The organism is Maribacter sp., assembly GCF_039974175.1.
In the GTDB taxonomy this organism is placed as follows: Bacteria; Bacteroidota; Bacteroidia; order Flavobacteriales; family Flavobacteriaceae; genus Maribacter_C.
Genome location: NZ_JBDWJN010000009.1, coordinates 173,014 through 230,684, shown reverse-complemented (window position 1 = coordinate 230,684; position 57,671 = coordinate 173,014). Strand labels below are relative to the sequence as shown.

At 38.4% G+C, this 57,671-nt stretch carries 63 protein-coding genes (2 of these 63 only partly in view); 25 read left to right on the top strand and 38 right to left on the bottom strand.

What is annotated here, in order from left to right:
- The 5 genes in view from ABJN95_RS07525 to ABJN95_RS07505 are tightly spaced (at most 37 nt apart) and all read right to left on the bottom strand, a layout consistent with a single transcriptional unit that may run on beyond the window.
- Positions 1–1,342: the 5' portion of a DUF4301 family protein gene (locus ABJN95_RS07525; protein WP_348369755.1), read on the bottom strand. Its footprint begins 200 nt before the window's first position; the window shows 1,342 of its 1,542 coding nt (coding positions 1–1,342); it begins with the start codon at positions 1,340–1,342; the stop codon falls past the left edge of the window.
- Positions 1,339–1,902, bottom strand: coding sequence for an ATP-binding protein (locus tag ABJN95_RS07520; protein ID WP_348369754.1), 564 nt, complete (start codon positions 1,900–1,902; stop codon positions 1,339–1,341). Before ABJN95_RS07520 ends, ABJN95_RS07525 begins: the two co-directional genes overlap by 4 nt.
- Positions 1,857–2,495, bottom strand: coding sequence for a nicotinamide riboside transporter PnuC (gene pnuC / locus ABJN95_RS07515; protein ID WP_348369753.1), 639 nt, complete (start codon positions 2,493–2,495; stop codon positions 1,857–1,859). Before pnuC ends, ABJN95_RS07520 begins: the two co-directional genes overlap by 46 nt.
- Entirely contained in the window at positions 2,479–2,739 is a 261-nt protein-coding gene (locus ABJN95_RS07510; protein ID WP_348369752.1) for a hypothetical protein, read from the bottom strand. The genes pnuC and ABJN95_RS07510 overlap by 17 nt, the downstream gene beginning before the upstream one ends.
- A gap of 37 nt (positions 2,740–2,776) precedes the next feature.
- Positions 2,777–3,412, bottom strand: coding sequence for a 4'-phosphopantetheinyl transferase superfamily protein (locus tag ABJN95_RS07505; RefSeq protein ID WP_348369751.1), 636 nt, complete (start codon positions 3,410–3,412; stop codon positions 2,777–2,779).
- An 85-nt stretch (positions 3,413–3,497) separates the two neighbouring features.
- On the opposite strand from ABJN95_RS07505, the gene ahcY reads away from it, so the two are divergent.
- The 11 genes from ahcY (at position 3,498) to ABJN95_RS07450 (ending at position 11,576) form a co-directional block, all read left to right on the top strand.
- A complete protein-coding gene (gene ahcY / locus ABJN95_RS07500) occupies positions 3,498–4,814 on the top strand; it encodes an adenosylhomocysteinase (RefSeq protein WP_348369749.1) in 1,317 nt (438 codons plus the stop codon).
- Between the two features lie 330 nt (positions 4,815–5,144).
- Positions 5,145–5,366: a hypothetical protein gene (locus ABJN95_RS07495; RefSeq protein ID WP_348369748.1), complete on the top strand. Its 222-nt coding sequence runs from the start codon at positions 5,145–5,147 to the stop codon at positions 5,364–5,366.
- A 34-nt stretch (positions 5,367–5,400) separates the two neighbouring features.
- Positions 5,401–5,940, top strand: a complete 540-nt coding sequence (locus ABJN95_RS07490) for a glutathione peroxidase (protein WP_348369747.1) — start codon at positions 5,401–5,403, stop codon at positions 5,938–5,940.
- 15 nt (positions 5,941–5,955) lie between these two features.
- Positions 5,956–6,360 (top strand): DUF2452 domain-containing protein, encoded by a 405-nt coding sequence (locus tag ABJN95_RS07485; protein WP_348369746.1) that lies wholly within the window; start codon positions 5,956–5,958, stop codon positions 6,358–6,360.
- A gap of 3 nt (positions 6,361–6,363) precedes the next feature.
- Positions 6,364–6,645, top strand: a complete 282-nt coding sequence (locus ABJN95_RS07480) for a TIGR03643 family protein (RefSeq protein WP_348369745.1) — start codon at positions 6,364–6,366, stop codon at positions 6,643–6,645.
- Between the two features lies 1 nt (position 6,646).
- Entirely contained in the window at positions 6,647–7,762 is a 1,116-nt protein-coding gene (locus ABJN95_RS07475; protein WP_348369744.1) for an FAD-binding domain-containing protein, read from the top strand.
- A gap of 2 nt (positions 7,763–7,764) precedes the next feature.
- A complete protein-coding gene (locus tag ABJN95_RS07470) occupies positions 7,765–8,400 on the top strand; it encodes a flavin reductase (RefSeq protein WP_348369743.1) in 636 nt (211 codons plus the stop codon).
- A complete protein-coding gene (locus tag ABJN95_RS07465; RefSeq protein WP_348369742.1) occupies positions 8,397–8,525 on the top strand; it encodes a DUF2256 domain-containing protein in 129 nt (42 codons plus the stop codon). The genes ABJN95_RS07470 and ABJN95_RS07465 overlap by 4 nt, the downstream gene beginning before the upstream one ends.
- Positions 8,522–10,006 (top strand): cryptochrome/photolyase family protein, encoded by a 1,485-nt coding sequence (locus ABJN95_RS07460; RefSeq protein ID WP_348369741.1) that lies wholly within the window; start codon positions 8,522–8,524, stop codon positions 10,004–10,006. Before ABJN95_RS07465 ends, ABJN95_RS07460 begins: the two co-directional genes overlap by 4 nt.
- 3 nt (positions 10,007–10,009) lie before the next feature.
- Complete coding sequence (locus ABJN95_RS07455) at positions 10,010–10,420, top strand: hypothetical protein (protein ID WP_348369740.1); 411 nt, start codon at positions 10,010–10,012, stop codon at positions 10,418–10,420.
- Between the two features lie 49 nt (positions 10,421–10,469).
- A complete protein-coding gene (locus tag ABJN95_RS07450) occupies positions 10,470–11,576 on the top strand; it encodes an SDR family oxidoreductase (protein ID WP_348369739.1) in 1,107 nt (368 codons plus the stop codon).
- A gap of 60 nt (positions 11,577–11,636) precedes the next feature.
- On the opposite strand, the gene ABJN95_RS07445 is transcribed toward ABJN95_RS07450, so the two are convergent.
- Positions 11,637–12,395 (bottom strand): LytTR family DNA-binding domain-containing protein, encoded by a 759-nt coding sequence (locus ABJN95_RS07445; protein WP_348369738.1) that lies wholly within the window; start codon positions 12,393–12,395, stop codon positions 11,637–11,639.
- Between the two features lie 27 nt (positions 12,396–12,422).
- A complete protein-coding gene (locus ABJN95_RS07440) occupies positions 12,423–13,493 on the bottom strand; it encodes a histidine kinase (RefSeq protein ID WP_348369737.1) in 1,071 nt (356 codons plus the stop codon).
- A gap of 249 nt (positions 13,494–13,742) precedes the next feature.
- Between ABJN95_RS07440 and ABJN95_RS07435 the strand changes: the two genes are divergently transcribed.
- From ABJN95_RS07435 to ABJN95_RS07425, 3 genes are read left to right on the top strand one after another with little or no spacing between them, the layout of a single operon-like run.
- Complete coding sequence (locus tag ABJN95_RS07435) at positions 13,743–16,127, top strand: TonB-dependent receptor (protein WP_348369735.1); 2,385 nt, start codon at positions 13,743–13,745, stop codon at positions 16,125–16,127.
- Positions 16,128–16,143: 16 nt separating this feature from the next.
- Positions 16,144–16,293 (top strand): hypothetical protein, encoded by a 150-nt coding sequence (locus tag ABJN95_RS07430; RefSeq protein WP_348369733.1) that lies wholly within the window; start codon positions 16,144–16,146, stop codon positions 16,291–16,293.
- A gap of 26 nt (positions 16,294–16,319) precedes the next feature.
- A complete protein-coding gene (locus ABJN95_RS07425; RefSeq protein WP_348369732.1) occupies positions 16,320–16,565 on the top strand; it encodes a hypothetical protein in 246 nt (81 codons plus the stop codon).
- A 100-nt stretch (positions 16,566–16,665) separates the two neighbouring features.
- Here the strand turns inward: ABJN95_RS07425 and ABJN95_RS07420 are convergent, their stop codons facing one another.
- The 6 genes from ABJN95_RS07420 to ABJN95_RS07395 form a co-directional block, all read right to left on the bottom strand.
- Positions 16,666–17,544: a hypothetical protein gene (locus ABJN95_RS07420; protein ID WP_348369731.1), complete on the bottom strand. Its 879-nt coding sequence runs from the start codon at positions 17,542–17,544 to the stop codon at positions 16,666–16,668.
- Positions 17,545–17,783: 239 nt separating this feature from the next.
- Positions 17,784–18,044, bottom strand: a complete 261-nt coding sequence (rpmA, locus tag ABJN95_RS07415; RefSeq protein ID WP_348369730.1) for a 50S ribosomal protein L27 — start codon at positions 18,042–18,044, stop codon at positions 17,784–17,786.
- A gap of 65 nt (positions 18,045–18,109) precedes the next feature.
- On the bottom strand, positions 18,110–18,820 hold the full coding sequence (gene rplU, locus ABJN95_RS07410) for a 50S ribosomal protein L21 (RefSeq protein ID WP_348369728.1): 711 nt from the start codon (positions 18,818–18,820) through the stop codon (positions 18,110–18,112).
- A gap of 114 nt (positions 18,821–18,934) precedes the next feature.
- Entirely contained in the window at positions 18,935–19,390 is a 456-nt protein-coding gene (locus ABJN95_RS07405) for a DUF4199 domain-containing protein (protein ID WP_348369726.1), read from the bottom strand.
- Between the two features lie 126 nt (positions 19,391–19,516).
- Complete coding sequence (locus ABJN95_RS07400; RefSeq protein ID WP_348369725.1) at positions 19,517–20,266, bottom strand: head GIN domain-containing protein; 750 nt, start codon at positions 20,264–20,266, stop codon at positions 19,517–19,519.
- Between the two features lie 61 nt (positions 20,267–20,327).
- Positions 20,328–21,212: a DMT family transporter gene (locus ABJN95_RS07395; protein WP_348369723.1), complete on the bottom strand. Its 885-nt coding sequence runs from the start codon at positions 21,210–21,212 to the stop codon at positions 20,328–20,330.
- A gap of 126 nt (positions 21,213–21,338) precedes the next feature.
- Between ABJN95_RS07395 and ABJN95_RS07390 the strand changes: the two genes are divergently transcribed.
- Complete coding sequence (locus ABJN95_RS07390; protein ID WP_348369721.1) at positions 21,339–21,764, top strand: hypothetical protein; 426 nt, start codon at positions 21,339–21,341, stop codon at positions 21,762–21,764.
- 58 nt (positions 21,765–21,822) lie between these two features.
- Here the strand turns inward: ABJN95_RS07390 and ABJN95_RS07385 are convergent, their stop codons facing one another.
- The 10 genes from ABJN95_RS07385 to mutY form a co-directional block, all read right to left on the bottom strand.
- Positions 21,823–22,758, bottom strand: a complete 936-nt coding sequence (locus tag ABJN95_RS07385) for a pyridoxal-phosphate dependent enzyme (RefSeq protein WP_348369719.1) — start codon at positions 22,756–22,758, stop codon at positions 21,823–21,825.
- Positions 22,759–22,825: 67 nt separating this feature from the next.
- Positions 22,826–23,890 carry a hypothetical protein gene (locus tag ABJN95_RS07380; protein ID WP_348369717.1) on the bottom strand — a complete coding sequence of 355 codons (1,065 nt, stop codon included), beginning with the start codon at positions 23,888–23,890 and terminating at the stop codon, positions 22,826–22,828.
- 72 nt (positions 23,891–23,962) lie between these two features.
- Complete coding sequence (locus ABJN95_RS07375; RefSeq protein WP_348369716.1) at positions 23,963–24,388, bottom strand: nuclear transport factor 2 family protein; 426 nt, start codon at positions 24,386–24,388, stop codon at positions 23,963–23,965.
- A 59-nt stretch (positions 24,389–24,447) separates the two neighbouring features.
- Positions 24,448–26,151 carry a serine hydrolase domain-containing protein gene (locus ABJN95_RS07370; RefSeq protein ID WP_348369715.1) on the bottom strand — a complete coding sequence of 568 codons (1,704 nt, stop codon included), beginning with the start codon at positions 26,149–26,151 and terminating at the stop codon, positions 24,448–24,450.
- A 12-nt stretch (positions 26,152–26,163) separates the two neighbouring features.
- Positions 26,164–26,946: a type 1 glutamine amidotransferase domain-containing protein gene (locus ABJN95_RS07365; RefSeq protein ID WP_348369714.1), complete on the bottom strand. Its 783-nt coding sequence runs from the start codon at positions 26,944–26,946 to the stop codon at positions 26,164–26,166.
- Positions 26,947–27,059: 113 nt separating this feature from the next.
- Positions 27,060–28,103 (bottom strand): helix-turn-helix transcriptional regulator, encoded by a 1,044-nt coding sequence (locus ABJN95_RS07360; protein ID WP_348369713.1) that lies wholly within the window; start codon positions 28,101–28,103, stop codon positions 27,060–27,062.
- A 72-nt stretch (positions 28,104–28,175) separates the two neighbouring features.
- A complete protein-coding gene (gene gldD, locus ABJN95_RS07355; RefSeq protein WP_348369712.1) occupies positions 28,176–28,724 on the bottom strand; it encodes a gliding motility lipoprotein GldD in 549 nt (182 codons plus the stop codon).
- Positions 28,714–30,042: a gliding motility-associated protein GldE gene (locus ABJN95_RS07350; RefSeq protein ID WP_348369711.1), complete on the bottom strand. Its 1,329-nt coding sequence runs from the start codon at positions 30,040–30,042 to the stop codon at positions 28,714–28,716. The genes gldD and ABJN95_RS07350 overlap by 11 nt, the downstream gene beginning before the upstream one ends.
- 25 nt (positions 30,043–30,067) lie before the next feature.
- Entirely contained in the window at positions 30,068–30,523 is a 456-nt protein-coding gene (gene ssb / locus ABJN95_RS07345) for a single-stranded DNA-binding protein (protein WP_348369710.1), read from the bottom strand.
- A gap of 82 nt (positions 30,524–30,605) precedes the next feature.
- Complete coding sequence (mutY, locus tag ABJN95_RS07340) at positions 30,606–31,664, bottom strand: A/G-specific adenine glycosylase (protein ID WP_348369709.1); 1,059 nt, start codon at positions 31,662–31,664, stop codon at positions 30,606–30,608.
- Between the two features lie 204 nt (positions 31,665–31,868).
- On the opposite strand from mutY, the gene ABJN95_RS07335 reads away from it, so the two are divergent.
- From ABJN95_RS07335 to ABJN95_RS07325, 3 genes are all read left to right on the top strand, one after another.
- Positions 31,869–32,159: an HU family DNA-binding protein gene (locus ABJN95_RS07335; protein WP_348369707.1), complete on the top strand. Its 291-nt coding sequence runs from the start codon at positions 31,869–31,871 to the stop codon at positions 32,157–32,159.
- A 257-nt stretch (positions 32,160–32,416) separates the two neighbouring features.
- Entirely contained in the window at positions 32,417–33,964 is a 1,548-nt protein-coding gene (locus ABJN95_RS07330) for an Rne/Rng family ribonuclease (RefSeq protein WP_348369706.1), read from the top strand.
- An 87-nt stretch (positions 33,965–34,051) separates the two neighbouring features.
- On the top strand, positions 34,052–34,531 hold the full coding sequence (locus ABJN95_RS07325) for a regulatory protein RecX (protein ID WP_348369705.1): 480 nt from the start codon (positions 34,052–34,054) through the stop codon (positions 34,529–34,531).
- Between the two features lie 2 nt (positions 34,532–34,533).
- Here the strand turns inward: ABJN95_RS07325 and ABJN95_RS07320 are convergent, their stop codons facing one another.
- The 3 genes from ABJN95_RS07320 to ABJN95_RS07310 all read right to left on the bottom strand — a co-directional run bounded on the left by ABJN95_RS07320 (position 34,534) and on the right by ABJN95_RS07310 (position 37,880).
- On the bottom strand, positions 34,534–35,388 hold the full coding sequence (locus ABJN95_RS07320) for a cupin-like domain-containing protein (RefSeq protein ID WP_348369704.1): 855 nt from the start codon (positions 35,386–35,388) through the stop codon (positions 34,534–34,536).
- Between the two features lie 81 nt (positions 35,389–35,469).
- Complete coding sequence (gene bioB, locus ABJN95_RS07315; protein WP_348369703.1) at positions 35,470–36,564, bottom strand: biotin synthase BioB; 1,095 nt, start codon at positions 36,562–36,564, stop codon at positions 35,470–35,472.
- Between the two features lie 107 nt (positions 36,565–36,671).
- The gene (locus ABJN95_RS07310) at positions 36,672–37,880 is read right to left on the bottom strand and encodes a beta-ketoacyl synthase N-terminal-like domain-containing protein (protein ID WP_348369702.1); all 1,209 of its coding nucleotides are present in this window, start codon (positions 37,878–37,880) and stop codon (positions 36,672–36,674) included.
- A gap of 66 nt (positions 37,881–37,946) precedes the next feature.
- On the opposite strand from ABJN95_RS07310, the gene ABJN95_RS07305 reads away from it, so the two are divergent.
- Entirely contained in the window at positions 37,947–38,381 is a 435-nt protein-coding gene (locus ABJN95_RS07305) for a cytochrome c oxidase assembly factor Coa1 family protein (RefSeq protein WP_348369701.1), read from the top strand.
- Here the strand turns inward: ABJN95_RS07305 and bioA are convergent.
- On the bottom strand, positions 38,367–39,635 hold the full coding sequence (gene bioA / locus ABJN95_RS07300) for an adenosylmethionine--8-amino-7-oxononanoate transaminase (protein WP_348369700.1): 1,269 nt from the start codon (positions 39,633–39,635) through the stop codon (positions 38,367–38,369). The two genes, ABJN95_RS07305 and bioA, sit on opposite strands and share 15 nt — an antisense overlap.
- A gap of 70 nt (positions 39,636–39,705) precedes the next feature.
- On the opposite strand from bioA, the gene ABJN95_RS07295 reads away from it, so the two are divergent.
- Positions 39,706–41,193: a glycosyltransferase family 39 protein gene (locus ABJN95_RS07295; RefSeq protein WP_348369699.1), complete on the top strand. Its 1,488-nt coding sequence runs from the start codon at positions 39,706–39,708 to the stop codon at positions 41,191–41,193.
- Here ABJN95_RS07295 and bioD read toward each other — a convergent pair.
- From bioD to ABJN95_RS07280, 3 genes are read right to left on the bottom strand one after another with little or no spacing between them, the layout of a single operon-like run.
- Positions 41,185–41,802, bottom strand: a complete 618-nt coding sequence (gene bioD, locus ABJN95_RS07290) for a dethiobiotin synthase (RefSeq protein WP_348369698.1) — start codon at positions 41,800–41,802, stop codon at positions 41,185–41,187. The genes ABJN95_RS07295 and bioD overlap by 9 nt on opposite strands.
- Before the next feature lie 2 nt (positions 41,803–41,804).
- Entirely contained in the window at positions 41,805–42,176 is a 372-nt protein-coding gene (locus tag ABJN95_RS07285) for a DUF2007 domain-containing protein (protein ID WP_348369697.1), read from the bottom strand.
- Positions 42,177–42,180: 4 nt separating this feature from the next.
- On the bottom strand, positions 42,181–43,338 hold the full coding sequence (locus ABJN95_RS07280) for a pyridoxal phosphate-dependent aminotransferase family protein (protein WP_348369696.1): 1,158 nt from the start codon (positions 43,336–43,338) through the stop codon (positions 42,181–42,183).
- Between the two features lie 36 nt (positions 43,339–43,374).
- Between ABJN95_RS07280 and ABJN95_RS07275 the strand changes: the two genes are divergently transcribed.
- Positions 43,375–43,908 (top strand): GNAT family N-acetyltransferase, encoded by a 534-nt coding sequence (locus tag ABJN95_RS07275; protein WP_348369695.1) that lies wholly within the window; start codon positions 43,375–43,377, stop codon positions 43,906–43,908.
- A 15-nt stretch (positions 43,909–43,923) separates the two neighbouring features.
- Here the strand turns inward: ABJN95_RS07275 and ABJN95_RS07270 are convergent, their stop codons facing one another.
- The 8 genes from ABJN95_RS07270 to ABJN95_RS07235 form a co-directional block, all read right to left on the bottom strand.
- Complete coding sequence (locus ABJN95_RS07270; protein ID WP_348369694.1) at positions 43,924–44,484, bottom strand: hypothetical protein; 561 nt, start codon at positions 44,482–44,484, stop codon at positions 43,924–43,926.
- A gap of 10 nt (positions 44,485–44,494) precedes the next feature.
- Positions 44,495–45,106, bottom strand: a complete 612-nt coding sequence (locus tag ABJN95_RS07265) for a DUF3575 domain-containing protein (RefSeq protein ID WP_348369693.1) — start codon at positions 45,104–45,106, stop codon at positions 44,495–44,497.
- Positions 45,107–45,197: 91 nt separating this feature from the next.
- Entirely contained in the window at positions 45,198–45,476 is a 279-nt protein-coding gene (locus ABJN95_RS07260; RefSeq protein ID WP_348369692.1) for a F0F1 ATP synthase subunit epsilon, read from the bottom strand.
- 77 nt (positions 45,477–45,553) lie between these two features.
- Complete coding sequence (gene atpD, locus ABJN95_RS07255) at positions 45,554–47,062, bottom strand: F0F1 ATP synthase subunit beta (protein ID WP_348369691.1); 1,509 nt, start codon at positions 47,060–47,062, stop codon at positions 45,554–45,556.
- 179 nt (positions 47,063–47,241) lie between these two features.
- The gene (locus tag ABJN95_RS07250) at positions 47,242–49,995 is read right to left on the bottom strand and encodes a TonB-dependent receptor (RefSeq protein ID WP_348369690.1); all 2,754 of its coding nucleotides are present in this window, start codon (positions 49,993–49,995) and stop codon (positions 47,242–47,244) included.
- Between the two features lie 206 nt (positions 49,996–50,201).
- Positions 50,202–52,049, bottom strand: a complete 1,848-nt coding sequence (gene glmS, locus ABJN95_RS07245; RefSeq protein WP_348369689.1) for a glutamine--fructose-6-phosphate transaminase (isomerizing) — start codon at positions 52,047–52,049, stop codon at positions 50,202–50,204.
- A 159-nt stretch (positions 52,050–52,208) separates the two neighbouring features.
- The gene (locus ABJN95_RS07240) at positions 52,209–54,062 is read right to left on the bottom strand and encodes a DUF4270 family protein (RefSeq protein ID WP_348369688.1); all 1,854 of its coding nucleotides are present in this window, start codon (positions 54,060–54,062) and stop codon (positions 52,209–52,211) included.
- Between the two features lie 5 nt (positions 54,063–54,067).
- Positions 54,068–54,877 carry a glycogen/starch synthase gene (locus ABJN95_RS07235; RefSeq protein ID WP_348369687.1) on the bottom strand — a complete coding sequence of 270 codons (810 nt, stop codon included), beginning with the start codon at positions 54,875–54,877 and terminating at the stop codon, positions 54,068–54,070.
- A gap of 114 nt (positions 54,878–54,991) precedes the next feature.
- Between ABJN95_RS07235 and panC the strand changes: the two genes are divergently transcribed.
- The 4 genes in view from panC to ABJN95_RS07215 are tightly spaced (at most 26 nt apart) and all read left to right on the top strand, a layout consistent with a single transcriptional unit that may run on beyond the window.
- Positions 54,992–55,837, top strand: coding sequence for a pantoate--beta-alanine ligase (panC, locus tag ABJN95_RS07230; protein ID WP_348369686.1), 846 nt, complete (start codon positions 54,992–54,994; stop codon positions 55,835–55,837).
- A gap of 23 nt (positions 55,838–55,860) precedes the next feature.
- The gene (gene panD / locus ABJN95_RS07225) at positions 55,861–56,211 is read left to right on the top strand and encodes an aspartate 1-decarboxylase (RefSeq protein ID WP_348369685.1); all 351 of its coding nucleotides are present in this window, start codon (positions 55,861–55,863) and stop codon (positions 56,209–56,211) included.
- Position 56,212: 1 nt separating this feature from the next.
- Positions 56,213–57,178 (top strand): lysylphosphatidylglycerol synthase transmembrane domain-containing protein, encoded by a 966-nt coding sequence (locus ABJN95_RS07220; RefSeq protein WP_348369684.1) that lies wholly within the window; start codon positions 56,213–56,215, stop codon positions 57,176–57,178.
- Positions 57,179–57,204: 26 nt separating this feature from the next.
- A protein-coding gene (locus ABJN95_RS07215) for an alpha/beta hydrolase-fold protein (protein WP_348369683.1) crosses the window boundary here: on the top strand, positions 57,205–57,671 show its 5' end (the start). It continues 676 nt past the right edge of the window; the window shows 467 of its 1,143 coding nt (coding positions 1–467); the start codon lies at positions 57,205–57,207; its stop codon lies off the right edge, out of view.

Sequence of the window (57,671 nt, the reverse complement as noted above, 5' to 3'; positions counted from 1 at the left end):
AAAGGTTATACTTCTCTCCTTTGAAATTACGAACACCACAAACCAAGTCTACAGGATTGAAATGTGTTGCTTGGGCAATCAGTTTTCTTTGATATTCATTTGAGGTATCCATTTGGGCCGACTCAATAATCTGCAGTGAAATCCTGTTTTTCCCATCTTTAATCCAAAATGGACCTCCGCCTGGTTCTCCCTCATTTTTGACCATCCCACAAACGCGAATGGGCCTATTGATCTTATCTTGAAGTATTTTTGCTTGTTCATCAAGCATAAAAGAATCGTATGAATCTGAAAACCGAACATTCAAATCTTCTTCTAAAAACGCTTTTATATCTTCTAATTGGTTATTACTGACTTCTTGTGTTTCTAAGAGCTTTGCATACGTAAATGCTTTTTGTTGCACTTGCACCAATACCCCTGCAAGTACTTTTTTACTATTGGTAACAACCTTAGCATTTTCTGGAACCACTACATTATCAATATTCTTAATAAAAATGATATCGGCATCCTGCTCATTTAAATTTTCTATCAGTGCCCCGTGACCCCCCGGTCTGAAGAGCAAAGACCCATCACTATTGCGAAAAAGTTCATTCTCCAAATCGACCGCGATAGTGTCAGTCGATGACTTTTGATACGAATAGTTGACGTCAAAAACAGTTTGTGTAGTTTGAGAAACTCTTTTATTTATTGATTCGAACTCTTTTTCAAAAAGTGCTCTGTGCTGTTCGGAGATGGTAAAATGAAGTTTTGCTTTGTTACCCGTTTTGGCATAAGTGGACCCTTCTTTTAAATGCTCTTCAAAAGGTGTGGCCGCATGGTCTTGGTACGAATGAAATGGAAGTAATCCCTTTGGATAAAATCCATAATTCAAAGCTTCTTCAGACAAAAGTTCTTTTACAAAAAGATGAACAAGCGCTCCTGCACTTCTTGTTTTTCGCTCTATTCTACCCTCAATAATTTTGTAAAAAGGGAAATCTGAAAGCCGTTTAGCAAATAGCTGTAACGCGGTATCCCCTGTTCGTTCAAGATAATCATCCAATTTTTCTATGGTAGGATCATAGGCTTCCAAAAAATTAAATAGTGCTTTAAACATGCGAGAAGCGGCTCCAGAAGCTGGAACAAATTTCAATAATGACAATTCGGGTTTCAACTTATCGAATTCATCAATCAAAACTTGCTCTTCTGTGGTTGAAAATTTTGAAATACCGTCTCCTACCACTGCTGCCTTTTCAAGATCTATGAACGCAATTCCCTCTCTAAAAGTTTCAAGTTGGTCGCGTATTTTACTTTTTGTAATTCCCTTCGCTTCGATTTGTGCTAAATCGCTTTCTGTAAGTAAACTCATTTTCTTAGTAGTTGGTCTATATATTTGACAGCGGTGTTTAATCTGGTCTTCTTGTCTCCAGTTAAAGTAATAAAATTTCGGTTGTATTTCTCCAATGTCTCCTTGAAATAGGCAAACATACGCTCACGTTCGTTGGGTTTGTCTCTTAAATCATCTCCAACCCACGGCACATCAATATTAGTAAGCAAATATAGATCATAGGTGTTCTGCAGCGCGTACTTTTCTAAAATTGGATCGCAGTGTCCAACATAATAGGCCTCAGAATATACTTTGGTTTCCAACAAATCGGTATCGCAAATCAAGACTTCAGTGGCTTTTTTTGCTAGGGTGTTTTCCAAACGCATTTGTCCTTGGGCAATAGGCAAAAGATCATGAGGCTCACAGGTTTTACGCTCGTTATTCCACTTATTTTGTAAATATTCTCTAGCATACTCGGGTACCCAAACTGTATTGTAGTATCGTGCCAGTTGTTCTGATAAGGTTGTTTTTCCTGTAGATTCAGGTCCAAACAAAACTACCTTAATGATGTCTGTAGGCTCTTGTTTAAACTTTTCCTCCATGCGAAATAAGCTTGTATTGCAATAATCGTAAATATAAGGTATTGAACGGACAACATTCCCCATCCACGATAAGCGTAAAGAGGAATTGTAATGATATCAGCAATAATCCATAGTGTCCAATTTTCAATTTTTTTCAGCGCCATATACCACATCGCCGTGAAGAATATTCCTGAGGTGAAAATATCGACATAATTTGAAGATGCGATTTCGTTTCCAAAGACTTTATAAACACCATAATTAATGGCCATTGTTGCAAGAAAAAGTCCAACACCAATACCTTTTTCTCTTGCGGTTGTTCTTGAAATCTGCACCACTCGTTTGTCATCCTTTTTACGAGACCAATTCCACCATCCATAAACACTCATGGCCGACCAATAGAAATTCATCATCATATCACCAAGCAATCCATCTTTGAAAAACAAGTATACCGTAATTACGGTGGCAATCAGCCCCGTCGGATACACCAGAATATTTTCCTTCTTGGCATACCAGACACTGAGTATTCCTGTAATTAAAACAATGGCTTCTAGAACAATTACATAAATTTCTTTACCTCGGTAAGAATCTAGAAAAAAATCAAAAATGGGGTTCATACGCACTTCGATCAGATTTGACAATTTTCATAAAAAGCAGGCCTTTTTCCATCATTTCGAACCCTTCTTTGATTTCTGAATGGAGCATGCCCATTACTTGATCATAATCTCCAAAAACCTGGGTACTCAAAGGGTTTTCCAAAACAGTCAACCCAGAGGCTCGCAATTTTTTAATAAAGCTGATAATGTGATTTTCGAAATCATCTTGAAGAGGTGTGAAGGTAAGTTCTACAGATATATTCATGGGTTATTGTAAAATTTGATTAAATATTTCTTAATGGTCAGTTGAATGGAATAGCATAGACACAGGTAAAACCTTCAAATTCTAAAAATCGAATATCGTAGGAGGTGTTTCTTCCCTTATACAGTATTTCTCCTTTGGTATGGCCATCTGAAAGAGAAAAATCTTTTATGTCAATATGATGCAAAAAACTTAGCCCTTTTTCCGCATAAATTTTATATAATGATTCCTTGCACCCCCATACAACAGTAAGTTTTCGAACTAGAGCCTCAGTATTTGCGATGGTGCTATACTCCTCGATTGGTGTAAATTTGTGGGCAATGCGAAGAATTTTATCCCGTTGCATTTCAATATCAATTCCAACTTCATCCGTTTCGCCGACAATAATTCCCGTAAATTGATTCGAATGTGTAATTGAAATATGTTTTCCGTCTTTCAAATGCGGTTTTCCCACCTCATCGTAAAACAAATCGGCATCAACATAGCCGGCTTCCGCCATCAAATGGCGAATACTCAAAAAACCTCTACGGTGCATTTCTGATTTCATTCCGTTCATCCGATTTTGACAATGCTGTGTAAGCTCAATGCCCTTGCCAAGGGCATTTTCTGATTCTTCAATTTTCCAGATATAAACCTTAATCGATGTACCTACCGTTAATGTATTGTAAAGAGGCATACGTATTCTTATGGTATTTTGTACTTTTGCAACCGCAACAAGGCGAGAAATCGCTACTTGACGAAAGTAAAAAATAAAAAAGAATATGAGCACAGAAACTATTCCATTCGTTCCCTACAAGGTAAAAGATATCGCACTAGCGGATTGGGGAAGAAAGGAGATCAATTTGGCCGAAGCCGAGATGCCTGGATTAATGGCACTTCGAGAAGAGTATGGCACAGAACAACCATTAAAAGGGGCTCGAATTGCAGGATGCCTGCATATGACCATTCAAACTGCGGTTTTGATTGAGACATTGGTTGCCTTAGGCGCCGATGTTACATGGAGTTCATGTAATATTTTCTCTACACAAGACCATGCGGCGGCGGCGATTGCTGCAGCAGGAATTCCTGTTTACGCTTGGAAGGGTATGAACGAGGAAGAGTTTGATTGGTGTATCGAACAAACCTTATTTTTCGGAGAAAGTCGTGAACCTCTAAATATGATATTAGATGATGGAGGCGACTTGACCAATATGGTCTTAGATAAATATCCCGAACTTACAGATGCCATTAAAGGACTTTCGGAGGAAACTACAACTGGAGTACACCGTTTGTATGAGCGCGTAAAGAATGGCACCCTTCCTATGCCTGCCATCAACGTTAACGATTCGGTAACGAAATCAAAATTTGATAACAAATACGGTTGTCGAGAAAGTGCTGTAGATGCTATTCGCAGGGCTACAGATACCATGTTAGCGGGTAAAAGGGTGGTGGTTGCCGGCTATGGAGATGTTGGTAAAGGTACGGCTGCTTCCTTCAAAGGTGCGGGTGCAATCGTTACGGTTACTGAAATAGACCCAATCTGTGCTTTACAAGCCTGTATGGACGGTTTTGAAGTGAAGAAATTAGAAACTGTAATCGGACAAGCTGATGTAGTGATCACAACAACAGGCAATAAAGACATCATTCAAGGTAACCACTTTAAAGCCATGCGCGATAAAGTGATTGTTTGTAATATAGGTCATTTCGACAATGAGATCGATATGGCTTGGTTGAATGATAATTATGGTAATACTAAGGATGAAATCAAACCGCAGGTTGATAAATATACCATAGATGGAAAGGATATCATCGTATTGGCTGAAGGTCGTTTGGTAAACTTAGGTTGTGCAACTGGGCATCCTAGCTTTGTGATGAGTAATTCCTTTACCAACCAAACTTTGGCGCAAATTGAGCTTTGGAAGAACAGTGAAAACTACAAGAATGAAGTATATATGCTGCCAAAGCATTTGGATGAAAAAGTAGCCAAATTACACTTATCTCGTTTAGGAGCTGAGCTTACCGAATTGCGCAAAGACCAAGCAGCATATATTGGAGTAACGGTAGAGGGGCCTTATAAACCTGAATACTACAGGTATTAGCCAACAACTACAACGAAACCAAAAACCTCTTCCGGCAACGGAGGGGGTTTTATAATTTGTACAGCCCGCGTTAGGAATAGTTAAATTCTTGTTATTTTGTTTAACAATTATCTATAATTGATAAACATTTAGTATCTTTCGGGTTAAGCCAAGCATAAAATTTTTTAATAAAACTGTGTGCAAAGGGCGTTGTTAGCGGGTTTTGAGAACAAAAAGGCGAAATAATAGCTGAATAAGAATAAGTTATCAAACAAGTAGTAAAATTCCAATGATTTTACATACTTTTCAGCATTAATTAATAGGTTTTATAATTTATTAGAAAATTAGTATATGGATTTAATGGAACGCGTTGCAGAATTTGAAGGAAGAAAAATGTCTGGAATGACAACAAGCGACAGGGTAACGTATTCAAGGGAAGTAAAAGCCTTGATTTTAGAGATTAACGAAATTTATAAGGAAACGAAAGAAGTTGAGTTGATGGATATTATGAAAAGACTTACCGTGAAAAAGAAAAAGATTGAAAAACGGTTGAAAGGAAACCCTATTCAATAATAGATTTTCCCCAAAGCGTAATAAAAAGTTGAAGATGAAATTATTAGAAAAACTAAAAATTACTCCATCTTCAGATACATTTCAAAAACAAAGTCTTACAAATGGGTCTTCTATCTACACGATCGCAATTGATGGTTTGGATGGAAGGCCCATTTCATTATCCAATTTTAAAGGGAAGGCAATACTTTTTGTAAATGTGGCCTCCAAATGTGGATTTACACCCCAATATAAGGCACTACAACAACTTCAAGACAGTTACAAAGACAAACTAGTAGTAATCGGATTACCATGTAATCAATTTGCAGGACAAGAACCTGCGGCAGCTGATGAAATTCGGTCTTTTTGTGAACGCAACTACGGAATCACCTTCCAACTTACTGAAAAGGTCGAAGTGAAAGGTTCGAGACAGCATCCATTATATAGCTGGTTGACCAAGAAGGAACTCAATGGAAAAAGAAATAGTACTGTAAGATGGAATTTCCAAAAATACCTTGTTAATGAAAAGGGAGAATTGGTTGATTTTTTCTATTCCACCACCAAACCCAATAGTGCTAAAATCACAAATTACCTTTAATAACGTTTGCTGGGCATGAAAAAGAAAAAACCCGATAACGTTGTTTTTGATGAGGAAAGTGAAAAATACACAGCTTCTTTAAAGCCATATGCCACAGATTTGGCTGCACCTGCGATAACCACTTCCGATACGGCGGCCTGGAAAAATCGGAACATTAATGCCGTCAACAAACATATCAGCGCTAAATATCTAGAGTTAAAAGCAGAGTATGATGCAATGATAGATCAGTTTGAATACAATAATTTGGTCTATAGTGCCAAATTCAATTTTGAGCCCTTGGTTGGCTATACCTATTTTTTGTATCGCAACAAGAATGAAGAAGCCTTTTTGTCTGTTATTGCACCTCATGAATGCAATTTCGACTACCTAGGCACCTTTAGATTGAATGCTGACAAGATGTGGGAACGAATAACGAAGTAAAACATGCCTCAAAACTTCACTGAACGACAATTGGATCGAATTGTCGAAATGGCTTGGGAAGATCGAACGCCCTTCGAAGCTATTGCATACCAATTTGGACTTCCCGAGAAGGAGGTTATCAGAATGATGCGATACCACCTAAAACGGAACAGTTTTAAGCGCTGGAGAAAACGAGTAAACAGCGGTGTTAGCCAAAAGCATTTAAAAAAACGAAATCCTGAGATTGACCGCTTCAAATGCTCACGGCAAAAAAACATTACCAGAAATAGAATCAGTAAGCGCTAATATGGCTCTGTTTGAACACACGGTGCTATTCTTTCCAACCAGCTATGCTGAAATAGCGCATCGCATTGACAAGATAGATCCTATAAAATATGGAGAATCACGAAATTTTATAAGTGGTGCGGTCACTTATCTATCACCCTATATATCTAGAGGTGTCATTTCAACAAAACAAGTTCTGGAAAGTGTTCTAAAAAAAGGCTATCAGGTAAAGAATATTGAAAAATTTATTCAAGAGCTCGCTTGGCGTGATTATTGGCAGCAAATCTGGATTGAAAAAGGGGAGGGGATAAACTCAGACTTAAAAAATCAACAATTACACGTTGCCCATCATGAAATACCAACCGCACTTGTAGACGCTGAGACCGGAATTGAAGCCATTGATAAAGCCGTTACTGAATTTTACAGAACGGGTTACCTTCACAATCATGTCAGAATGTATGTTGCCGCTATTGCTTGTAACATTGGTCAAAGCAAATGGAATTATCCAGCTAAATGGATGTACTATCATCTCCTTGATGGTGATTGGGCCAGCAACGCCCTTAGTTGGCAATGGGTCGCTGGTGTGAACAGCAATAAGAAATATGTGGCCAATCAAGACAATATCAATAGATACTGTCATACGCATCAAAAAAGAACCTTTTTGGATGTGGATTATAGTGAATTATCTAAAATGGAAATTCCTAAGGCTTTAGAAGAAAGTTCTGTTGAAATATTAACGACTCCTCTTCCGGCAAAATCAAAACTTGACCTAGCCAAACAACTTCCTACTTGCCTCTATAATTTTTACAATCTAGACCCCAAATGGAAGCAGGAAATCAATGCAAATCGCATTCTGTTGTTAGAACCTAGCGTATTTGAGAAGTATCCGATTTCTCAAAAAAGCATAGATTTCATGCTGGGCTTATCCAAGAATATTAGTGGTCTTCAAACCTATGTGGGCGAATTTGATGAATTGCTTCATGACTATGACATAGGAGATATTTTCTTTAAGGAACATCCTTTAAATACCAATTATAAAGGCAAGGAAGAATCAAGAGACTGGATGTTTAGTGTTAGCGGATACCACTCTTCCTTTTTCGGATTTTGGAAAAAATGTAAAAAACAATTGAAATACTAAATATGCACTATTCTAAAAATGATATTGAACAAATGGGGCGGATACAAAAGATAAAGTACATCAATTCGGTCTCAGGCATCAAACCCGCCAATTTGATCGGTACCATATCCAATTCTGGTCAACCTAACTTGGCTATATTCAGTTCGGTTTTTCATTTGGGTAGTGACCCAGCATTATTGGGGTTCGTTTCTCGACCCATTGGAGAAATAGCCCGACACACCTATGCAAATATTCTTGAAAACAAACAATATACTATCAACCATGTGGACCGTTCATTCATTGAAAATGCACATTATACTTCAGCCAAAATAGAGAGAGAACAATCTGAGTTTGAAGTTTGCGGGTTAACAGAGGAATACATTCCAACTTTCAAAGCCCCATTCGTAAAAGAAAGTGCCCTAAAAATGGGGATGGACCTCAAAGAAACAATCGATATAAATCTCAACGGAACCATTCTCGTCATCGGCGAAATTCAAGACTTGATTATTCCTGATGCTGCCATTGGTGAAGATGAGGACATTGATTTGGCAAATATTAATGGTATTGGTATTTCGGGCCTAAATACCTATTATTCTTTGAAAAAAATAGAACGATTCCCCTATGCCCGATCAAACGAAATTCCAGAATTGAAGAAATGAAAAAGCAGCTTCTTCCATCAAAGATATGCCCTGTTTGCAACCGGCCATTTTTATGGCGTAAAAAATGGGAGAAAAATTGGACTTCTGTGAAATATTGTAGTGAAAAATGTCGCCGAAATAAATGAAAGCCGTTAACCTCATATTCCCACATCAGTTATTCAAAGCCAATCCGCTTTTCGCCAACGGACATGCTTATTATCTGATAGAAGAATTCTTATTTTTTAAACAATACCCTTTTCATAAACAGAAGGTTGCCTTTCACCGGGCAACCATGAAATTTTATTCCGATTTCCTTAGTGATAAGGGCTACGATGTTCGCTACATCAAAGCTACTGAGGAGCTTTCCGATATTCGAATATTGATTCCCTTTTTGGCAAAAGAAGGAATAGGAGAAGTACATTTTATAGACCCTTGCGATTATTGGTTGGAAATGCGAATTGAGGAAGGATGTGCCTCAGAAGGAATTGAGCCCTTGGTTCATGACACACCCATGTACCTAAATTCTAGAGAAGACCTAAGCATATTTTTTCATCAAGGGAAGAAGAAATTTTATCAAACGACATTCTATGCCGATCAGCGGAAAAAACGAAACATCTTGTTAGACATAGATGGAAAACCTACAGGTGGAAAATGGACTTACGATACTGAAAATAGAAAAAGATATCCTGCAAAGAAAATACCCCCATCAGTTCATTATCCTGATAAGGATAGCTACTACGAAGAAGCAAAACGGTATGTGAGGGAAAACTTTTCAAACCACTACGGCGAGCTAACCGCCGAGTTGCTTTACCCAAATACTTTTGATAAAGCTCAGACTTGGTTTACTGATTTTTTAGAGACCCGCTTTATAGAATTTGGCATATATGAAGATGCGATCGTTGCAGAGCACTCAATCTTACATCATAGTGTGTTGACTCCCATGTTGAATGTAGGGCTGATCACTCCGGAAGAAATTGTAACTCAAAGCCTAGCCTACACTGAGAAAAATAATGTTCCGATAAATTCAACCGAAGGTTTTATTCGCCAAATAATTGGTTGGCGTGAGTTCATTCGAGGAGTTTATGTTACCAAAGGGTGTTACGAACGCACTAGGAATTTTTGGAATTTCCGCAGAAAAATTCCGAAATCATTCTATACTGGTACAACAGGTATTCCCCCAATAGATCAAACCATTCAAAAAGTATTAAAGACAGGCTATTGCCATCATATTGAGCGCTTGATGGTATTAGGTAATTTCATGGTGCTTTGTGAATTCGATCCTGATGAAGTGTACCAATGGTTTATGGAACTCTTTATAGATGCCTATGATTGGGTAATGGTACCTAATGTATATGGTATGAGCCAATTTGCCGATGGTGGCCTCATGTCTACTAAACCCTATATAAGTGGGAGTAATTATTTAATGAAAATGAGCAATTATAAAAAAGGTGATTGGCAAGCCACTTGGGATGGGCTATTTTGGCGTTTTATGCATACAAATCGCCATTTCTTTTTGTCAAATCCACGCTTGGGCATGCTTATTCGGACTTTTGACAAAATGAGTGATGAAAAGAAGCAAGTACATTTAGAATATGGAGAAACCTTTTTGAACCAGTTAGACAGTTAAAGGATGAATTTAGAAACGCTTCGCCTACTTTTTGACTTCGGATTGCTAGTGCTTATATGGCTGGTGCAACTCGTAATATACCCAAGCTTTCGATTCTATCAGCAAGACAACCTTGTAAAATGGCATCGAAAATATACAGTTGGAATTGCATTGGTTGTCATTCCGCTAATGTTTGTACAATTAACTACTGCTATACTTCAGTTGCTTGAATTTCAAAACACATTAACCATTGGAAGTCTCGTTTTGATAGCACTGGTTTGGGCAATAACGTTTTTGCAATTTGTACCCATGCACCGTAAAATATCCGATGAAAAAGCAGATAAAATTCTTTTGACGCGGCTAGTAAAAAGGAATTGGTGGCGAACCCTGTTATGGTCAGTTATTTTTATATTGACTCTGCTTTCATCCCTTTAAAATCTTGTATCTTAGGTCTGGTTTGAAAAAGAATCTAACACCCCACTGTATGACGAACATTATACTTACCGGAGCTACTGGAACGCTCGGTTCGCGAATTTTATTTTCACTTCTTGAACAGAAAATCGAGCAAATAGAAAAAATATATTTACCTGTTCGAAGCAAGGCCGCAATATCGCCTGAAAGAAGGATTCAAAACATGCTGTCAAGTTCAAATATCCCTGAATTTATTAAGAAGAACAGCAAGGCCATTGCCAACAAAATAGAGGTGGTTGATGCCAAGTACATTCTTGAGCCAACTACGAAGCTAAAATCTAAAAACATAGATTATTTTATTCATTCTGCTGGCTATGTTAATCTATCAACAGATCCTGCAGCCAAGGAAGAAGTGTTTCAAGAGAATTTTGATTTTACCAAAAACCTCTTTAATCATTATGGTAACCAAATCAACAAGTTCGTATATATCAGCACCGCTTTTTCTTTTGGCGATGTTGGTGGTATACTTAAGAACGACTATGTAGAAAACCGAACCGGAAACTACCGCAACCATTACGAGGCATCTAAACATGCTTCAGAAAAGTTCTTGTTAGAACAAGGCAAAGCAAAAAATATCGCTGTACAAATTTTACGCCCAAGCGTTTTAGGTGGAAATATTGAAGAGGCTCCTAATTTCTTTATATCAAAATATATGGTCTTCTATCTTTTTGCCAAGTTCTTCAACAACAATACCTCCAACGATAACATACGTATTTCTACAAATGATTTTTCAGGACTCAATATCATTCCTACGGATTATGCTGCCAAGGTTATCGTAAAAGTATTGGAGACCAATATCGAGCAACTGAATATCGTACATGCCAAGGAGACCAATATGATGAAGGGCATTTCTAAAGTATTGGATGCCGTAGGATTTTCAAATTTCACCTTTACCCAAGAACAGATTACTGCTGCAACTGGCTTTGCCTCCAAACTTGAAGAGTTCTATTACGAAACTATTGGGGTTCATCTTCACCCCTATCTCACCTCAAAACCCAACGAATGGGATACCGCACTTTTGGAGAGCATATTACCAATGCCCAACTATAATTTGGAAGACTATTTATTACAAACCGTTTCTTTTGCAAAAGCAGCAAATTTTCGAAATCAAAAGTGGTAATCGTAGGCTATGAAAGAAGGTACTGAGTTTGCCCTTTGGTTTGTACTGTTTAAAAACTAACTACAAATCTAGCCATCTCTTAAAATTCGTAGTACGCTCTCTTGAAACGATTACTTGTTCTTCTTCTTTTGGCATTAATTTAAGCAACAAACGACTATTGAAATAAGTATGTATCTCATTTACAGCTGCTACCGAAACCATGAACTTTCTGTTTATTCTGAAAAACTGTACCGGATTTAAAATTTCTTCTAGCTGATCAATCGTATACTCGATAGGATATGATTTGCCACTGCGGTCTTTTAAAAATATTAGCCCCTCTTCCGATTTGAAATAAGCAATATCACCGACGTTGAATGATTTAAATTGGTTGCCCACTTTGACCATAAAACGGTGCTTATACGCTTTGTGAAATATGTTCTTTATCTGCTCTAGTTTATCATTGTTCCAGGCATCGGATATTAAATTTGTCGATTTTTGAAACTTGTTCAGAGCAACTCTCAAATCATTTTTATCAATAGGTTTTAAAAGGTAATCAAGTCCATTATATTTAAATCCCCGTATAGCATATTCATTATAAGCCGTTGTAAATATTACTGGAGGATGCTCTTGCAAATGATCAAGAATATCAAATCCGTAGCCATCGTTCAATTGAATATCTAAAAATATCAATTGCGGCATTGTATTTTCATGAAACCATTTTAGACCGCTTTCCACTGAGGTGAGTTGAGCGACTATTTCAATTTCAGGCACTAGCTCGCCGATCAGCTGAGCTAAGCGTCTCGAAGCAATACTTTCATCTTCAACAATTACTGCTTTCAAATCTCTTTTTGGTTTTTAAGGTTCCGCTCAAGAAATAGACAAGGTCGCTCTTTGTAACGCGCTACAGTCCAATAGCGGCATAGTTACTTTGAAATGTTCCCTACTGACTTCGACAGCAACTTCCTGATTTGTATAAAACGAGTACCTTTTTTGAATATTGGTTAAACCCAGCTGTGTTGATTCTGCTTCAAGTTCTCTCTTTCTCATGGTATTTTCGACAACTAACCCAATCTTACCAACTGTATATACACTGATTTTCATTGGTTTCTCCTTTGAAAAAAAATTATGCTTCATGGCATTCTCAACAAGCATTTGTAGCGATAAGGTGGGAATCGAAAAATCAACTGGATCTACTCCAATATTCGTATCGATAACAATAGCATCTGAGTGTCGAACATTCATCATAAAAATAAAGGAATCAAGAAAGTTGAGTTCTTTTTCTAGACTAACAATATCCTCCTCCTTGTTATCCAAAATATAACGATAACTAGATGCTAGTCGACTTACAAAATCAGATGCCAAATCGCGATCTTCATACATTAGCGATGTCAGTGTATTCAGACTGTTAAACAAAAAATGAGGGCTTATTTGACTTTTTAAAGATTTATATTTTGAAGTCATCATCTCTTTCTGTAATCGATCCATTTTTTGCTCTAGGTCTTTTTTCTGTTTAACCGAAAAATAAAACAAGTTAAATACCATTATAGCAAATCCTAGTAGCATGGCTCGCATCCAATCAATTCGAAACTGTAGCGCTTTATCCTCTGCTGGAATTTGACATAGATCATCAAATACAAAAAGACCTACATAATAAATCAAGGCAGCTAATGGAGCCAAAAAAGCAAAGGAAAGTGCTAGGGTCTTTAAGCTACCCGGAATATCTAGCCCCTTTGCGGTTTTTAACTGCTTCTTAATTAGCCAATCATTAATCTCCCATGTATGTAAGACCAGTACAAAGGCTGAAAGGAAATAAAATATTGAAGCAGGACTAAACAACGTTTCATCAGGATCGTCGATAGTCAACTTTACCGCAAAGAAAATTAGTACCACCACTAGCAGCCTAAAACCAAACTTTTTAATTGATCTTTTTTTAATCATATCGACTATAGTGAAATTTAAAGATAACAAACAACCCAATAAGCAAGGTCTTGAAAACATTCAATTGTCAGTATTTACCTTGAAACGTCATTATTTTGACATGACTTGAAAAACCGCATTCATAAAAGGTAAATTGTGGTTCACCTCCTCGTTCGACAATTCAAACCATAAATCACCACTTGGTCATTCCTTAGCTTTTCCAAATAAGATACATGCGGCATTTTTGATTAAACATTGAATAGAAAAGTCATGAAAAAAATTGTTTTTGCACTTATCATATTATATAATTGCGCGCTCTTCGCGCAAAACGGAACGATTAAGGGCATTGTACTTGACAAGCAGTCTGAAGCACCTTTAGAAGGTGCTACCATAGAACTTCTATATGCCTTGGAAGCGACCGGAGTCATTACTGATTTTGACGGTAATTTTGTGTTGAAAGATATTCCTGTAGGGAGACAAGTCATACGAATAAGTTATATAGGATATGAAACCTATACTATTCCCAATATTGAGGTTACCTCCGGTAAAGATGTTTTTCTAAATATAGGCTTAACAGAATCATTTAATCAGCTTGATGAAGTTGTTCTTACAACCAATACCCATAAAGACAAACCACTTAACAAATTGGCAACCGTTTCAACACGTCAATTTGGGTTGGAAGAAGTTACACGCTTTTCAGGAGGTCGAAGTGATGTAGGTCGGTTAGCCGCAAACTTCGCGGGAGTATCGTCTCCTGATGATAGTCGAAATGACATTGTGGTAAGAGGAAACTCTCCAACCGGACTCCTATGGCGTTTAGAGGGCATTCCCATTCCAAGTCCAAATCATTTTGCCACGGCAGGCACGACTGGCGGCCCGGTATCTGCCTTGAACCCCAATATGCTTAAAAACTCTGATTTTCTTACTTCTGCATTTCCTGCGGAATATGGAAACGCCCTCGGAGGCGTCTTTGACTTAGGTTTTCGCAATGGAAATGCGGATGCGTATGAATTTACTCTTCAGACCGGAATCTTTACGGGTTTAGAAGCGATGGCCGAAGGTCCTTTAGGAAACAAAAGTGGTTCTTTTCTTATTGCGGGCCGGTACTCATTGGTAAGCGTTCTAGGTATCGGTGCCGGTGGAACGTCGGCGACCCCCAATTATAGCGACCTATCGTTTCATATAAATCTTGGAAAAGGCAGCTTGGGGAATATCTCCATATTTGGAATTCTTGGCAGTTCAGATATTGAGTTCTTAGGAAATGATATTGACCAAGACGATTTGTTTGCTGCTGAAGATGAAAACACTACTGCCGATTCGAGATTTGGAGTGGTAGGATTGAAACATACAATGATGTTGGGTAAAAGTTCGTTTCTACGAAGCATTGTAGCTGGTTCTTATTCGGCAAATGAATTTAACGTAGATCGATTTATAGCGAAAGAAACACCACAAGAGCGCCTACTTCAATTTACGGAAGCTGACAATTCTGAAACGCGCTTTACTTTTTCAACACTTTTTAATGCCAAACTTAGTAACAAAAGCACCCTTCGTGCGGGGGTTCTTGTAGAAAATTTCGGAGTAAAAAGTCTTTTAAGAGATCGAAATGAACAAGCAGATAACGATGCAGATGGAGATCCTGATTTTTTCACCTTTCGCGATATAGATGAAAATGTGCTTTTATTTCAACCCTATGTACAAGGTCAATTTCGGTTGACTGAAATGCTTACGCTAAATACAGGTCTACATGCCCTGTATAGCAATCTAAATGAGCAATTTGCCTTAGAACCTAGAGCTGCATTGTCTTATCAATTGGCTCCAGATCATGCTATTAACCTGGGGTATGGGTTACATCAGCAATCTATTCCATTACCTCTACTCTTCTTAAATGAAGAAACGAACGGGCAAGTGGTTCAAACGAACAAAGATCTTGACTTTACCAGAAGTAATCATTTTGTTCTAGGCTACGACATCAAACTAAGCAACAATTGGCGAGGAAAGCTTGAGGTGTATTATCAAGATATAGATAAGGCCGGGGTGGAACCCTTTTCATCAAGTTACTCCACACTTACAGAAGGGGCCAATTTCGGATTTGATAATGACCGGGTTTCCTTAATTAATGATGGAACAGGGTACAATACAGGACTCGAAATCACCTTGGAAAAATTCTATAGTAAAGGCTATTACGGACTACTAACCAGCTCGTTTTTTGATAGCAAATACACCGGAAGTGATGCTATTGAACGCAACACGCCATTTAACAACGGGTACGTGTTAAATCTGCTAGCAGGTAAAGAATTTAAAGTCGGTAAGTCTCAAAAGAATATCCTGTTTTTAGATACGCGTCTTACTAGTTCTGGAGGGCGATATTTCACACCGGTAGACCTAGAAGCTTCGCGTTTATCTGGATTCGAAATCCTTCAAGAAGATTTAGCCTATAGTAGCCAATATGATTCTTATTTCCGGTGGGATGTCAAATTTGGAATTAAAATAAACAGTAAATCAAAAAAACGGCTGCATCAGTTCTATGTGGATCTTCAAAATCTTACGGCCAACGAAAACATTTTTGCAAGAAGATACAATCGGCTTACCAACAATATCGATCAAGTAAATCAAATTGGTTTCTTCCCTGACTTTGGATACAAATTCCAATTTTAATAGAAAACCCTAAGCTATGAATACGCATAAAACCGATAAACATTCTAAGGAGCAGGGCACGGATACCCAAATGCGGAACCCCTCACATAATCGCTTTGGTAAACGATTGGCCTACCGATTTTGGTGGGGCTGGAGTACAGAACTAAAATCCTCACTTAAATCGTAAATAAGTAACAATATAAACTTCTCACTATGCTTAAAACCATAAATGCAATGACAGTACAAAAAGAGATCTCTATATTTAAGACCTCGGTTCATACTATTGAAGATATACAGACGGTAAAGAGTATGTTAAATGCAGTGGTCGGAGAAGATGAGTGGAATTTTGACTTGGAGGACGTTGACCATATACTACGAATTCATGCCAACGTTCTGGTCAATGCCTTTCTCTCACAAGAACTGCAAAAGATGGGTTTTCAATGTAAGGAGCTTTTTTAATACCTAGATATACGATTAGCACTTCTAACCAATACCCCTACCAATAGTTCGATAGTACTTTGCCATAAACTGCACCTTTTCGCGGTGATGAATAAAAAAATTAGTAGCCCGTAACCAATAAATTTCGGGCGCCTCGCATTCCACATTTTTGGTATTGGTGATAAGCCTTCGCCGCTCGTTCACGAATTTCTAAGTCCGTTTCTTGAAGTATCCAACCGTCTATTGCCCCTTTCAATGTATAAGCTTCGGGAGACATTAAACCCGTTGACCAAACCAAAGGGTTCGCTCCAGTTTTCTTTAGATATGGCTCAAAATAGTTTTTACTAACACAAGCAAGCATTATGGCATCGCGGGGTTCATTATTGTGAGGTTTAAAACTATTGTCTATACTAAATTCCATAAGGCCGTCATGACCTACATATGCTACTAGGCTTGCTCCTCCACCAAAACAAAGTTCTTGGGTTTCATATATTATTTTCTGTTCTTCGGCACCACTTGATGCTTCAAAAAAATCTATAGTTGTTTGCTTAATATATTTTCCGTCATAGGCGTCGGCTAAAAGGTAGGTATTGGTGGCTTTATGTTTGAACAATACCCTATCTAGAATTTGAGTGTTTCTAGTTTTTATGGTTTTTATATAAACCCAGTCTTTACTTTTTTTGAAATGCGTTTTTACACCATAAAGCGCTCCCCAGTACAAATTATTTTTAGGGTCTTGACCATTTCCCAGGGTTTTTGAAACAGGAACGATACCTTGGTTGGTATTATCACATAGGGCAACGAAGACGTGAATGGTTCTTGGTTTTTGAATTTCCTGAGCCTTGACGAACGATACGAAAAGGAAAAACCAAAAGCAATAGTTACGCATACTTAATAAACGGAAGTAATCAAAAATTCGCTTACCTTCTTGGCACTTTTCCTGAACCCAAGCAAACATCACATTTATCTCTTTCACCTCTTGTAGCACGCCAGTATCCATTGCCATCACATTTTTGACATTTTTTATATTCCGAGTTGCTCACTACCATTCGCACTAGGTAGTATGCTAGACCAACTATCAATAGAATTATAAGAAGTCTAAAAGTCATTTTATAGAAAGTTTAGTATATAGTATTCCGATTTGCCGATTGTTCGAGTTATTTCCAATTCAAAATAATATACAAAACAAAACCCTCTGCATAACTGGAGAGGGTTTTAAATACGGTAAAGAAAGTGTTTTTAAGCCTCAAATGGCTCAATAGAAACATATGACTTTCCGCCTGCCTTCTTGGTGAACTTTACCATTCCGTCAACACGGGCATGTAATGTGTGGTCTTTACCAGCATATACATTCTCACCTGGGTTGTGTTTTGTACCACGTTGCCTTACGATGATATTACCCGCAACAGCAGCTTGACCACCAAAAATCTTAACACCTAAGCGTTTCGATTCTGACTCTCTACCATTTTTCGAACTACCTACACCTTTTTTGTGTGCCATGATATCTTGTTTTATGTACTTCTACATCCTTTGATTAAATCAGGATGACCGTACGTTATTTCTTATTATGCCTTTCCGCCGTCTAATTCGTCTTGCCATTTCTTTAACTCGTCCCACTTACCTTCAGCTGCTAATTTTGCTTGTGCTGGCCATGTGTCAGTAACGTGGTTTCCACGAACATCTGCGATGATTTCAGAAATTTTAGCTGGTTTTGCCTTTGCTAAATCAGCGAATGTTGCAATACCGGCTTCTACCAAGGTAGAGGCGATTTTTGGCCCAATACCTTCAATCTTTTTTAAATCATCGGCCTTAGCTGCTTTGGCTTTTGGTGCAGCGGCTTTCTTTGGTGCAGCGGCCTTTTTTGGAGCTGCTTTTGCCTTTGTGGCTTCTGCCTTCGCCTTGGGCGCTTCTTCTTTTTTAGGAGCAGCTTTCTTCGGCTCAACTGATTTGGCCTTTTTAGCTCCTTTGGCAACAATACTTTCGATCACGATTTCAGTCAATGACTGACGGTGTCCGTTTTTCTTGCGATATCCTTTACGTCTTTTCTTGTGAAAGACAATCACTTTGTCACCTCTAAGGTGTTTAACGACTTTAGCCTCAACAGCGGCTCCGTCTATAGCTGGGGCGCCAATAGTTACGTTCTTTCCGTCATCTAAAAGAAGTACATTGTTAAAAGTTACCTTTTTACCTTCTTCTGATTGCAAACGGTGAACATATACTTTTTGGTCTTTTGCAACTTTGAATTGCTGCCCTGCCATCTCTACAATTGCGTACATAGCGTGTATATGATTTAAATTTACTCGATAATCGAGATTTAACAGCTCAAATTTTCTTTAAGCGGATGCAAATATACGCGTAAATGAGTAATCTACAAGGGATTTGACAAGAATTTAAACTGTTTTTTTCTGGAGGTTGTTAGAAGTCTTAAATAGTTGCATAAAAGACAATGTAAGTACCAAAGTTGTCGCAAAACCCATAATAGCCACAGTAAAGAAGACAATAGCCTCAAAAGATTGGTATTGCTGAAACCAAGTAGTTGAAAGGTTGGCCAAAAATTCGGTATTAAGTTCCATGGCGTACAATGTAAAAAACATGGTGAAAATGAGTGTAGCAGTACCTCCTGTGACCATGCCCGCAATAAAACCTTCTCCGTAATTAAATTCGTCTCTATTACGTTCGCGAAACAATTTTATAGACATGTATACACCAATGCCGGTAATGACGGCATTAAACAAACTATAATAGACGTTAGTGTGAAGCCCCAACAGCGATAAGATCAAAAAATAGATGATTAGACAACCACTTGTGGCTGCACCAAAGCGGATAGGTAAAGCATAAAGTCCCATATAGCTTGCTGTTTTAATTCCCTTTAAGTTACCAAAAATTCAACTTGCATTGGGTGAAATTAATTACTTTAACAAAAAATCCTGATGCTTTCACATCAGGATTTGGATTTTCATTTACTTACTTTGCTAACCTATTTTTCGAAGCTCGGCCTCACCAATAACGATTCCTTTATCAATATCAGGGTCTCCTGTATAATTAATTTCGGTTTCACCATAACAGGTAACCTTCAATCTGCTAGAAACCTTCACCCTGAAGTTACTTTCTCCAAATGCAGTAATTTTGGTGGATGTATTTTCCATCTCCAGGGTATTCACTTCGCTTTCCCCATAGGCCCTGTACACCTGTCTTCCCACATTTCCTCCTTGAATCTCTAGATAGCTCTCACCATAAATAGAAACCGTTAGGTCTTCAGTGGTAATAGCATTAAAGTAAACCTTAGACTCTCCATAAATAGTAAGCTTAAGTTCTTCCTGCTCAATGGGGCTTTCGCATTTTACGATTTCCTCTCCACGCACAGAAAGTGTTCTAAGCTTTTTGTAGGTAATCGTGGCTCGGGCCATTGTGCCATTATAAATAGAACGTTTTCCTTTCCAATTATTAGAACTTACACGCTCTTGTTTGGTTACCGTTTTGGCTCCGTCCAAGTAAAGACGAAGTGTCTTTCCGTCAACTTCAATATTGATTTTGTCTTCGGAAACCTTGGCATTCTCAATCTTTACCGATTCTTCATTGCCTTCTACTAAAACAACTTCTATATGCGGACTCACTATTACCTTATCAAAGGCATCCACTCGGGTTACTTTTTGAGCAGTGTTCACTTGAGGAACACAGAGGAAAGCACATATTACTAGCGCAAACAAAATTGATTTCTTCATGTTATTTTTTTTTAGTTGATGAATTCACTACAAAGAGTATAGTTCGATCAAATTGTTACAGTTAATGTATTACATTTTTCTTTTTATTCACCAGCCAAACCCCCAAAAGTATGATAACACCTCCTAGAAGTTGGTATACATTGATATTTTCGCCATCCCAAACGCCCCATAAAACAGCTACCAAGGGTATAGTATACGTAACAGATGCCGCAAAAACCGGACTCGATTTATGAATTAGTTTATTAAAAAGGATATTCGCCCAGGCGGTACCTAAAATAGCCAGAGCCAGCAAATACCATAGGGCATTGTGCATTTCAGCATGCTCTTGTATATCGGTGAAAAACCCAGAATATGCTACCAGAAATAATGCCGGCAAGAAGGCAACTCCAAAACTCGCCGTAGTCACGGTCAACGGACTCAAATGAGCCAAATGTCTTTTTATAATATTGATATTAAAGGCGTAGCCTAAAGCAGAAAGAAATATAAAAATGGCATACCAATAATTTTGATCGGGAGTAAATTCCATACCTGCCAAAATCAAGGTAATCGTTCCAAAAAGACCAATAAAAACTCCTAAAACTTGTCGTTTGGTTATCAATGCACCAAAAAGCGCAATTGCCACAAGAGTGGTCATCAAGGGCACTACAGAATTAAAAATAGACGTGATACCACTATCCAATTCGGTCTGAGCAAGTGCAAATAAAAAAGGTGGGAAAAAAGAACTTGTGAGCCCCGCGATTACCAGCCATTTCCAGTCTGTGAATTTGATTTTAGACAAACTCTTGAACCCGAATATAAATAAAGCCAAAGAAGCGAATACAATTCTCACCCCCCCTAGTTGTAAGGCAGTAAAGCCCAAAAGCGCTTTTTTGATCAAGATAAAAGAAGATCCCCAAATGAAGGAAAGTAGTATGAGGTAAAACCACTTTTTTTGATAATCAGTCAATGCTCAAAACTTTTTGGCAAAAGTGGCAATTTTCAAAGGATAAATTGCATGCTAATTATGTAAATTTGAAAAATTGATAACTCACAGTTTTCTTAAAATGGTGTTTATTAAAATTCAAGGTTAAATATGACAAAGTATATACTTATTCTAGTAGCTCTCGTTTTCACCGTTTCAACGGCTTGCAAAGAGGAAAAAAAGAAATCACTAGAATCGGATCAAATGAAACAGGTCATGGCCATTCATGACGAAGTGATGCCCAAGATGGGGAAAATTGGAAGTTTGGTTGCCCAATTGAGAAAAAAAATAGATAGTGATCAAGGTGGCGTCGATGAAAAAAAGGCCATGGAAGATTTACAAGAAGCCAACAAAAGTATGATGGACTGGATGCAGGGCTTCGGAAATCGATTTGATCCTGATGAAATATTAAATGGCAAAGCATTAACCGAGGAAAAAAAACAATGGCTGAACGAGGAGGAAGAAAAAGTTAAAATAGTAAAGGAGAAAATCAATACCAGTATTGCCAATGCTGAATCTTTGCTTGGTGAAAAATAAACAGTTGGTAATTGGCAAACAACTAAAATGCTATGATGTAGCCTTGGACGACCTCTTTTTAAAACGGTAAATTACCCAAGTCAACATTTCCTCCAGAAATAACAATTCCAACTTTTTGACCTTTAAACTGGCTCTTATCTCGCAACAAAGCGGCTAAGGCTACGGCGCTTGATGGCTCTACAATAATTTTCATACGTTCCCAAATAAGCCGCATTGAGGACACAATTTCTTCTTCTGTCACCCTAATGATACCGTTGACATGTTCTTTTATTATTGGAAAGTTGTTGTCTCCCAAGGTAGTCTTGAGTCCGTCGGCAATTGTATTTGTTGTCTTGTTCCCTTCGATTTTTCCACTTTGAAGCGAACGGTAGGCATCATCTGCTTCAAAAGGTTCTCCGCCGTATACCTTGCAGTTCTTACCAAAATAATGAGCGGCCAAAGCCGAGCCCGCAATCAGGCCACCTCCACCTACGGGACAAAAAATAGTTTCTAAGTCAGTATGGTTTTGCAAAAGCTCCATGGCAGCCGTACCTTGTCCAATTATGACATCAGGGTCATTAGATGGATGCAATGGCGTTGCACCCGTCTCTTGAGCAATCTTGTTTGCGGTGCTTTCCCGGGCTTCCAATGTAGGTTCACATTCATAAATAAAACCCTGATAGGCTATAACACCTTTTTTTTTGACCTCTGGAGAGGAACTTGGCATCACAATATGGGCTGTCACTCCCAAACTTTGCGCACCCAACGAAACTGCTTGAGCAAAATTACCAGAAGAATGGGTAACCACTCCCCTACTTCTTTGTTCTTCGGTTAATTGTAAAATCGCATTCGTAGCACCCCGCATTTTGTACGCTCCTCCGCGTTGAAAATTTTCACATTTAAAAAAAACCTCAGCGCCTACAAGATGATTAATCATACTAGAAGATAAAACTGGAGTATTATGAATATAGGGTTTGATCCTAGAGTGACCTGCTATGAGTTTTTCTTTTTGCATAGGGTAGAATACCCCAGCAATATAGATTTTTTTTCCATTTTGACCTTACAAATTTTGAGGAGAAAAATTATTTGCCATGAATCTTAAGCCGAATGTAATCGGATAAGTTGTTTGAACTATGACCGTTAGCTTTAGCTCTTGCAATATAGTTCGCAGTTAAGCCATGAATTTTGGCTTTTTTCAAGGTATTCGCATCAATATCTTTGATTCCTGTACTGCGAATCGATTTAATATAATTTGGACTGATATCATGCACAGCAAATTTCTTTAACATAGCGGGGTCAAGGTTATTAAACCCTACGGAAGATAATTCTTGAATATATTCAAGTGATATATCGTGTACGGCAAAGTTTTTTATCATGTTTGGGTCCAAATTACGATAGCCTATATCAGATAACCCCTTTATATAGTCAATGCTAACATCGTGAATAGCAAACTTTTTAACCATATTAGCATCTAAATCTCCGTACCCTGCTTTTTCAAGATCCTTTATATAGTCGATCGAAATATCATGAATGGCAAACTTTAAGAGCATATCCAATTCCAATCCTTTATAGTTGGTATTTGCTATTGAATTAATATATTCCAAATCCACGTCGTGAATACCAAGTTTACCGAGTTGCTTTAAAGTTGGTTGATATCCGTGTTTTTTTAGTGCAAGAACATATTCCTTTGAAACATCCCCTAAAAAAAGCTTGAAGTAGTTGTAGCGATCATCTCCATTGGAAAGTATTCCCTCATTATGGAGAAAAACCTCGAAATCGGTGTTCTTGACAAAGGTAAAATCACCGTTTCCCTTATCATCGGGGAACGCTCCTTCGAATTTGATAGAACCAGACGGTTTGTGCAATGCAAAACCTCCACCAGTGCTCTGAGTAAATTCCTCAACTGGTATACAAAGACTAATTAAAAACGAAGGGTTGTTCCTGTTCTTAGCATCCATTAGTTGAATGCAAGCTGTTTCTCTTTCTATCGTCCCAAACCAAATACCTTTGTCGATTTCGGCTCTATGATTAAATGTAGCAAATGAAATTCCATGGTCTTCTTTCTCCTTTTTTTGACCAAAAGAAATTTGGAAAACCATTAAAAATACAAATAATAGGCTGGCATACTGGTAGCATGTTTTTTTCATGATATCGTTTTTTGATGTATACCATGGTAAACTCGACTTTTTGGAATTGGTTACAGAATATAGGGAAAATCTTTAATTGGGATAATCAACGTAGGTATATGACTTATGAATAATCTTCCAACTTCCTTGGTATTTGAGAAGCAAAAGATAGTCGGTATAAATTCTTTTGGGGCCTGGCATAAGTATCTCAATTTTGGCACATGCTGCATCATTTTCATAATCAATTGATACAATTCTGCCTATTCGATTGCTTTTTCGACCTGTTTTAATACCCCCCGTATAGTCTTGACCGTACCAGACTCTAACACTGTCATTCGCAACACTATAAAGATTAAGCTCTGGGTGAAAAGCCCTTTTTACCCTTTCAGGTTCTCCATTTGCAGTACCTTCAACATAATCCATGAGTGTACTGGTAATAGCCTCTAGATCGCTTTGGGCGTTTGTCGTTTGCATTCCAATAACTATAATTAACAGGTTCAAAATTAATTTCATTTTCATCTTCTAAGATTTAAAAAATATTCGATCTAATTTTTTTAGTGCCTTTCTTGTCAGCAACTTCATTTGGTCTTCATCAATTTTTCTATGGTGCTTGTTTCCTTTTCGAACCAGATGTCGGCAACTCCACGAGTGGCTAAATGAAATCCTTTGATGGTTCCGTTGTTATCTCTTTCAAAAGCTAAGGACGTAAAATGTCTCCTGTCACCCGTAAACAAATCAGGTATCCGTGGATCTAATTGAACCGACTCCAACCTTGGATGGGTTATTAGGAGCTTTCCTTTATCAATGATCAAAGAATACGACGTGCCTAGCGTCGTAGCGTAATAATTTCCGGCAAATGTATCGAGTTGCTTGGTCCAACTTGCATTAGCGTCAAATGCAATCAAATGAAAAGTATCATCACCGACAGTTACATCCATAGTTCTTGGAACGGTATTCGTATTAAAACTAACCTCCACCTCTGCCCGTGTAATCATCTTGAAGGTGTTTTTAGACAAAGGTACAAGGGCACTTTCATTGCCTGGGCCACGGGAATACCTCAAGGTATCGTTGACCATATGAATTTTTCTGGTTGAATGGTTCGTAACATCCCAATAATTACCCTCAAATGCAGTAAGCTGCTTTTTTGACATTTTTTTTGAGACCACTGCTGTGGTCTCATTTATCTCTTGATTCAAAAAATCCTCAATATATAGGGCACTTGCCCCCGTGCCAGCATAACCGTTATAAGCTCCATCGTTACCCATAATCACAACGGCTAGATCATAATCGGGATAACGAATCAATTTACTGGCATATCCGCCGGCGACCTCGATATGGTACAGTTTTTTAGCCCCCCTGAAATTCCAAAAGCGATGAGCACCAGTATATAGTGAAGTATTTACTTCATCAACTTCTTGCCCGTTAACTACCGAGAGTGCATCAAATTTTTTGACCATTTGTTCCGTACCTATTTTGGGGCCTTCAAGTTCTTTGGCCCAAAGGCACATATCTTCAACAGTAGTATATAAATCAGACAAAAGCGTATGTTTTCGGTTCATTGTGGAATTGACGAAACCATCATTTTCCGCAAAATATCCTTGTGCCTTATTCATAATAATTGTACCCTGGGTATCATATATTGAATTCTTCATGCCAAGGGGTTCAAAAATCTCTTTGGTAACAAAATCAGTATAAGGCATTTTGCCAACCTTAGCGATAAGATCTTCTAGAACCATAAAACCTGCGTCGGAAAAGCGTTGTACGCTTCCACTATTCGGTGCAGATTTCACCTGATTACGAATCATGGCATAGGCCTGTTTCTTGGTAAAAACATCTTCCGCCCTCCATCCTGCAAGCGCTTTCGACACCTCCTCATTGTTCAAACCGCTCGTATGATGTATCAGCTGCTCAATGCTTATGGAATTTGGAAAGGGCATTCGTTTGGGCATATACTGCCTAATATCATCTTGTAAAGAAAGCTGGCCCCGTTGTTCCAACAACAAAAGGGCATACACTGTAAACTCCTTAGCCAAATCTCCGACATAAAATCTGGTTGCTGCTTCTATTGGAATCTGATGTTCCAAATTAGCTACACCATAACCTTTCGTATATACTATTTTTCCATCATTAAGAATTCCAACAGCGATACCAGGCTTATCTGTAGTATTCCATTGAGCAAACACGGCATCTATCTCTGCCGGTGTTACTTGCCTTTTTTGAACCTCCTGTGATAGCGAACTTATAAATGTGAAGAATAAAAATGTTGCGAATACGTTTTTCATGTCTTGTTAGTGTTATGATTGTTTCAATGTTTCAATTACTTTTTCGGCCACCATAGAAGCGGCTGATGGATCCTGACCGGTAATAAGACGCCCATCTACTTGGTAGAAACCATCCCAACCTTCTTCAGAAAATTTAAAATCGCCCCCTCTTTCAATAATTTTTTGCTCGATGGAAAAGGGGAAGGTCTTGTAATACGCTGCTTCCATATTTTCAAAGGCATCAGGAAACCCATTAACCTTTTTTCCTGCGACCAAATACGCACCGTCTTTTGTTTTAAGATTTACTATACCCGCGGTACCGTGACAAATCGTTGAGACAATGCCACCATCTTCATATAGTGCTATTACAATATTTTGTATCGCTTCATTCTCGGCCACTCCAAACATCGCGGCTCCACCTCCACCATAATAAACAGCTTTATAGTCGGATGCTTTAATTTCACTGGGTTTTTTGGTAGTCTCTAGAGCATCCATAAACGTATTGTCATAGATGTACTTTTTTTGAAGCGAATCTGAGGTGCTAATATATCCTATTGGTATTGCTCCTCCATCAGGACTTACAAAATCAATCGTATACCCACCTCTTTTAAAGACTTCATAGGCTTGAACTATTTCCGAAAAATGATTGGCAGCGCCTATATCTGAATCACCGTAAAAATGGGCATTCGAAACAATGAATAAAATTCGTTCTGTTTGCGGTGCAATAACACTTTTATCTAATGGTATTTCAACATTCTGCTTGCAACCTACAAATAGAAAAAGGATAGCAAGAATGCAGTACATGATGTTTTTCATTAGGATACTTTTTTTTGGTTTAAAGCCAAATTATTTCAATTCGAAATGAAAGTATCTTTTACTTATAAATCTGGAGTACGGATTTATAAATCGAGAAGAGATTTAAGGAATCTTTAGGAAATGCTTTCCTTGTATTTAGCCGGGGTAGTATTCGTTATCTTCTTGAAAACAGAGTAAAAAGTTGATTTTGAATTGAAACCACAATCATACCCTACAGCTTCCAATTTGATGTGGGAGTTTGATTGAATCAAGTTCTTAGCTTCTTGAACACGATATTGGTTTATTAATGAAGTGAAACTCCTTCCCAAGTTATCATTTATCAGTTGGGAGAGCTTATGAGGCAGAATATTCATTTTATTAGCCACATCGGAGAGCTTAAGGTCAACATCGGTAAAAATTTTCTCTTGTTCCATGAGGTGATTCAATTGTGCTGATAGGCGTTCCGCTTCAGTAGCTTCTATTTTCTTGTTGGAATACTTAAGGTTCTTGTTAAAAATCGCACCCTTAGTTCTGCGAAAATGAATCAGTAGAAAAAGTAAATAAAAAATGAATGAAAATGATAATCCCCCAACAATATAGGAGGTATAAGAGCAGGTTTTGTAGGCCACCCAAATTATAACATTCCCTATAAAAACGCTTAATACCCAAAAATCGAAATCGGATAATTTTTCATCTTTATTGAAAATTTTAGATATGGTGCTCCTAATAATCCAACCCGAAGCAATAATGTAACCCACCCAAACCAAATAGATTATTTCCATCCAACTAAGACTACGTTCTATTATCCAAGGGTCGTGGGTTTCCGGGAATAAAATACCTACTAAAATAGATATGGACAGCAATACCAAAAAGTGGAGCGGCCACATGCGCATTTTGGCAAATGGTTGTACACAAGATTTCAGGTAAAAATAAAGTGCAGGTCCTATTAGTATACAAGCCGCTAGGCCAACCTTAATAAATATTTGAGCAAGGTCATCATTGAAATAATAAAAGACCGACTTGCCAACCCGAATAGCAAGCATCAAAAGCAAGAGCCCTAAAAAGAAGTTAGAAATACTCCTTGGCTTTTTAAAAAAGAAAAAATAAAAACTTATTAGCAAGGCATTGAAAACACCTAAGGCGCTAAAAAAGAACAATAGCTCATCAGATATATTCATAATCTTGAGAGAATTTTTGTACTGTTATAAAAGTAGCAAAAAATAATAGCTGCAAATATCACAGCATCTCAGTTATTTCCATCTGAGTGACTCCATTATTCGCCCCATATCGTTTTGTAAGTATTTGGCAGCGGGGTAGATAGAATCATAATTAGGCTTTGTTTTAAAATATAAAGCCCCTGTTACAAAATGATTGAGGCTATCGGTAGCAAAAAATTGAGCTTGTGAAGCTGCATCTCCACTTACTTCATAAAAAGCACCATAGACTTTGTTGTCAAAATTCTCAAATACCTTTTGTTGAATACCATCTGCCCTTGCGGCATGCTCTCCGCTTAGCTTATGTGCATCTCTAATCAAGCTATTCAAGTCATCTTCAACAGCTCGATAATTCAGAAAAATCGCCGCCTTCATCTCAGGGTATTCAAGCACGATAGACTGGCTATTTTTCTGATCAACCTTAGCAGCAGCATTTGCTTCAAATGTAAAATATGCGGTCTCAACAAGTCCTGAGTCAGGTCTCTCATATTCCAAACGCAACATGGCTTTGGGTTTTGGCAATACATTTTCTTCTTTGCAGGCGCAAAACGCTAGCGACAACAATAAAACAATGCTAGGCTTCATGGGGCAGTGTAACTTTTATTTGTTTCAATCTCTTTTTATCTAAACTTTCCACCAAAAACTGATAGTCATTGAATAGTACTTTTTCGCCTTTTTTAGGAAAGCTTCCTGCGATTTCCAAAACGAATCCTGCAATGGTTTCTGATTCCCCTTTTTGATCTTCGAAAGCTTCTTGATTTTCGATTTTTACAACGCGATAAAAATCCTTTAAAGTGGTTTTCCCCTCGAAGACATAGTTAAAATCATCTAGTTTGGAGAACACTAAATCTTCATCATCAAACTCATCGCTAATGTCTCCAACGATTTCCTCAATAATATCTTCTAAGGTAACAATTCCTGAGGTTCCGCCATATTCATCAACTACAACTGCAAGGTGATTTTTCTTCTCTTGGAATTCCGAAAGTAAATCATCTAACTTTTTATTCTCAGGAACGAAATAAGGCTCACGAATCAATGAAACCCAATTAAACGTTTTACGATCAATGTGTGGCAAGACATCTTTTACATAAAGAACGCCCTGAACGTTATCTATATTTTCGGAAAAAACGGGTATTCTTGAAAACCCATGCTGTGTGATTTCCTCTAACACTTCAGGAAATTTCATGTCTTCACCCAATGCAAAAATATCTATTCGAGGACGCATTACTTGTTTCGTATCTGTATTCCCAAAAGAGACAATACCTTCTAAAATCTTTTGCTCTTCTTTAGTGGTATCGCCTTCAGATGTTAATTCTAAAGCCTGTGACAGGTGGTCAACGCTAAGGTTTGATTTTTCTTTGCCAAGTTTGGTATACATAAAAATAGTTCCCGAACGCATTGGGAGGCTTAGAGGGGAAAAAACGAAGTCTAACCCCTTGAGCGGATATGCCATAAATTTCGAGAAGCTGACACGATTTCTATTGGCATATACCTTGGGTAGAATCTCTCCGAACATCAATATTAGAAAGGTAATAACTACAACTTCAAGCAAAAAACGTACCGATACGAGATTTAAAAGTTTGTAGTTCAGTTCTGAAAACAAGGTATCACCAATAACATTAAAAAGTAAAACAATACCAATGTTGATCGCATTGTTTGCAATCAAAATTGTTGCCAATAACTTTTTAGGACGATCTAAAAGTTTAACTACAATAGATCCTTTTGCGGTTTTACCGTCTTCCATTTCATTCACATCGGTCGGTGAAAGTCCGAACAAAGCAACTTCTGCACCTGAAATCAACGCTGAGCAACCAAGAAGCAATATCAAGACGGTGACTTTAAGTGCAAAAGCCCCATCAAAAACTATAAAATTTGGTAGAAAACTAAGGGGGTCAGGGTCCAATAGTTACGATTTAATTTTCGATTATTTAAAATGGCAAATCATCATCAGGTGGGGTTGCCTGAGCGGTTTCATTAGTTGCAGATGGCTTTGGTACTTGCGGCTGTTGCGATGGGGTATTCGTTTGGGCATTGGCCATACTCTCCTTCTTCGTAGATAAAAAAGTGAACTCTTGTACGTGAACTTCGGTAGTATAACGCGTATTCCCGTCTTCACCTTGCCATTGTCGATTCTTCAAACGTCCTTCAACGTAGATTTTGTCACCTTTGCTTAGGTATTTCTCACATATTTCAGCTGCTTTGTTACGCACTACGATGTTATGCCAATCAGTGTTGGTAACCCGCTCACCCGTTTGCTTGTTGGTATAACTTTCATTAGTGGCTATAGGAAAACGACCGATGCTACCGCCACCCTCAAAATAGTGCATTTTAACCTCGTCACCCAAATGCCCTATTAGCATCACTTTATTTAGTGTTCCACTCATGGTATTCTATTCATACTAGCTTGGTGAGAAACTTTGAGTTTTCGATATGCAATAACACACCTTCCAAATGCTAATTGTTAAGTCAAAAATACGAATTTTTAAACGTTTTGATAAATTCAGCTATCAAAACAGGTACAGGGTAATCTTCAATTTCGGCAACGGGAAAAGAGCTATCCAAATCTCTTTTTGTTTTCACCATCCAAAAACGGGTGTATAAATGCTGATGTGAAAGTTTATGTACAATTAGTTTTTCATTATAGAGAATGACCTCTGGTTTTTCCTTCAACAGCAATACCTCTGGCATACGTAACTTCATTTCTTCCAAACTGATTTCGTTTGGCGATTCAAGTAATGGAAACTCCCATAAATTCTGCCAAATGCCTTTGCCTTTTCGCTGTTGCAATAAAGTTCTCTTCTCACCCGATTCTGTTTCAATCACGGGTACCAAATAGTTGAAATATCGAATTCGCACTTTCGTCTTATTCAACTTAACCGGCAGCTTCTGAATTGAATTATCTTTTAGGGCAACACAACTTTGATTCAAAGGACACTGTACACATTTCGGGTTCTTCGGAGCACACTGCATCGCCCCAAACTCCATTATTCCCTGATTATAGTCTCTTATATTATCGGCATCCATGACTTCAGTAGCCAAAGCTTTGAAATACTTGATTCCTTCAGCACTATTTATGGGGATATCTATACCGAAATAACGTGCTAAAACCCGATATACATTTCCGTCGACTACTGGGTGTGGTTCGTCAAAACAAATGCTAGCAATCGCACTGGCTGTATAATCGCCTACTCCCTTAAGTTTCAAAAGTTCTGTATAGGTATGTGGAAACTCACCCTCATACACGTTCACTACGGTTTTCGCTGTTGTATGCAAATTACGGGCTCTCGAATAATAACCAAGACCTTGCCACAGTTTTAAAACCTGTTCCTCCGAGGCTTCTGCCAAATCATGAACCGTGGGAAAATTCGCAATAAACTTCAAATAATAAGGGGTGCCTTGTAGCACTCGTGTTTGCTGTAACATGATTTCTGAAAGCCAGATCTTATACGGGTCTCTGGTGCGACGCCACGGCAAGGTGCGTTTATTCTGCGAGTACCAAATGAGAATATTTTGAGAAAAGGTCATTAACACGAAAACATTGTGCCAAAAGTAAGGGTTTAATTATTGAATTCTTTGTTACTTCTGTTATTTGCTAGAATTTTAAAAATTCAACTTTAACATTTAAAGCGCATATGAATTCACTTAAAATTAGTCCTTTAGGACGCAAAGAATAAATTAAATTTATATATTTGCTCGCCAAAATTTTATACCTAAAACTTAATTTAAAAGATGACGAAAGCGGAAATTGTATCGAAAATCTCAGATAAACTGGGAATTGAAAAAGGAGATGTGCAAGCAACAGTAGAAACATTCATGGAAGAAGTAAAGTCTTCTTTGGAAAGTGGCGACAATGTTTATCTAAGAGGTTTTGGAAGTTTTATCATTAAGACTAGAGCTGAAAAAACAGGAAGAAACATTTCAAAGAACACAACAATTAAAATACCTGCCCATAATATTCCGGCATTCAAACCTGCAAAGGTTTTTGTTGAAGGTGTTAAGAGCAACGTTCAAGTAAAATAAAATACTAATCATAAAAAGTAACCCTTTATGCCGAGTGGTAAGAAAAGAAAGAGACATAAGGTAGCTACTCACAAGCGTAAGAAGCGCAGAAGAGCTAACCGTCACAAGAAAAAGTAGTTGTTATAACTACTTTTTCACTTTATACGTTCATTGACATAGAGATTCCAAAAGTGGATTTCGGCAGGTGAATAGCATCTGTTTAAGTATTGTTTAATCCATTTGTCCGCCAGTTGGCGGACGAGTATAAATAAATTCAGGTGAATAGAGAATTAATCGTAAGATCTAGTTCCGATGCCGTCGATTTTGCCTTACTAAAAGATGGAAAACTTACTGAATTACATAAAGAAGAAGATAATAATGACTTCTCTGTTGGCGATATATTTCTCGCTAAGGTCAGAAAACCTGTTACGGGTCTGAATGCAGCCTTTGTTAATGTAGGTTATGAAAAAGATGCCTTTTTGCATTATCATGATCTCGGGCCGCAACTTTCTTCAATGTTAAAATTCATTAAGCAAGTGAGTACAGGAAAATTAAGAGAATATTCCCTGAAAAACTTTCCAACTGAAAAAGATATAGATAAGCATGGTGTAATAACAGATGTTATTAAAGCGAATCAATCTTTGTTAGTGCAAATTGTTAAAGAACCCATATCTACCAAAGGGCCAAGAATTAGCTCCGAGCTTTCGTTAGCCGGTCGTTATTTGGTCATGGTACCTTTTTCAGATCGCGTTTCAGTCTCTCAAAAGATTGGTAGCAGACAAGAGAAAGACAGATTAAAACGGCTTGTAAAAAGTATAAAGCCAAAAGGTTTTGGAGTAATTATCCGGACAGTTGCAGAAGGCAAAAAAGTAGCAGAACTGGACAAAGATCTAGAAAACTTGCTTGACAAATGGTCAGCAATGTGCAAGAAATTATACAGAGCGCCAACCCCTTCTAAAGTACTTGTAGAACTCAATAGAGCATCGAGTATTTTAAGAGACGTTTTTAACGATTCCTATACAGGAATACATGTAGACGACAAAACGCTTTATAACCAAATTAAAGATTATGTGCTGGAAATTGCACCAGCTAAAGAATCTATCGTAAAATTGTATAGTTCGTCTATTCCTATTTTCGAAAAATTCGGAATAGAAAGACAAATTAAAACTTCCTTTGGCCGTACCGCTACTATGAGTAAAGGCGCGTACTTAATCATAGAGCATACCGAAGCATTACACGTGATAGACGTGAATAGTGGTAACCGTTCAAACAAGGCCAAAAACCAGGAAGATACTGCCTTAGAGGTAAACTTATTGGCAGCTTCTGAAATTGCAAGACAATTGCGCCTGCGTGATATGGGAGGAATTATAGTAGTAGACTTTATCGATATGGTAAAAGCACCACATCGAAGGAAGCTTTTTGATCATCTTCGCGATGAAATGAAAGATGATCGTGCTAAGCACAAAATACTACCACCAAGTAAATTCGGACTCATACAGATTACGAGACAACGGGTACGGCCCGAAATGAATATTAAAACAACAGAGGATAATCCTAATGGCAATGGCCAAGAAGTTGAAGCTCCAATTGTTTTGGTAGACAAAATAAATGCCGACCTAGAACGCCTTTTAAAAGGTCCAAAAGCTAACAATGGTATTACCTTAAATATACATCCATTTATAGCGGCCTATATAACTAAGGGCTTCCCATCAATGCGTTCCAAGTGGTTTATGGAACATAAAAAGTGGGTCAAAGTACAACCTAGAGACGCGTATACGTATCTCGAATATCGCTTTAAAGATAAAGACGGTAAGACCATATACTAATTTGCAATTATTCATTGCAGATTTCTAATTTATAAAGCGACCTTTCGTAAAGAGGGGTCGCTTTTTTTATTTCATTACTTTTGAACAATGCGATTTCAAAATACGGAAACCTACACCCTTCAAGAGGCCACCCGAAAACTAGAAGGTTATTGCGCCTATCAAGAGCGTTGTCACAAAGATGTGGTTCAAAAACTTAGGGGAATGAATATGATTCCTGAGGCGATAGACGAAATTGTTACCCATTTGATTCAAGAAAATTATCTCAATGAAGAACGATTTGCCCAAAGTTTCGCCAGAGGGAAATTCAATATCAAAAAATGGGGCAGAATTCGTATCGTAAATGAATTGACGTATCGGGAAATTTCAAAATACAACATCAAAGCCGCTTTGAATGAAATTAGCGAAGAAGCTTATTTAAACACTTTAAATACGCTTGCCTTAAAACGTCTAAAGGAAATTAAAGAAAGTCACAAGCAAAAAAGACGAAAAAAATTAGCGGACTACTTGCTCTACAGAGGCTGGGAAAGTCAATTGGTTTATGGGAAGATTAAGGAGTTAATTCCCTAAGTTCATAACATGCGATTCGTGCGAAGAATAGCCTTTTCATTTTTTTTATCAATCCATTTTTGACCTTGAAGTTTTCGCATTAATATATCAAAATGACGCATGATGAAGATGTTATAGGCAGCTTCTAAAAAATTCAGTGGGTTTCTCGCCAGTGCTCGTAAACTCATTGAAAAACCTGGAGTTAGGTATTTCATATAGTGCCAATATCCTTCTGGCATATAGAGCACTTCACCATGTTTTAAGATTGATTTGTATCCTTTTGCTTTTTTCAAAGCTGGCCATTTTTCAAAATTAGGATTTGAAAAGTCTATGCTTTCATGAGTTATAATGGAATGAGGTACTCGATATAAATATTTGTTTTCTGATTGCGGAAATAAAATGCATAGTTTCTCTCCCTCAAAGTGAAAATGAAAAATATTGGCAAAATCAATATCATGGTGCATAAACGTGTGCGAATTTCTGCCTCCAAAGAAAAGCATCGGCACGTGTTTCAATAGACGAATACCAAAATCGGGATAGGAGAAATCCTTTTGTAAGGAGGGTACTTCTTTTAGTACATTCCATAGAAAAATCCGGAATTTTGTAGGCTCTCTCTGCAACAAATCGATATAATCCGACATCTTCATTTCAGCATGGGGCTCGTTAAAACCGTCATCATGATGCACGGGGCGGTCATCATAGAGCGGAACTACTTTATCTCCCGCCATTTTCTTGAAGTACTCCAAGTTCCATTTAGAATGGGCAGGCCAACCCGCATCGAATTCCTCAATAATAACAGGTCTTTGCGGCTTTAGGTAAAGTCGAACGAAATCTTGTTTTGAAATGGTTTTTACCCTAGGGATATCAACTAATTGCAATGGAATCTAGGTTATTTTAAATACCAAATTTAAGTATCGCTTAGCAAAAATTTTCTTAAAATTAAGCTAATATGAAAAAGCCTATTTCAAGGTTTTAAATTTTTCTTTAGCCGCTTCGTTACGTTCGATTTTATGTCCTGGCCTTGTCCATTTTGGTTTTTCGCCCAAGGGTTGTAGTTGAGAATCCTGAGCCTCCACGGTCTTTGGTTGCGATATTTTTGTGAAGGGTTTCTGAGGATTTAAACCTAGTAATTTGAACATCTCCATATCTTCATTCACATCAGGATTTGGTGTTGTCAACAACTTATCGCCCGCGAAAATAGAATTGGCACCTGCAAAGAAACACATCGCTTGCCCTTCTCTGCTCATTTCTGTTCTTCCTGCAGAAAGGCGAACCTGTGTTTCAGGCATTACTATACGCGTAGTAGCTACCATTCGAATCATTTCCCAGATGGAAATGGGTTCCATTTCAGCCATTGGTGTGCCTTCAACGGCAACCAAAGCATTAATGGGAACGGATTCAGGTTGCGGATTCAACGAGGTCAGTGCCACCAACATTCCTGCCCGATCTTCAAGGGCTTCTCCCATACCGATAATACCCCCGCTACAAACCGTTACATTGCTTTTTCGAACATTGTCTATGGTTTCCAATCGGTCTTCAAAAGCGCGAGTTGAAATTACATCTTTATAATAATCTTCAGACGTATCAAGATTATGGTTGTAGGCATACAACCCTGCCTCTGCCAAACGGTTGGCTTGATTTTCAGTGAGCATCCCTAAAGTACAGCAAACCTCCATATCTAACTTGTTGATGGTGCGCACCATTTCGAGTACTTGGTCAAATTCAGGTCCGTCTTTTACATTGCGCCAAGCAGCGCCCATACATACCCTAGAACTTCCAGAAGCCTTAGCACGAAGAGCCTGTGCTTTTACGTGAGAAACAGTCATCAAATCATTGCCCTCAATGTCGGTATGATAGCGAGCTGCTTGCGGACAATACCCACAGTCTTCAGGGCAACCCCCTGTTTTTATGGATAAAAGTGTGGAAACCTGAACGGTATTGGGGTCATGATGTTGCCTGTGAATGGTGGCTGCTTCGTAAAGCAATTCCATTAGTGGTTTGTTGTAAATATCAAGAATTTCTTGTTTTGACCAGTTGTGTCTTGTCTTGCTCATGTGCTGTTTTATCTGGGTCAAAAATAACTTATAAAGGCTAGAAATTATAATATTAAATTCTAATTTCCAGATGTGCCCCGCCTAACCCCCCCCTGAAGGGAAGGAAATCAATTTTTGCCCAAAAGAATACTGACGGCATTCCCTCCAAAACCAACAGCATTCACAAGGATTTTCTTTATTTTCTCTGGTCTTGACCGATAAGAAGTGAAAGGAACTCCGATAAACTCTTCATGTTTCAACATTAAAATCGCCAATTCAACACTCAACATTCCGGAAGCACCAAAAGTATGGCCAATTTGCCATTTATTGGTCGTTAGAGCCGGCACTTTATCACCAAAAACTTTTTGAATGGCCCTATGTTCCGAAGCATCACCTTTTATGGTGCCTGGCGCATGCATTACTATTACGTCTACTTCATCGTGACTGGTTTCTCCTAGCGCCATTTGCATTGAACGTTGAAAACATTCCGCATCTGAAGAAATTGAAATATTATGTTTTAATATTTCCGTGGCATAGCCTACTCCTATTATCTGTGCCAATGCCTTTTTGGATACTCCCTTTTCCAAACATGCAACGGCTGCACCTTCTCCCAAAACCATAGCATTCTGTTTCTTATCAAGGTTTAGGGCTTGACAAGGGTAGCCGAAGCTACCCTCGGCTACCATTTGTTGCGTTCCTCGCTGACTGGGTGAAGTTGAAGTCACCGGGGCATATATTTTCAGTGCCTTCATTTGGGCAATGGTAAATGGTGTTAAAGGGGCCTCGCTTCCTCCTACAATAAATTTTTCCGCCATCCCTGATTGTAGCCAGGCAATTCCGTTTAACATAGCATGCAAGGCTGTTGAACAGGTAATGGAATGGGATATTTCGGGGCCTTCCGAATTTAAATCATGTGCTACCCAAGATGAAATATTTCCTAAAGTTGTAGTTGGAGATGTCAACGTAGCCGCTTTCTTATTTTTTATATACTCAGAATGATAGGTCTCGAAAAGCGCCGTTGCCCCTCTAGAAGAGCCAATATTAATACCGAAATTGGCTGTTTCTTTCCAATTTGCTTGGTCCATAGCTCTGCGGGAAACAAGGATTGCAAATAATACCGAGGCATCTAATTTTTTGTATTTGGCATCTGCATTTCGAACTTGTTCTATTTCCTTTTTGGCCGTGGTATTCAGCGTTGCAACCCACGCTTGCTTAGCATCAAACTTACGTAACTCAAAAAGTGGTTTCGCGCTTTTATAGTTTGCCCATACCTCTTCAGGGGAAGTACCCAGTGCAGAAATCGAACTAATAGCGGTAATGGAAATCGGTTGCATCACAGAAAATGAATTACCGGGCAAATGTAAAAGTTCTTATCTTCATCTACACAACAAATTCAAGAAACCATGAATAACGAGTTGGTAGAATACCCAAGTTGGTGGAAACGAAACTGGAAATGGGTGGTTCCGGTAGGTGGTTGCCTTGGTCTACTTGTAATTTTTTTACTATTTGTTGGCTCTGTTTTCTGGGGAGTTACTTCAGTCTTAGAGGGTTCTCAGCCCTATGAATATGCTTTAGAGAAGATAAACCAAGACGACGAAATTACCGAAGTTCTAGGTACGCCAATAGAAAAAGATGGTATGATTCAGGGTAGTTATAATTATAGCAACGGGAAGAAAACTGCAGATATGAAAATTCCAATAGCCGGGCCAAAGGGAAAAGGAATTTTATTCGTAAAAGCTTCGGGCCAAAATGATGATTGGACTTACAATGTAATTCGGGTTGAAATCAAAGACAATGAAAGCATTGATTTGTTGGAAGAGCATTCAGAAGTGTTCTAAAGCACTTTTTATGGCATTATATATAGTATCTAGTTGATCATCAGTAATAACATAAGGAGGTAATACGTACACGGTGTTTCCAAGTGGTCTAAGTACCACTCCTTTTTTAATAAAAAATTGATACAGTTGGTCACGCAAGTTACCATAGCGATCCATTTTGAGGTTGAGATCTACCGCAAGTATCACTCCCATACATCGCACTTCAGTAACCTTAGGGTTGTCTTTTATAGCTGATGCAAATTGTTGATGTGCCTTTTCAATAGCGGCTCTTCTTTTTAAAATACCAGGCGAAGAGAGCAATTCGATGCTTGCCAAAGCGGCGACGCAGCCCAACGGATGCGCACTAAAGGTATGAGCGTGAAAAAACCCTTTATGTACCTCTTCACTTAAGAATCCATCAAAAACCGCCTGAGAACAGCTGGTGATGCTTAGCGGGAATATCCCCGCCGTTAATGCTTTCCCTAGGCACATGATATCTGGTTTGTTTTGTAGATAGCCAGAAGCAAAATTTTTACCTGTTTTTCCAAAACCGGTCATGATCTCATCTGCGATACACAAAACTTCAGCATCTTGACATATCTTTATCAGCATATCAAGTCCTGTAGGGCTGTGAAATTTCATTCCAGCTGCACCTTGCACTAGCGGTTCAAAAACAAAGGCTGCGCAAGCATTATTTTCTAAGATCGTTTTCAACTGAACAACTACCTCCTCCATATTGTCATCAAGAGGAACAGGAAGACGTTCCACTTTCAATAAAAAATCTTCAAAGGGGCCGTTATAGGATGAAAGTCCTGAGGCACTCATTGCCCCAAAAGTATCACCGTGAAATCCATCCTCAAAAGCAATCAAGGTATCTCTAGGGTCGTTTTTGTTATGGTGAAACTGCAAAGCCATTTTAATAGCTGCTTCCACCGCTGTCGAACCGTTATCGTTGAAGAAAATTTTGGCTTGATTGTCAGGTAAGATTTCTATTAAACGTTCCGATAATTCTACAGCAGGCTCATGGGTAAAACCACTGAACATTACGAAATCGAGTTCTTGCATTTGGGTACTTACAGCTGTGGTGACATCATCATTAGCATGTCCGTACATCGCAGTATACCATGAGGCAATACCATCAATATACGTCTTACCATCTTCATCCCACAAAATAGCATCCTTTGCTCTTACTATGCCTATTGGTGGGGCCGCAGTTCTATGTTGCGTCAATGGATGCCAAATATGCTTTTTATCTCTTTGCGAAAGATTTTTCAAGGCAATACAATTTATTGAACAATGGATTTCTTTATCTTGCAAAGATGGGGAATTCATCCCAAAATGAACTATGCTCGATAGTCTTATACATAAACTCACACCCAACTATACAAATCTAAAACACTGGACGGTCTTCGGAATACTGTCTGCCGTTTCTTTCTTTGTTCGCTTTCCTTTTTTCTTCAGAGATTATGTCGATCGCGACGAAAGCACCTTTATTTTAATGGCACAATCTTGGGTCGATGGTAATCTACCCTATACGGAACTTTGGGATTTAAAACCTCCTATTGCCTTTCTCTTCTTCGCAGTTGTAATCTACCTATTTGGAAAGAGCTTTCTAGCCATTCGTTTTGCCGGAGTTATAATTGTAGCGCTTACTGCTTTCTTTACATACCGCATCACGGAAAATCTGTCTTCGAAAAAAGTGGCTTTCTGGGCGGGCATAATTTGTGTGGCACTACAAAGTATGTTCGGCAGCATTCAAGGCGTTATGTCAGAGCATATTTGCATGGTGTTTTTGGTTCCTGCCGTTTATATCATAATACTTAAGAAGCAATGGTATTGGTTGGGGTTTGCCGGAGTGCTTATGGGTATGGCCATAATGGTAAAACTGAATATGGCCTATACGGTATTATTTGTGGGGGTCTATTTAATCTACCATTTTGTCAAGGAGAAAAAATACCTGGGTGGGTCAGTTGCTATTGCTGCCTATGGGCTTGGAGTTATCGCAATAGTGGTACTCACTTGGCTACCATATTATTTAAATGGTATTCAAGAGCTTTGGTGGAAATCAGTAGTCATAGCCCCTTTAGACTATGCAGAGGCCAGCCAGAATAGCATTTTCAAATTAGTACCACCCTTTGTTTTGATCGGCGCTTTTTTATTCTTTGCCTGGAAGCAAAAGTATCTAGATTTTAAAAAAACACCCATTCAACTACTGCTGATTACCCTGCTCGGGGTATTATACGCCTTCTTCAAAGGGGGAAGGATTAACAGTCATTACTTGATTCAACTATACCCTATTCTCCTCGTATTTATAGTGATTGTATCTAGTGGGTTTTTTACCCGCTTGAAGCTTAAACTTCCCAAAGTACTTTTATTGTTATTATTATTAATTCCGGCGGAAAGTTATCTGGAGTATTACCGAATTGTAAGGCATAAAATAGAAAGGGGAAGCTTTCATAATGGTGAAGGCATTACCGTTCCTCAATATCTCTTAGAAAATGAAATTGATACCAAAAACATTCTTTTTTTAGAATATCATATTGGCTATTGGTTGTTGAATGAAAAACCCCCAACAAAAGCAGCTACCCACCCAAGCAACATATGTAAACCCGAGATGTTTGCAGCCTACAACAATCCTCGGAATACGGCTATGGAAGAACTCCAATATATCATGGAATACCTAAGACCCAAAACCTTGGTCACTCGAAAAGACAGATTGATTTTTGATGAAAAACAGACTGAACCAAACAATTATATAGATGCCTACATCGAATCGCACTACGAACTCTTGAACACCATCGATGACGCTAAAATATATAGGCTGTTAGAGTGAGAGTAAAATTGAGCGGAACTTCTCTGCATACTTTTTAATTATCGCCTTATCAAAAGTCGCCTCTTCCTCAATTCTTCCTATTGAAGTGACTCCAGTTTTATGAAGTATGATTTGCTCAGTAGTAGGATGTTTGTCGCCGCTAAATAACAAAAATACCTCATACCCCTTTTGTTTAAGCCAATTTAGGGTCAATAAAGTATGATTAATGCTCCCTAAATAATGTCGCGACACCACAATTACCTTGTAATTCGGCATAATAAGATCTAGTATGGTATCATCTTCATTCAACGGAACCAACAAGCCTCCGGCCCCCTCTATTACCAGATGGTTTTCTGTTTCTGGGGATACTATTTTATGAGTTTCAATCCGTAGGCCATCTATTGCAGCCGCTGCATGCGGACTCATCGGTGTCTGAAGCTCATAGTTGCTTCTATGGATTTTGGTTTTGCTATTCGAAATTAGGGCGGCTACTTTATGGCTATCTGTATTGTCCAAATCACCTGCTTGAACAGGTTTCCAGTAGTCTGCTTCCAAGGCTTCGGTAATAATTGCTGAAGCTATTGTTTTTCCGACTTCAGTTGATATTCCGGTAACGAAAATTTGCTGCATATTTACTCGGGCTTTGTGATGATTTCACAATTTAGACATTTGTATTTTCTTCTTTCAAAAAAAGGGAAAAGTTTGTGAAAGATACTTTTGCGCTCATAATAAGTTTCCGACTTTGTAGCCTTACAATTTGGACAAACCACAGGGTTTCCTTCGTCATCCAAAGCGTAGGCTCTTATTTCGTTATAAATAGCAATCGCACTATGCTTATCTTTCGAGTATACCATCAGTTTTACACCGCCCCTGGGATTTTCGGCATTGAGTGTGTTTTCATTCCTAATAAAAACAGGAATACCTTCTGATTCTAATTTGCCTCTCAATATCTGTACATCAGCGGCAAACTCAAAAGATCCAATAACATAAAACTTCTCCTCCATAAACTTAAAGATACTTTTTCAATAACTGAAGTACCAGTCCTATTTCCTCTTCGGTATTATAACTGTGAAGACAAAATCGTAGTCTTTCATGCCCTTCCGGAACGGTAGGCGATAATATTGCCTTTACATTGAAACCCTTGTCATCTAATTTTTTGGAAATATTTTTTACGTTCTCATTCCCTAAGATCAAACAGCACTGAATCGCTGAGTCACTTGGTATAAAAATAGAGCTAAGACCCAAGGCCTCAATTTTTCTTTTAAAATGTTCGATGTTCTTGAGAAGTTGTTGAATTTCTTCTTCACCTATGGCTGCGTCCCAATACCGATACGCACTTAGCACTGAAGCCAAGGAATGAGGCGGCAATGCGGTAGTGTAAATAAAGCTTCGAGCAAAATTGACCAGGTAGTCAATTAATGGTTTCTGCCCCAAAATGGCAGCGCCATGACATCCCAAGGCTTTTCCAAAGGTGATAATGCGCGCAAAGATTTTTTTTTCGATATTCAAGTCTTGAACTAAACCCTTACCCTTTTTGCCCAAAACTCCTATGGCGTGTGCCTCGTCAATTATAAGATGTAAGGCCAATTCTGTACAGCATTCAGACAGCGCTTTCAAGTCGGGAGAATCACCGTCCATTGAAAAAACTGCTTCGGTTACTACAAAGATTTCAGAATCCAGGTCGCTTCGACTACGCACAGCTTGGCACTTTGATTTCAAATCATTCAAATCATTGTGCTTGAACTTATACGATTTGGCATTCCCCATTTTGATTCCATCGCGAATGCTGGCATGAATATATTCATCGTAAAAAACTACGTCGCCTCGCTGTGGAACCGCCCCAAAAAAGCCAATATTGGCATCATAGCCAGAATTAAAAATGAGTGCTTTATCCACATTATGAAATTCGGCGATATACTCCTCCAATTCCTTATAGTAATTATGATTTCCTGATAACAGCCTTGAGCCGGTAGACCCGTTTTCAGAAGTTCCACTATTCAATAAACGTTGAAAGGTATCTGCATAAATGGTTTCGTTTTTCGCAAAACCTAAATAATCATTGCTTGAAAAATCTACCAAATTTGTTGGGAAGGGTAATGACCTAAATGCTTTTTTATGCGCTCGATCTGCTAATTTTTGTTGTAGTTTTTTTGGAAAATTTGGCATTTCCAAATTTACTACCTTTAATTTAATTTTCTATTTATGGTAGTTTATAAAAGGGCTACAGAAACCTCGGAATTGGAACAAATATTAGCCCTTCAAAAAAAGAACGCCATAGCTTCCATATCAGCTACAGAAAAAGAAATCGAGGGGTTTATTACCGTTTTACATACCTATGAAATTTTAAAGAAAATGAACGATGCCTGCCCACATATCATTGCTAAAGACGGGGACTCGGTTGTAGGTTACGCTCTGGTTATGCTAAAGGAATTTCGGGATGAAATTTCTGTTCTTTCTGCGATGTTTGAAACGGCAGCCACCCTACTAGGTGATAAAAACTATTTGGCCATGGGCCAAATATGCATTTCAAAGGAATATCGAAAACAAGGTATCTTTAGAGGTATGTACACATACTACAAAGAAGAATTGCAAGGTGAATATGACTGTTTGTTAACGGAAGTAGCCACTGAAAATTCACGCTCTTTAAGCGCACATTTAAATGTGGGTTTCGAAACTATAAAAACACAAATTTCCAACGGCACTTCTTGGGAGCTGATTTGCTGGGATTGGAAATAACCACTATAAGAACGATCACTCGTTTACTGTGAATTCAAAAATACCATCAGAATTAGAAAAGTTATGTTCGATATAAATTTGAACTTTATCTTCTAAATAATCGCTACTTTCTATATATAAAAACCGAAAGTCAAAATTGAAACGCCCGGCTTCACGCAAAATTAATCCAACCCGCGATTCATATTGTGACGTATCGTTGTTTAGCTGTGCTAAAGTTCGTCCGAATTCATCGATTGTGCCCTTTTCCGCAAATAGAAATTCAGGTGATACGACAATGGCTCGAAATCCGTTAGAAAGCTCAGAAAACTTCTCCAAGCTAATCTCATACTGAAAACTATCGGAGCCCGAACTTTCATATATATCTAACTTATTTGAAAAACCCGCTTCATCTAAATACCTATTAAAGTTTAGGTCGATGTAAATGGTGTCTCCAACAGAGTAAACTTGATCATTTTCAAAAACCAGCGCATCAGTGATTTGAAGGTTTACGTACCTATTGCTAATACCATCATCAGAGAAACAACCTGCTAGTAATATGCCAAGTGTAAAGACGCCTGCTAAATAAATATGCTTCATTGTTATTTTTTTAAAATCTATACCCTATTTTAAAACCTGTACGTATGATCGAACCATTTAAGAAGTAGTAGTCAACATTAAAATTGGTTCGAACTCCAAACTGTGCCTCTAAGACTAGTTTTTTATTTAACAACAAAAAACGGTAGCCGTACCCAATACCCAATCCGCCTGCTGTATAATCTGTTTCACCCGGTTCATAGACACCAAATCCTGCAGTATTCGTATTGCGCACAAAGCGTCCCGACGCGGTTACACGACTTAAGGAGCCGAAGAGCTCAAGAAAATGGCTTTTATGCTGTGCCCCTTGAAAGTACAATCGTACGAATGGCATAAACTCGTAATTGGTATCATATCGTCTAAAATCACCTGAGGAACCTGTGCTAAGCTCGCTAATGCGATCTCCATAGATTGCGACTGCTAATCCTAACGCCCACTTATTCGCTATGGTTCTTTCATAATTGAGATCAAAACTTTCGAAGGCTGGTAGCATTAAATTGGTTGATAACTGATTTTTATAAACAACCGGATCTTCATTTTCTTGGGCATGCAAGCAGTTACTACTACCAAGGAGAAAGAGGAATAGAAGTACCAAACTACTTCGTGGAGATTTTGGTTTGATCATTTGTATTTGAATTTACTACTCCAATGACAACTGAACACAAAAAAACCCGACTTCGCAGTCAGGTTTTCGATTTTATCTTTATGTATACTTTTTAGTCTGCCAGCACAATGACCTTATTATCTTTCATTTCAATAGTGCCGCTCGAAATGGGCAATATGGTTTTTCCATTAGCATCTTTGGAAAATTTACGCTCATAGGCTTCGTCAATGGAAATATTTCCATCGATTTGAACATTTCCTTCTTGAAGCAAGGAAACGATAGGTGCGTGATCCGTTAACATTTGAAACTCGCCGTTGATACCGGGAACAGTTACTGATATAACTTCACCTGCAAACAAAGTAGCTTCTGGTGATACAATTTCTAAATACATAGTTAAACGTGTTTCAAGGTCTTATTGATTTAAACGATAGCATAAAGTTACTGAAACGGATTCAGCATTGACTACGGCTACGCCTCAGCCAACATTTTCTCTCCAGCCTCGATCGCCTCCTCTATGGTTCCTTTTAGGTTGAAAGCAGATTCTGGAAGGTTATCAAGCTCTCCATCCATAATCATATTGAACCCTTTGATAGTTTCTTTGATATCTACCAATACCCCAGGTATACCCGTAAATTGCTCTGCTACATGGAAAGGTTGCGACAAGAAACGTTGCACACGTCTTGCTCTACCTACGGCAAGCTTATCTTCTTCTGACAATTCTTCCATGCCCAGGATAGCAATAATATCTTGAAGTTCTTTATAACGTTGTAATAACTCCTTTACACGTTGCGCACAATCATAGTGCTCCTTTCCTAAAATCTCAGCCGTTAAGATTCTGGAAGTAGAATCTAAAGGATCCACTGCAGGATAAATACCTAACTCTGCAATCTTACGCGACAGTACTGTAGTTGCATCTAAGTGAGCAAAGGTTGTTGCCGGCGCTGGATCGGTTAAATCATCCGCAGGTACGTAAACCGCCTGTACTGATGTAATCGAACCTCTTTTTGTAGACGTTATGCGCTCTTGCATTGCGCCCATCTCTGTTGCCAAAGTTGGTTGGTACCCTACCGCAGATGGCATACGACCTAAAAGTGCCGAAACCTCTGAACCCGCTTGCGTAAAACGGAAAATATTATCTACGAAGAAAAGAACATCTTTACCTTGTCCTTCACCTGCACCATCACGGAAGTATTCTGCTATGGTCAATCCTGATAGTGCAACACGTGCACGTGCTCCAGGAGGTTCATTCATTTGACCGAAAACAAAGGTCGCTTTCGAATCTTTCATGGCCTTTTTATCTACTTTAGACAAATCCCATCCGCCATCTTCCATAGAATGCAAGAAATCATCTCCGTATTTGATAATACCAGATTCCAACATTTCGCGAAGTAAATCGTTTCCTTCACGTGTTCTTTCTCCTACTCCTGCGAATACTGATAGTCCACCGTGACCTTTGGCGATATTGTTAATCAATTCTTGAATCAATACCGTTTTACCCACACCTGCACCACCGAATAAACCAATTTTTCCACCTTTCGCATAAGGTTCGATCAAATCGATTACTTTGATACCTGTGAAAAGTACTTCTGTAGTAGTAGTAAGGTCTTCAAATTTTGGAGCATCCCGGTGAATTGGTAGTCCGTCTTTACCTGCTTTTGGCAAATCTCCCAATCCATCAATAGCATCTCCAATTACATTGAACAAACGTCCGTAAACATCATCGCCAACTGGCATTTGAATTGCAGCACCAGTAGCAACAACAGCTGTTCCTCTGCTAAGACCGTCAGTAGAATCCATAGAAATAGTTCTTACCGTGTTCTCACCTACGTGCGACTGTACTTCTAAAACTAGTTTTGAACCATCTTGATTTGCAATTTCTAGCGAATCATAAATTTTTGGAAGCTCATCACCAGACTGAAATTCAACATCTACAACCGGGCCGATAATCTGAGAAACTTTACCTGTAACTTTTGACATTACTATCGTATTTATGTATTAAGATTTCTTTTTAGTAAAAAACCACCCGAAAGAAGGCTGATTTTCAGGCTGCAAAGATATGGTATTACTCTTAAATTGAAAACTACTTTCTGTTCTTTTTTGGCATAAAAAAAGGCGGCCCAAAAAGCCGCCTTTTAATTGAATAAATTCTAATTTATTTAAGGATTGATCGTCCAAGATAAATAGTACATCGATCCTATTAGACCGGTACCCACAGCGGTGAAATATTCCTCGCCAAGTAGGTTGGATCCACCCAATTTAAATACTGATTTTAGACTATCACAGGTATAATTTATTTGGGCATCTAAAACACTGAAAGAAGGTACAGGGCCATCAGCAAAAGTATTTTGCCATTCATACTCATCACTCCATCTATAGTTGATATTAAAACCAACATTTTTAAAGAGTTCGGTGTTACCAAAAGATGCTTTCACTTTATGCTTTGGCGTATTGAATTGGGTTCTAAAGTCAGGGTAAGCCTCTTGATTAAATTCAAAATCTGCATAGGTATAACTTGCTCCGATATCAAAGTTTCCAAAAATCTTCGCATCTACCCCTAAAATGACCCCATATGATTCAATATCAGCTTCCGAATTCGTGTACGTTTGATATGGTTGGAAATCTCCATTTTGCAAAGCCAATAGTGATAAAGCTCCGTCACCTGCCTGACCATAAAACGGTACTAGGGTAGTTACGTTTGCGATGAAATCAGTGTATTGATTGTAATACCCGCTTAAATCTATCGCCATCTTACCAAATTGAGCTCGGTATCCCACTTCAAAAGCCGTTATTTCCTCTGGCTTAACTAAGCCGGTATTGACTGCTGTAGGGGCTCCTGCGCTAACAGAACTAAGTGAATATGCGTTCTCATAAGCAGATCTACCAACAACCGTGGCCGTTTGCTGACCTGTGATAAGAGCTCCCGCAGGGCTCAAATTGAATGTTCTTAAATCTTTGTCCAAGTTACTCGGTGCTGAACCTACTAAAATAGCACGACCCGCATTTAGACCAATGAATAAGTCTTGGGTAGTGGGGTTTCTAAACCCTTGCTGAACAGATGCTCTAAAGTTTTGGTTTCTGTTCTCGCCAGCGGTATATACCGCCGAAATTCGTGGAGAGAAGAATCCATCAAAGAATTCATTCTTATCATAACGCACCGAACCGGTTAGTTTTAAACGTTCGTCCATGATTTTCTTTTGCACTTGTAAATAGGCTCCATACTCACCATAGGTAATTGGACCGTTAATATCTGTAAAGATAGTGCCGTCAGAATCAAGTACATATTCTCTGAAAGAACCTCCAATTTGGATATCTGCAAAGTTTTTGGTCAGGTGGCTAAAATTGTAATTGGCATCAACATGACGTAAACTTGTTTGATCGATAAATTTTGCTCCGGTGTTTAAGTCTCCATCTGAGGTTACCCTGTCAAAAGCTGCCTGATATCCAGGAGTACCCGGTATTAATCTTCCAGTATCTGCCTGTGTTCTCGCAAAGGCGTGTGCAGCAGCATCATCTAATCGATTACCTCCTGTAAACTGACCCAGTCTTGCTCCGATGTAAGCCCCAGTGTATTCTGTAAACCACTGTACATCTGATTTCCAAGATCTGTTGATGTTAATAGCTGCAAAACGAGTGTCGTAGGAGTCTCCAGAACGTTCTGTTGTGATATATCCTCTTAAGAAAAAGTTGTCATTTCTAAACTCCAATTTATGCTGCTGCATAATAAAGTTCTTCAATGAATATCGGTTGGCTCCTTGGTAGAGGGTATTACCGCGTCCTACACGTGCGTTGTAAACGATTTCAAAATCATTGGCGAAAGGCTTGTAATGTATTGAACCATCAAATTTTACACTTTCCGCCTCGTAATTTGCCAAATCAACTTCATCATAACCAGTTCTTGAAACCAATGCAGAACCAAGAGTCCCGGGTGCTAAGTTTAGAGGAGTATCGAAATTAAGTACTGTGTTCACCTCGTCACCATAAACATTGAGACCATCATAAGCAGGGTCTTGTCTCGTTCTGGTTGGATCTGCCAAATCTGTTGTATTCACCGCATGCCAATCCTCTCCTTTTAAAATAGATAGGTTTGCCTTCACCGCAAATTTATCACTAAATGCGTGTGCAGCTCGAACGCCAACATCATAATAGTTGTTCGTGCCAGCAGCTTCTTGTGAAGTTACACCACCTTTAACATAGGCACTAATACCTTGGTAATCAAAAGGGTTCTTGCTTCTCATAAAAAGAATACCGTTGAAAGCCCCTGCTCCGTATAGTGCAGAAGATGCACCTGGTAAGATTTCAACACTTTGCACCTCTAATTCTGACATCCCCACCAAGTTACCAACAACGAAGTTTAGGCCTGGAGCAGAGTTGTCCATTCCATCAACCAATTGCATAAATCTTGTATTTGCAAAAGTGGCAAAACCTCTGGTGTTGATCGACTGGAAAGTTAAACTATTGGTATTTACATCAACACCTTTTAAATTCTCTAAACCGCCATAGAAGGAGGCTGCGGTAGTATTTTTAATTTCCTTTAGTCCGAAACGCTCTACCGATACTGGGGATTCAAAAATACGCTCGGGAGTTCTTGAAGCCGAAATTACAACCTCATCTAAAAAGGTCTGCGCCTCATTTAATACAATCGTAAAAGTTTGATTGTTTTCTGTTACATTTTCAGTAGCGTCAGAATACCCAACGCTGGTTATCTTTAACTGAAAGGGGGGTACTTCAGATGTTTCCAGTATAAACAAGCCATCAAAATCAGCTGTAGCACCGATTGCTTTTCCCTCAATAACTACATTTGCTCCAGGGATGGGTTCGTTGTTCTGGTCAACAACTTTTCCGTTTACTGTTGTTTGTGAAATTCCAATAAATCCACTTAACAGTAACGCTATAAACAGTATTTTTTTCATTCTGTGTTTATTAAGTTAAGTTAGTTACTTAGTCACCGGCAAGATACCGATTTTTTTAAATCGATAATCATAAAATGAAAAAAATTATGCATGCATAGTACTTTTTTCGCAAAATGTTAGCCTAAGATTTGGCATTCTCATAAAAAAGGTAAAAAATAAGGCCTTGGATTACTCCAAGGCCTTTGTATTATTTTGAACTGTGATCGCTATTCTACAGTAACTGATTTTGCTAAATTACGTGGTTGATCGACATTACATCCTCGCATCACCGCTATATGATATGACAGCAATTGAAGTGGTATGGTAGTCAACAAAGGGGTTAGGCTTTCTAAGGTTTCTGGAACTTCAATTACATGGTCTGCTAGTTCGGTAACCTGCTCATCACCTTCGGTAACAATGGCGATGATTTTTCCTTTTCGAGATTTTATTTCCTGAATATTGCTCACCACTTTTTCGTAGTGTCCCTTTTTGGTGGCAATGACGAAAACCGGCATTTGCTCATCGATAAGCGCAATAGGCCCATGTTTCATTTCTGCTGCTGGATATCCTTCAGCATGAATATAACTGATTTCTTTTAGCTTTAAGGCACCTTCTAGAGCGACTGGAAAATTATATCCTCTTCCCAGATATAGACAGTTCGTTGAATCTTTATAGACTTCCGAAATGATTTCTATCAAAGGGTTAGATTCTAATGCCTTCCCCACCTTTCCTGGAATTGTTTCCAATTCGGTTAGGTATTCATGAAATTTCGATTCTGAAAATTTGCCTTTCTCTTTTGCTAATTTTAGAGCTATTAATGTTAATACCGTAATTTGAGTGGTAAAGGCCTTGGTTGAGGCCACCCCAATTTCGGGCCCTGCATGTGTATAAGCCCCTGCGTGCGTTTCACGTGCAATAGAAGAACCAACCACATTACATACACCGAAGACAAAAGCGCCATTTTCCTTGGCCAACTTTATCGCAGCTAAGGTATCAGCAGTTTCACCTGATTGCGAAATAGCAATTAAAACGTCTTTGTTGGTAATAACAGGGTTTCGATATCTAAACTCTGAGGCATATTCAACCTCAACAGGTATACGAGCTAAATCTTCAAAGATATATTCGGCTACCAAACCGGCATGCCAAGAGGTACCGCATGCTACAATAATAATACGGTCTGCATTCTTGAATTTTTCAAGATGTTGATCAATCCCAGCCATCTTAATTATACCTTGATCAACCCGCAATCTTCCTCTATAGGTATCTAGAATTGCTCTCGGTTGCTCATAGATTTCCTTGAGCATGAAATGATCATATCCCCCCTTTTCTATTTCTTCCAAATTCATTTGAAGTTCTAGGATATTAGGATAGGCAATAGCGTCATCTTTAATCTTGCGCAATTTAATTTCCTTCCCTAAACGAACAATAGCCATTTCCTCATCTTCAAGATACACAGCGTTATTCGTAAATTCGATAAAAGGGGAAGCGTCTGAAGCGATGAAGAATTCATTTTCTCCAACTCCTATCGCCAGCGGACTACCCAATTTAGCCACAACGATTTCATCTGGTTTTCTTTTATCAAAAACTGCTATCGCATAGGCTCCCACTACCTGATTCAATGCTATTTGAACAGCCTTCCCTAGCTTTACGTCTTCCGTTTTTTGAACTTCCTCTATAAGGTTAACCAGAACTTCAGTATCTGTGTCAGAATGAAAAACATAACCTCTTTTGGTTAATTCTTTTTTTACCGATTCATAATTTTCAATAATTCCATTATGAATGATAACCAAATTGCCAGAGTTAGAGTAATGCGGGTGAGAATTGACGTCGTTAGGAACACCATGAGTAGCCCAACGTGTATGACCAATACCGAGGTTTCCTTCAAGAGAAATTGAACTCTTGGCCTTTTTCTTAAGGTCGTCTACTTTACCTTTTGTTTTGGTCAGATTTATTTCGTTGCCATCAAAAATTGCAACACCAGCGCTGTCATAACCTCTATATTCAAGTCTTTGAAGTCCTTTAACAATTATCGGATAGGCATCTCTGTGTCCAATATATCCTACAATTCCGCACATATGCTTTTGTTTTAATTGGGGTGTATTGTTAATTCAAGTGCAAATTTACGCACACTTTCAATAGTAATCTATGATTATAGGTGTAGAACGTAAAATTTCTTCAACTGGTATAACGTACAGGAAAATTTAGGTGTTAGACTAGCATCTCAAGGCTCAAGATCAATCTGTCTCGGTATAGAATATCTCTAATTTCAACTTGTTTTCATCGTCTTCAGGTAGATTACTTCCAAAGAGCACCGTTCCTAAGGGACTCAGAATCGAAGCTGCAGGAAGTTCTTTTTCAATGCTGCCAGAGAGCATGGTGTTGTTTGCGCCCGACAGTCGTATATCAGGTGTAATTGTCAATCCTAAGGTAGCATTAACAGAATCGCGTACAATTATATTATTTATATACTCAGTAATCTTGATAGAATATTTAACACCTCTATCGCCTGATTCTTCAAGAATACCATCATAATTCAGATAAACGCCCAAAGGGGTATTTGCTAAATTATTTTCCGTAGTAGTATTGTACAATGGAGCATTTGTTTCTGCATTATAGAGATACAATCTAGGCGGCTCGATAGCGGTTGAGGGTAAGGCATCTGTATCGATATGAAATACCAAATTTGCCTCGTTGATAATCCAATTATTGGCTTTGATTTGATTGATTAAGGTTTCCGCTTCGCTATCTATTTCATCAAAAAGCTTTATTTCAGCATAAGAACCAGCCCCTCCTTTGAGATAAATTCTATCGGTATTTTCTCCAGAATCCAACGCATTTGTGATTTCCGCTGGATAGTCTGCGTTTACGAAAGTGTTTACCGCATTACCAGATATCGGGTTTGCCCCTACTTGTGTTAATAAGCTAAGTGCGATAGTACTCTGTGCCTCTTCGGTGCCATCATCTACAACATCATCGTAAGTGTAGTAAACATCTAATCTCGCCGCAGTCATATCTAAAAACAGCAATAGATCGCTACTAATAGTCCCCGCTGACAAATGCAAGCCTCTAAAAAATTCTTTGAAATTGGCAGCACTTAAGAGCTCCGAACTTCCTTCTTTATTCAAAATATTATCTTGAAAAAAGGTATTGGCCACATCGTTAAGTTTGACATATATTCCCGGGTCTAATTTGCTGGAAATTGTACCTACTTCGTCCGTCTCGGTATCGGGGTCATCTTCTTCAACCACAAACAATATTTCTTGATTGCTAATGGTAACCGGACCATCATAAAAAACCTCTTGAGTAAAAGCCGGAGAAAACTCTTGTGTCGAGAAATACTCTTGAGATTCTTGAAAATTCGAATTTGGATCCAAATCTCGGAGAAAGAATGTAGAACGTTCAACTTTAAAATTGAATGCTTGCCCAATATAAGGAGGGTTCATTTTTAAACTTTCATCGAATTTTGCGTTGTTGTAGTAAATACTATCCAACTCAAATGTCTCAGGAAAACGATCACCAAGCGTAGCATCATCTTCACCATCATTTATGCCATCTCCATCTGTATCAGGGTTGTTAGGATCTGTATTGTTGGCTTGTTCCTCATTGTTTGGCACACCGTCTTCATCGGTATCATTGGTGCCGTCAAGAGGCTCATCATCCAAGGCATCTACAACGCCATCGTTATCTGAATCAAGTTTATTATTTTGATAGGGAATGTAGAGGTATACGCTATCAATTCTTTCGTTTTCATTAATAGCATCACTTATTTCGTTGGAAGCTGATAAATCCCCAAAAGTCGGGTTGTAACCATTTAATTGAACTTGCGAAGTAATACTGGCTTCTGTTAATCCGTACACAGGATCGTTGTAAACTCCCAACTGATAAATAGGAAGTTGATTCGTTTGTACAGCTTCTATCTTCTTATTGAACGCAAAAACACTATACGTTTGTTTGTTTGTTGTAAAAGGTTCCCCTCCAATTACTCCCTCACCTATGGTCGTTAATTCTTGCTCACAAGACGACATCAAGCACACAACAAGTAAAATTCCCGCCATAGCAGGAAATTTCAATCGATTCAATAAGTTCATTTAGATTATTTTAAAACTTCGGTGTCATAAAAATTAGCATAGGCTTCCTCGAATTCTTGCAAAGAAACGTACGGTAACACAGGTTTTTCTAGGTTGGAAATATGGTCTTTTAAATCTTCTGGAATTTCTTCCGAGGCTAAAATAACAGCATCTGAAAAATCTACAGCAACTTTTAACAAATTATTATAGTTGGGTGTTGCCAGGGAAGCAATACTAGCTTCATCAACCCCATCAAACGCTATCTTTTTGATCATATCATTATCAAGTTCTCCCTCAAAAGCTTTACCATATACTGAAGTCACAATTTTGCTGTCTCCAAATAGTGGTTCATCTGCATAATACTTTTTGAGATACAAAGGAAGAAGTGAAGCTAACCAGCCATGAACATGAATAATGTCTGGTGACCAATTCAACTTTTTTACCGTTTCTACAACACCCTTTGCAAAGAAAATAGCGCGTTGATCGTTATCAGAATACAAACTTCCATTTTCATCAGTAAAAGTTGACTTTCTTTTGAAATATTCATCATTATCAATGAAATAGACTTGAATACGCTCACGCGGAATAGAAGCCACTTTGATAATCAAGGGCATATCCATATCATTAATGATCAAATTCATTCCAGATAAACGAATAACTTCGTGGAGTTGGTGTCTACGCTCGTTGATATTGCCATATCGCGGCATAAAAATTCGTATTTGCCCCCCTTTACTGTTAACCATACGAGGGGTTTCATACGACATTAGGGAAACTTCATTCTCTGGCAAATAGGGTACTAATTCTGAAGATACAAATAATATCTTTTTACCGTTCATAAAAGCTGTGTTTGATTTAGTGTCCTCTCAAAATATGAGCGCAGCTGCAAAATTACAAAAATTATGTAGATTAGCCGTAATTATAGTAAGTTTGCTGGCTTTTAAATTGAAAATATGGTACTAGTACGAACCAAAAAAGAGCTGGCGTCACTACTTTCTTCATTCGACAAAACCAGAGGAATAGGTTTGGTGCCCACAATGGGAGCCCTACACAAGGGCCATATGGCTTTGGTAAAACGTGCCATTTCTGAAAATGAAAATGTTGTCGTTAGCATTTTCGTTAACCCCACCCAATTTAATAACAAGGAAGATTTAGTGAAATACCCACAAACCTTGGAGGCTGATATGGCTCTTTTAAAGGAAGTTTCTAATACCATTTCTGTTTTTGCTCCAACAGTTGAAGAGATTTACGGCGATAAGACTAAAACCAAAGTATATGATTTTGAAGGATTAGACAAGGTCATGGAAGGCGAGTTTCGAGATGATCATTTCAATGGAGTAGGCACCATAGTAGAAACCCTTCTTAAACTAGTAAAACCTAAGAAAGCTTATTTCGGAGAAAAGGATTTTCAACAACTGCAGATCATCAAAAAATTGGTGAACATAGCAAACCTTTCAGTTGAGATTATTGGCTGCCCAATTGTCAGGGAAGCTAATGGACTTGCCATGAGTTCTCGTAACGAAAGACTTTCGAAAACCATGCGCAAGGAGGCTGCTTTTATTTACAAAACGCTTAATACTGCCAAAAAGAAATTTGGCACGAAAAGTGCTAAAGAAGTTATCGACTGGGTAAATGGCGAATTTCAAAAAAATTCTGATTTGGATTTAGAATATATCGCCATTACTGATGTGGATACACTTACGCCCATTCAGAAAAAACAAAAAGATGTAAAGTACAGGGCATTTGTTGCAGTTTATGCAGAAAGCATACGACTAATTGACAACATAGCGCTTAACTAAGCACAATTAATTAACTTTGTTCCATGCAAATTGAAGTTGTAAAATCTAAAATACACCGCGTAAAAGTTACGGGTGCGGACTTGAACTATATTGGTAGTATAACTATTGATGAAGATTTAATGGACGCTGCCAATATCATACAAGGTGAAAAGGTGCAAATTGTAAATAATAACAATGGTGAACGCTTGGAAACATATGCAATTCCCGGTCCGCGCGGAAGTGGTGAAGTTACATTGAACGGCGCCGCATCGAGAAGAGTTGCCGTAGGTGATATCTTGATTTTGATTACCTATGCCCGTATGGATATCGAAAAGGCCAAAACGTTTAATCCATCATTGGTTTTCCCAAACGAAGAAAATAATCTGCTCAACTAATATGGGTGAGTCGACCAAGAAAACATTAAAAATCCTACTCCCAATTCTATTGGGAGTTTTTTTAATATGGTATTTGTACCACTCCACTACCTCTGAACAACGCAATATGATTTGGAGTCAGATTAAAGGAGCTGACCCGTACTGGATGGGGTTGTCTATTTTGATCGGGGTTTCGAGTCATGTTTCAAGAGCGATTCGCTGGAATTATCTTTTAGAACCTATGGGTTATAAACCCTCTATTTTGAACAATTCTATGATCGTTTTTACGACCTATTTGGCAAACTTAGGCATTCCTCGTTCTGGCGAAATATTACGCCCGACGGAGTTGGCCACTTACGAAAATGTTCCGTTTGAAAAAGGCTTTGGCACCATCGTTACCGAGCGTATTATTGATGTGATAATGCTCTTGCTGATTATCTTTATTTCTGTGATTTTTCAGGCAGAATTAATTCTCGGCTTTCTCAATGAAGCTGGGTTTGGAATATATGCCGGTTTAGCCATTTTAATATTGGGGGTAGTAGGGCTGCTTGTCGCCATTCAAATCGTTAAAAAATCATCTTCGCCTTTCGCAAAAAAAATAAAAACCTTTTTGAGTGATATGCTTTCGGGAATTACCAGCATTTTTAAGATGGAACGTAAATGGTCGTTTATTTTTCATACGTTGTATATCTGGTTTGCCTATGTTGCCATGTTTTATGTCATAAAATTTACGGTTCCTGAGTTAGAACACTTAGGACTAGGACCATTAATGGTGGCATTTGTAGGTGGCGCTATAGCCATGACCACTACAAATGGTGGTTTTATAGCTTACCCTGCATTTGTAAGTAAATCATTAGAAATATTTGGTATTTCGGCGGTTGCTGGAAATGCTTTTGGGTGGATTATGTGGATTGCACAAACCCTTATGATAGTGGTTTTTGGTGCAATATCTTTTCTCTTATTACCGTTATTGAATCGAAACCAATAGCAACAGCTATTAAAGCCAATAACACCATGCAACGTTTGATTACCGTTTTCGCATTTTTTTTATGCTTCAATTTAGGGGCGCAAGTAACCCAAGAAATTTTCGAATCTTTTAAGCTTCAAGAACGTAGAGATGTACAATACTATATTCCAGAAGACTATGATGCAGAAAAAAAATATCCTCTGATTGTAGTTCTTGACGGGGAATATCTTTTTGATCAAGTCGTAGCTAATTCTAAAATTTACAGTAGGTTTCATGGCTTGCCGCAAATGATCGTGGTAGGCATCAATCAAAGTGAGAATAGTATTCGTCTTGATGATTGTGCTTGGGAGGAAGAAACCGGGTTACCCAATCAAAAAGCAAAGAAGTTTTTTGAGTTTCTAGGAATGGAACTCATACCCTATCTTGATCTCAACTACAGTACTGCCCCGTTTAAAATGATCGTTGGCTATGATATTAGCGCGAATTTTCAAAACTATTGGTTGTTTAAGGAAAA

Bases quoted from the DNA above. Each gene is read 5' to 3' on its own strand.
- ABJN95_RS07490 (WP_348369747.1), top strand. From the start codon at position 5,401: ATGAAATTATTAGAAAAACTAAAAATTACTCCATCTTCAGATACATTT.
- ABJN95_RS07280 (WP_348369696.1), bottom strand. From the start codon at position 43,338: ATGCCAAATTTTCCAAAAAAACTACAACAAAAATTAGCAGATCGAGCG.
- ABJN95_RS07465 (WP_348369742.1), top strand. From the start codon at position 8,397: ATGAAAAAGCAGCTTCTTCCATCAAAGATATGCCCTGTTTGCAACCGG.
- ABJN95_RS07470 (WP_348369743.1), top strand. From the start codon at position 7,765: ATGCACTATTCTAAAAATGATATTGAACAAATGGGGCGGATACAAAAG.
- panD (WP_348369685.1), top strand. From the start codon at position 55,861: ATGCAAATTGAAGTTGTAAAATCTAAAATACACCGCGTAAAAGTTACG.
- atpD (WP_348369691.1), bottom strand. From the start codon at position 47,062: ATGTCAAAAGTTACAGGTAAAGTTTCTCAGATTATCGGCCCGGTTGTA.
- ABJN95_RS07390 (WP_348369721.1), top strand. From the start codon at position 21,339: ATGACAAAGTATATACTTATTCTAGTAGCTCTCGTTTTCACCGTTTCA.
- glmS (WP_348369689.1), bottom strand. From the start codon at position 52,049: ATGTGCGGAATTGTAGGATATATTGGACACAGAGATGCCTATCCGATA.
- ABJN95_RS07400 (WP_348369725.1), bottom strand. From the start codon at position 20,266: ATGAAGAAATCAATTTTGTTTGCGCTAGTAATATGTGCTTTCCTCTGT.
- ABJN95_RS07430 (WP_348369733.1), top strand. From the start codon at position 16,144: ATGAATACGCATAAAACCGATAAACATTCTAAGGAGCAGGGCACGGAT.
- ABJN95_RS07250 (WP_348369690.1), bottom strand. From the start codon at position 49,995: ATGAAAAAAATACTGTTTATAGCGTTACTGTTAAGTGGATTTATTGGA.
- ABJN95_RS07295 (WP_348369699.1), top strand. From the start codon at position 39,706: ATGCTCGATAGTCTTATACATAAACTCACACCCAACTATACAAATCTA.
- ABJN95_RS07360 (WP_348369713.1), bottom strand. From the start codon at position 28,103: ATGAATATATCTGATGAGCTATTGTTCTTTTTTAGCGCCTTAGGTGTT.
- rplU (WP_348369728.1), bottom strand. From the start codon at position 18,820: ATGTACGCAATTGTAGAGATGGCAGGGCAGCAATTCAAAGTTGCAAAA.
- ABJN95_RS07365 (WP_348369714.1), bottom strand. From the start codon at position 26,946: ATGAAAAACATCATGTACTGCATTCTTGCTATCCTTTTTCTATTTGTA.
- ahcY (WP_348369749.1), top strand. From the start codon at position 3,498: ATGAGCACAGAAACTATTCCATTCGTTCCCTACAAGGTAAAAGATATC.
- bioD (WP_348369698.1), bottom strand. From the start codon at position 41,802: ATGCAGCAAATTTTCGTTACCGGAATATCAACTGAAGTCGGAAAAACA.
- ABJN95_RS07270 (WP_348369694.1), bottom strand. From the start codon at position 44,484: ATGAAGCATATTTATTTAGCAGGCGTCTTTACACTTGGCATATTACTA.
- ABJN95_RS07435 (WP_348369735.1), top strand. From the start codon at position 13,743: ATGAAAAAAATTGTTTTTGCACTTATCATATTATATAATTGCGCGCTC.
- ABJN95_RS07275 (WP_348369695.1), top strand. From the start codon at position 43,375: ATGGTAGTTTATAAAAGGGCTACAGAAACCTCGGAATTGGAACAAATA.
- ABJN95_RS07260 (WP_348369692.1), bottom strand. From the start codon at position 45,476: ATGTATTTAGAAATTGTATCACCAGAAGCTACTTTGTTTGCAGGTGAA.
- ABJN95_RS07235 (WP_348369687.1), bottom strand. From the start codon at position 54,877: ATGAACGGTAAAAAGATATTATTTGTATCTTCAGAATTAGTACCCTAT.
- ABJN95_RS07380 (WP_348369717.1), bottom strand. From the start codon at position 23,890: ATGAAAAAAACATGCTACCAGTATGCCAGCCTATTATTTGTATTTTTA.
- rpmA (WP_348369730.1), bottom strand. From the start codon at position 18,044: ATGGCACACAAAAAAGGTGTAGGTAGTTCGAAAAATGGTAGAGAGTCA.
- ABJN95_RS07520 (WP_348369754.1), bottom strand. From the start codon at position 1,902: ATGGAGGAAAAGTTTAAACAAGAGCCTACAGACATCATTAAGGTAGTT.
- bioB (WP_348369703.1), bottom strand. From the start codon at position 36,564: ATGAGCAAGACAAGACACAACTGGTCAAAACAAGAAATTCTTGATATT.
- ABJN95_RS07460 (WP_348369741.1), top strand. From the start codon at position 8,522: ATGAAAGCCGTTAACCTCATATTCCCACATCAGTTATTCAAAGCCAAT.
- ABJN95_RS07385 (WP_348369719.1), bottom strand. From the start codon at position 22,758: ATGCAAAAAGAAAAACTCATAGCAGGTCACTCTAGGATCAAACCCTAT.
- pnuC (WP_348369753.1), bottom strand. From the start codon at position 2,495: ATGAACCCCATTTTTGATTTTTTTCTAGATTCTTACCGAGGTAAAGAA.
- ABJN95_RS07420 (WP_348369731.1), bottom strand. From the start codon at position 17,544: ATGGATACTGGCGTGCTACAAGAGGTGAAAGAGATAAATGTGATGTTT.
- ABJN95_RS07450 (WP_348369739.1), top strand. From the start codon at position 10,470: ATGACGAACATTATACTTACCGGAGCTACTGGAACGCTCGGTTCGCGA.
- ABJN95_RS07485 (WP_348369746.1), top strand. From the start codon at position 5,956: ATGAAAAAGAAAAAACCCGATAACGTTGTTTTTGATGAGGAAAGTGAA.
- ABJN95_RS07455 (WP_348369740.1), top strand. From the start codon at position 10,010: ATGAATTTAGAAACGCTTCGCCTACTTTTTGACTTCGGATTGCTAGTG.
- ABJN95_RS07375 (WP_348369716.1), bottom strand. From the start codon at position 24,388: ATGAAAATGAAATTAATTTTGAACCTGTTAATTATAGTTATTGGAATG.
- ABJN95_RS07240 (WP_348369688.1), bottom strand. From the start codon at position 54,062: ATGAACTTATTGAATCGATTGAAATTTCCTGCTATGGCGGGAATTTTA.
- ABJN95_RS07495 (WP_348369748.1), top strand. From the start codon at position 5,145: ATGGATTTAATGGAACGCGTTGCAGAATTTGAAGGAAGAAAAATGTCT.
- ABJN95_RS07480 (WP_348369745.1), top strand. From the start codon at position 6,364: ATGCCTCAAAACTTCACTGAACGACAATTGGATCGAATTGTCGAAATG.
- ABJN95_RS07425 (WP_348369732.1), top strand. From the start codon at position 16,320: ATGCTTAAAACCATAAATGCAATGACAGTACAAAAAGAGATCTCTATA.
- mutY (WP_348369709.1), bottom strand. From the start codon at position 31,664: ATGACCTTTTCTCAAAATATTCTCATTTGGTACTCGCAGAATAAACGC.
- ABJN95_RS07405 (WP_348369726.1), bottom strand. From the start codon at position 19,390: ATGGGACTTTATGCTTTACCTATCCGCTTTGGTGCAGCCACAAGTGGT.
- ABJN95_RS07285 (WP_348369697.1), bottom strand. From the start codon at position 42,176: ATGGAGGAGAAGTTTTATGTTATTGGATCTTTTGAGTTTGCCGCTGAT.
- ABJN95_RS07505 (WP_348369751.1), bottom strand. From the start codon at position 3,412: ATGCCTCTTTACAATACATTAACGGTAGGTACATCGATTAAGGTTTAT.
- ABJN95_RS07220 (WP_348369684.1), top strand. From the start codon at position 56,213: ATGGGTGAGTCGACCAAGAAAACATTAAAAATCCTACTCCCAATTCTA.
- ABJN95_RS07265 (WP_348369693.1), bottom strand. From the start codon at position 45,106: ATGATCAAACCAAAATCTCCACGAAGTAGTTTGGTACTTCTATTCCTC.
- ssb (WP_348369710.1), bottom strand. From the start codon at position 30,523: ATGAGTGGAACACTAAATAAAGTGATGCTAATAGGGCATTTGGGTGAC.
- ABJN95_RS07440 (WP_348369737.1), bottom strand. From the start codon at position 13,493: ATGATTAAAAAAAGATCAATTAAAAAGTTTGGTTTTAGGCTGCTAGTG.
- ABJN95_RS07510 (WP_348369752.1), bottom strand. From the start codon at position 2,739: ATGAATATATCTGTAGAACTTACCTTCACACCTCTTCAAGATGATTTC.
- ABJN95_RS07335 (WP_348369707.1), top strand. From the start codon at position 31,869: ATGACGAAAGCGGAAATTGTATCGAAAATCTCAGATAAACTGGGAATT.
- panC (WP_348369686.1), top strand. From the start codon at position 54,992: ATGGTACTAGTACGAACCAAAAAAGAGCTGGCGTCACTACTTTCTTCA.
- ABJN95_RS07305 (WP_348369701.1), top strand. From the start codon at position 37,947: ATGAATAACGAGTTGGTAGAATACCCAAGTTGGTGGAAACGAAACTGG.
- ABJN95_RS07370 (WP_348369715.1), bottom strand. From the start codon at position 26,151: ATGAAAAACGTATTCGCAACATTTTTATTCTTCACATTTATAAGTTCG.
- ABJN95_RS07475 (WP_348369744.1), top strand. From the start codon at position 6,647: ATGGCTCTGTTTGAACACACGGTGCTATTCTTTCCAACCAGCTATGCT.
- gldD (WP_348369712.1), bottom strand. From the start codon at position 28,724: ATGAAGCCTAGCATTGTTTTATTGTTGTCGCTAGCGTTTTGCGCCTGC.
- ABJN95_RS07325 (WP_348369705.1), top strand. From the start codon at position 34,052: ATGCGATTTCAAAATACGGAAACCTACACCCTTCAAGAGGCCACCCGA.